At 57.0% G+C, this 57,671-nt stretch carries 37 protein-coding genes, 2 tRNA genes, 2 rRNA genes, 1 pseudogene and 1 riboswitch (1 of these 43 only partly in view); of the genes and pseudogenes, 12 read left to right on the top strand and 30 right to left on the bottom strand.

Going from position 1 to position 57,671, the window contains the following annotated elements:
* From DPA2511_RS02495 to DPA2511_RS02450, 9 genes are all read right to left on the bottom strand, one after another.
* Positions 1-887, bottom strand: the 5' portion of a protein-coding gene (locus tag DPA2511_RS02495; RefSeq protein WP_012764114.1) for a bifunctional succinylornithine transaminase/acetylornithine transaminase. It extends 334 nt beyond the left edge of the window; 887 of the gene's 1,221 nt are visible here — the first part of the coding sequence; the start codon lies at positions 885-887; its stop codon lies off the left edge, out of view.
* Between the two features lie 605 nt (positions 888-1,492).
* Positions 1,493-3,001 carry a TolC family protein gene (locus DPA2511_RS02485; protein ID WP_012764113.1) on the bottom strand — a complete coding sequence of 503 codons (1,509 nt, stop codon included), beginning with the start codon at positions 2,999-3,001 and terminating at the stop codon, positions 1,493-1,495.
* Between the two features lie 61 nt (positions 3,002-3,062).
* Positions 3,063-9,461 carry a DUF4347 domain-containing protein gene (locus DPA2511_RS02480; RefSeq protein WP_012764112.1) on the bottom strand — a complete coding sequence of 2,133 codons (6,399 nt, stop codon included), beginning with the start codon at positions 9,459-9,461 and terminating at the stop codon, positions 3,063-3,065.
* A gap of 251 nt (positions 9,462-9,712) precedes the next feature.
* On the bottom strand, positions 9,713-10,639 hold the full coding sequence (locus DPA2511_RS02475) for a phage tail protein (protein WP_023638118.1): 927 nt from the start codon (positions 10,637-10,639) through the stop codon (positions 9,713-9,715).
* A gap of 384 nt (positions 10,640-11,023) precedes the next feature.
* Positions 11,024-11,956 carry a phage tail protein gene (locus tag DPA2511_RS02470; protein ID WP_012764110.1) on the bottom strand — a complete coding sequence of 311 codons (933 nt, stop codon included), beginning with the start codon at positions 11,954-11,956 and terminating at the stop codon, positions 11,024-11,026.
* Between the two features lie 270 nt (positions 11,957-12,226).
* Entirely contained in the window at positions 12,227-14,332 is a 2,106-nt protein-coding gene (locus tag DPA2511_RS02465; RefSeq protein WP_012764109.1) for an HlyD family efflux transporter periplasmic adaptor subunit, read from the bottom strand.
* Positions 14,329-15,639, bottom strand: a complete 1,311-nt coding sequence (locus DPA2511_RS02460; RefSeq protein ID WP_012764108.1) for an efflux RND transporter periplasmic adaptor subunit — start codon at positions 15,637-15,639, stop codon at positions 14,329-14,331. Before DPA2511_RS02460 ends, DPA2511_RS02465 begins: the two co-directional genes overlap by 4 nt.
* A complete protein-coding gene (locus tag DPA2511_RS02455; protein WP_012764107.1) occupies positions 15,636-16,442 on the bottom strand; it encodes an efflux RND transporter periplasmic adaptor subunit in 807 nt (268 codons plus the stop codon). The genes DPA2511_RS02460 and DPA2511_RS02455 overlap by 4 nt, the downstream gene beginning before the upstream one ends.
* Positions 16,443-16,702: 260 nt before the next feature.
* Positions 16,703-16,778, bottom strand: a tRNA-Gly gene (locus tag DPA2511_RS02450).
* Between DPA2511_RS02450 and DPA2511_RS22560 the strand changes: the two genes are divergently transcribed.
* Positions 16,752-16,982, top strand: a complete 231-nt coding sequence (locus tag DPA2511_RS22560) for a hypothetical protein (RefSeq protein ID WP_023638117.1) — start codon at positions 16,752-16,754, stop codon at positions 16,980-16,982. The two genes, DPA2511_RS02450 and DPA2511_RS22560, sit on opposite strands and share 27 nt — an antisense overlap.
* On the opposite strand, the gene orn is transcribed toward DPA2511_RS22560, so the two are convergent.
* A complete protein-coding gene (gene orn / locus DPA2511_RS02440; RefSeq protein ID WP_012764106.1) occupies positions 16,983-17,525 on the bottom strand; it encodes an oligoribonuclease in 543 nt (180 codons plus the stop codon).
* A gap of 132 nt (positions 17,526-17,657) precedes the next feature.
* Between orn and rsgA the strand changes: the two genes are divergently transcribed.
* The 3 genes from rsgA (at position 17,658) to mscM (ending at position 23,036) form a co-directional block, all read left to right on the top strand.
* Positions 17,658-18,707, top strand: a complete 1,050-nt coding sequence (gene rsgA, locus DPA2511_RS02435) for a small ribosomal subunit biogenesis GTPase RsgA (protein WP_012764105.1) — start codon at positions 17,658-17,660, stop codon at positions 18,705-18,707.
* 68 nt (positions 18,708-18,775) lie between these two features.
* A complete protein-coding gene (gene asd, locus DPA2511_RS02430) occupies positions 18,776-19,690 on the top strand; it encodes an archaetidylserine decarboxylase (protein WP_012764104.1) in 915 nt (304 codons plus the stop codon).
* A 31-nt stretch (positions 19,691-19,721) separates the two neighbouring features.
* Positions 19,722-23,036 carry a miniconductance mechanosensitive channel MscM gene (gene mscM / locus DPA2511_RS02425; RefSeq protein ID WP_012764103.1) on the top strand — a complete coding sequence of 1,105 codons (3,315 nt, stop codon included), beginning with the start codon at positions 19,722-19,724 and terminating at the stop codon, positions 23,034-23,036.
* Between the two features lie 132 nt (positions 23,037-23,168).
* Here mscM and epmA read toward each other — a convergent pair whose 3' ends face one another.
* On the bottom strand, positions 23,169-24,146 hold the full coding sequence (gene epmA / locus DPA2511_RS02420; RefSeq protein WP_012764102.1) for an elongation factor P--(R)-beta-lysine ligase: 978 nt from the start codon (positions 24,144-24,146) through the stop codon (positions 23,169-23,171).
* A 703-nt stretch (positions 24,147-24,849) separates the two neighbouring features.
* Between epmA and frdA the strand changes: the two genes are divergently transcribed.
* The 4 genes from frdA to frdD are packed head-to-tail and all read left to right on the top strand — an operon-like array spanning position 24,850 to position 28,157.
* Positions 24,850-26,646: a fumarate reductase (quinol) flavoprotein subunit gene (frdA, locus tag DPA2511_RS02415; protein ID WP_012764101.1), complete on the top strand. Its 1,797-nt coding sequence runs from the start codon at positions 24,850-24,852 to the stop codon at positions 26,644-26,646.
* Positions 26,639-27,373: a succinate dehydrogenase/fumarate reductase iron-sulfur subunit gene (locus DPA2511_RS02410; RefSeq protein WP_012764100.1), complete on the top strand. Its 735-nt coding sequence runs from the start codon at positions 26,639-26,641 to the stop codon at positions 27,371-27,373. The genes frdA and DPA2511_RS02410 overlap by 8 nt, the downstream gene beginning before the upstream one ends.
* 17 nt (positions 27,374-27,390) lie before the next feature.
* On the top strand, positions 27,391-27,786 hold the full coding sequence (gene frdC / locus DPA2511_RS02405; protein WP_012764099.1) for a fumarate reductase subunit FrdC: 396 nt from the start codon (positions 27,391-27,393) through the stop codon (positions 27,784-27,786).
* Between the two features lie 14 nt (positions 27,787-27,800).
* Positions 27,801-28,157 (top strand): fumarate reductase subunit FrdD, encoded by a 357-nt coding sequence (frdD, locus tag DPA2511_RS02400; protein WP_012764098.1) that lies wholly within the window; start codon positions 27,801-27,803, stop codon positions 28,155-28,157.
* Between the two features lie 539 nt (positions 28,158-28,696).
* Here frdD and DPA2511_RS02395 read toward each other — a convergent pair.
* Both DPA2511_RS02395 and efp read right to left on the bottom strand, forming a co-directional pair.
* On the bottom strand, positions 28,697-29,050 hold the full coding sequence (locus DPA2511_RS02395) for a DMT family protein (RefSeq protein WP_012764097.1): 354 nt from the start codon (positions 29,048-29,050) through the stop codon (positions 28,697-28,699).
* A 141-nt stretch (positions 29,051-29,191) separates the two neighbouring features.
* Positions 29,192-29,758: an elongation factor P gene (gene efp / locus DPA2511_RS02390; RefSeq protein WP_012764096.1), complete on the bottom strand. Its 567-nt coding sequence runs from the start codon at positions 29,756-29,758 to the stop codon at positions 29,192-29,194.
* Between the two features lie 35 nt (positions 29,759-29,793).
* On the opposite strand from efp, the gene epmB reads away from it, so the two are divergent.
* Positions 29,794-30,840: an EF-P beta-lysylation protein EpmB gene (gene epmB / locus DPA2511_RS02385; RefSeq protein ID WP_012764095.1), complete on the top strand. Its 1,047-nt coding sequence runs from the start codon at positions 29,794-29,796 to the stop codon at positions 30,838-30,840.
* 23 nt (positions 30,841-30,863) lie between these two features.
* Here epmB and DPA2511_RS02380 read toward each other — a convergent pair whose 3' ends face one another.
* Together DPA2511_RS02380 and pgi are read right to left on the bottom strand one after the other, a co-directional pair.
* Positions 30,864-31,208, bottom strand: coding sequence for a DUF4156 domain-containing protein (locus tag DPA2511_RS02380; RefSeq protein WP_012764094.1), 345 nt, complete (start codon positions 31,206-31,208; stop codon positions 30,864-30,866).
* Positions 31,209-31,436: 228 nt separating this feature from the next.
* Positions 31,437-33,089: a glucose-6-phosphate isomerase gene (gene pgi, locus DPA2511_RS02375; RefSeq protein ID WP_012764093.1), complete on the bottom strand. Its 1,653-nt coding sequence runs from the start codon at positions 33,087-33,089 to the stop codon at positions 31,437-31,439.
* A gap of 170 nt (positions 33,090-33,259) precedes the next feature.
* A riboswitch (Lysine riboswitch) is annotated at positions 33,260-33,461 on the top strand.
* Between the two features lie 119 nt (positions 33,462-33,580).
* On the opposite strand from pgi, the gene lysC reads away from it, so the two are divergent.
* Complete coding sequence (gene lysC, locus DPA2511_RS02370) at positions 33,581-34,948, top strand: lysine-sensitive aspartokinase 3 (RefSeq protein WP_012764092.1); 1,368 nt, start codon at positions 33,581-33,583, stop codon at positions 34,946-34,948.
* A 90-nt stretch (positions 34,949-35,038) separates the two neighbouring features.
* On the opposite strand, the gene DPA2511_RS02365 is transcribed toward lysC, so the two are convergent.
* Both DPA2511_RS02365 and DPA2511_RS02360 read right to left on the bottom strand, forming a co-directional pair.
* Positions 35,039-36,685, bottom strand: a complete 1,647-nt coding sequence (locus DPA2511_RS02365) for a Na/Pi cotransporter family protein (protein WP_012764091.1) — start codon at positions 36,683-36,685, stop codon at positions 35,039-35,041.
* 228 nt (positions 36,686-36,913) lie between these two features.
* A complete protein-coding gene (locus tag DPA2511_RS02360; protein WP_012764090.1) occupies positions 36,914-38,443 on the bottom strand; it encodes an MFS transporter in 1,530 nt (509 codons plus the stop codon).
* Between the two features lie 112 nt (positions 38,444-38,555).
* On the opposite strand from DPA2511_RS02360, the gene DPA2511_RS02355 reads away from it, so the two are divergent.
* Positions 38,556-39,440: a LysR family transcriptional regulator gene (locus tag DPA2511_RS02355; RefSeq protein ID WP_023638116.1), complete on the top strand. Its 885-nt coding sequence runs from the start codon at positions 38,556-38,558 to the stop codon at positions 39,438-39,440.
* A gap of 173 nt (positions 39,441-39,613) precedes the next feature.
* Here the strand turns inward: DPA2511_RS02355 and foxA are convergent, their stop codons facing one another.
* The 5 genes from foxA to metH all read right to left on the bottom strand — a co-directional run bounded on the left by foxA (position 39,614) and on the right by metH (position 48,677).
* Positions 39,614-41,731 (bottom strand): ferrioxamine B receptor FoxA, encoded by a 2,118-nt coding sequence (foxA, locus tag DPA2511_RS02350; protein WP_012764088.1) that lies wholly within the window; start codon positions 41,729-41,731, stop codon positions 39,614-39,616.
* Positions 41,732-41,869: 138 nt separating this feature from the next.
* The gene (locus DPA2511_RS02345; RefSeq protein WP_226376622.1) at positions 41,870-42,880 is read right to left on the bottom strand and encodes a helix-turn-helix transcriptional regulator; all 1,011 of its coding nucleotides are present in this window, start codon (positions 42,878-42,880) and stop codon (positions 41,870-41,872) included.
* A 114-nt stretch (positions 42,881-42,994) separates the two neighbouring features.
* Entirely contained in the window at positions 42,995-43,621 is a 627-nt protein-coding gene (locus DPA2511_RS02340) for an HNH endonuclease family protein (protein ID WP_012764086.1), read from the bottom strand.
* A complete protein-coding gene (locus tag DPA2511_RS02335; protein ID WP_012764085.1) occupies positions 43,596-44,954 on the bottom strand; it encodes an AAA family ATPase in 1,359 nt (452 codons plus the stop codon). Before DPA2511_RS02335 ends, DPA2511_RS02340 begins: the two co-directional genes overlap by 26 nt.
* Positions 44,955-44,990: 36 nt before the next feature.
* Positions 44,991-48,677, bottom strand: a complete 3,687-nt coding sequence (metH, locus tag DPA2511_RS02330; RefSeq protein WP_012764084.1) for a methionine synthase — start codon at positions 48,675-48,677, stop codon at positions 44,991-44,993.
* Positions 48,678-48,900: 223 nt separating this feature from the next.
* On the opposite strand from metH, the gene iclR reads away from it, so the two are divergent.
* A complete protein-coding gene (gene iclR / locus DPA2511_RS02325) occupies positions 48,901-49,734 on the top strand; it encodes a glyoxylate bypass operon transcriptional repressor IclR (protein WP_012764083.1) in 834 nt (277 codons plus the stop codon).
* A gap of 7 nt (positions 49,735-49,741) precedes the next feature.
* On the opposite strand, the gene aceK is transcribed toward iclR, so the two are convergent.
* The 8 genes and pseudogenes from aceK to rrf (DPA2511_RS02275) form a co-directional block, all read right to left on the bottom strand.
* The gene (gene aceK, locus DPA2511_RS02320; protein WP_023638115.1) at positions 49,742-51,493 is read right to left on the bottom strand and encodes a bifunctional isocitrate dehydrogenase kinase/phosphatase; all 1,752 of its coding nucleotides are present in this window, start codon (positions 51,491-51,493) and stop codon (positions 49,742-49,744) included.
* Positions 51,494-51,571: 78 nt separating this feature from the next.
* On the bottom strand, positions 51,572-52,876 hold the full coding sequence (aceA, locus tag DPA2511_RS02315; protein WP_194250214.1) for an isocitrate lyase: 1,305 nt from the start codon (positions 52,874-52,876) through the stop codon (positions 51,572-51,574).
* A 29-nt stretch (positions 52,877-52,905) separates the two neighbouring features.
* A complete protein-coding gene (aceB, locus tag DPA2511_RS02310) occupies positions 52,906-54,504 on the bottom strand; it encodes a malate synthase A (protein ID WP_012764080.1) in 1,599 nt (532 codons plus the stop codon).
* Positions 54,505-54,805: 301 nt separating this feature from the next.
* Positions 54,806-55,735, bottom strand: coding sequence for a homoserine O-acetyltransferase MetA (gene metA / locus DPA2511_RS02305; RefSeq protein WP_012764079.1), 930 nt, complete (start codon positions 55,733-55,735; stop codon positions 54,806-54,808).
* A 200-nt stretch (positions 55,736-55,935) separates the two neighbouring features.
* Positions 55,936-57,167: pseudogene (locus DPA2511_RS23160) on the bottom strand (IS3 family transposase).
* Positions 57,168-57,270: 103 nt separating this feature from the next.
* Positions 57,271-57,386, bottom strand: a 5S ribosomal RNA gene (rrf, locus tag DPA2511_RS02285).
* 43 nt (positions 57,387-57,429) lie between these two features.
* Positions 57,430-57,505: transfer RNA gene (locus tag DPA2511_RS02280), tRNA-Thr, on the bottom strand.
* 15 nt (positions 57,506-57,520) lie between these two features.
* A 5S ribosomal RNA gene (gene rrf / locus DPA2511_RS02275) occupies positions 57,521-57,636 on the bottom strand.
* Positions 57,637-57,671: the final 35 nt, after the last annotated feature.

Genomic DNA, 57,671 nt, shown 5'->3' with positions numbered 1-57,671 from the left:
GTACCGGCTACCGCCGCCGCCAGCGGATTGCCGCCGTAGGTGGTACCGTGTGACCCGACCGATAGCGACTGCGCCAGTTTTTCGGTGGTGAGCATGGCGGCGATCGGGAAGCCGCCGCCCAGCGCCTTGGCGGTGGTCAACACATCCGGCACGACGCCGTAGTCCATATAGGCATATAGCGACCCGGTACGGCCGACGCCGGTTTGCACTTCATCGAAAATCAGCAGCGCGCCGTGACGATCGCACAGGGCGCGCAGCCCTTGCAGGAACGCCGGATCAGCGGGCAGTACGCCGCCTTCCCCTTGAATCGGCTCGACAATCACCGCACAGGTGCGTTCATTGACGGCAACTTCCGCCGCCGACAGATCGTTAAACGGTACATGGAATATCCCGCCGGGCAGCGGTGCGAAATCCTGGGAATATTTGGGTTGCCCGCCCGCGCTGACGGTGAACAGCGTGCGGCCGTGAAAGGCGTTGCCGAACGCCACAATACGGTTTTTATCGGCGATACCACTGTCGTGGCCCACTTTGCGCGCCAGCTTCAACGCCGCCTCGTTGGCTTCCGCGCCGGAATTGCAGAAAAACGCCCGTTCGGCGAAGGTGGCGTCGATCAGCTGTTTCGCCAACCGCAACACCGGTTCATTGGTGTAGCCATTGCCCATATGCCAGAGCTTGCCCGCCTGCTCAACCAGCGCCGCCTGCGCTGCCGGATGCGCGTGCCCTAACGCATTGACCGCGATGCCGCCAGCAAAATCGATATACTCTTTTCCTGCCTGATCCCACACGCGGGAACCTGCGCCGCGCACCGGGATAAACGCGGCGGGGGCATAGACCGGCACCATGCGGTCATCAAAATCACGACGGGAAACAGACTCGGGATACTCCATACTGACCTCGGTAGTTCTTCATTATTTTGCCTCTTCAGGCCACCTGGCCGCCGAATGGCGCAGAATCAATAAAAAACAGCGCATGCCAGCCGGCGTGCTTTCGGTAAACGGGGAATTCCATCGGCACTACCTTGGAATAACCAACGTAACAAATTGTTTTATATTTAATTTTCACTCATCACTCTTCGGCACCCAACCAACCGGAAAACAGATGTGCTGTTATCCGACCTTATAACAACTATAGAGCAGCTATCGTGCCAGAGAATGAATAAAATCGGAGTGAGTTATATTTTTACATTAAAAACAATGATTTATATTGCATATATATGCAATATTTATGCATTCAAAACTGAGCAGCAGGAAAAAACATGAGAAAAATCCACGCTGACGTCAGAAAATCTATTCAAACGAAAAAAATACGTTTTCCCTGAGCCGTAGGGTAAAAAACCGATGCAACGTCACGCACCACAGGGCCATCAACGCACCAAAATAAGGCAATGACTGCACCCATACAGTGAAGAAACCAAGGCGCCGGAGAACACATGACGTAGAAGGCGTGTCATGAGGCCGCAACGGGCCGCATGACACAAAACACAAGAAAGGGATCAGAAGGATTGCAGTGAACCGATATTGCCCTGTTGCCAGTTGGCTTCCGACTGACGCAGCGCCTGGCTGATATCGGCGAGCCGATCGGAAGGCAGCTTCTTCGGCAATAAATCCAACCCGACCGTCGACAGAATTTGCCCATAGGTATTACGCAGTTCCGCATAGGCCAGATCCTGGCGCAGGCTGGCGTTCAGCGCGTTCAGCTCGCCCTGGATCAGCTGCAATTCGCCGATGCTGTTCGCTTTATAACGGTTTTGCAGTTGTTCGGCGATCTGGCCGTCCAGGTCACGCAATTCCGTACTGGTTTTGTACTGACGCAATGCCTCATTGAAATTGGCGCGGGCAATGTAAAGCTGCGCCATCACCGCCAGCGACATCGCCTGGCGCTGCATTTCCGATACGGTTTCATTGGCCTGCGCCGCTTTATGCGCTGCCGGCCCGGACAGCAAGTTGAACAAATTCCAGGTGACTTTCACCCCGACATCCGCCCAGCTCTGATTGACCATGAACGAGTTGCTGTCGTAGTGACCGCCCGCGCTCACTTCAATCCCCGGCAGCATACGCAGCAGGGATTTGCGGGTTTCAGCCGCGTGAATGCGCACCTGATAATCTTGCTCTCTCAGCTCCGGCCGGCTAACCAGCGCGGCCTGCTCCAGCGTATTGAAATCCACCGTCAACTGCGGCGTAACCATGTCCTTACCTGCCGGCAACGCCAGCGTATAAGGCGTGTCCAGCGGCAGGTTCATCAAGGTTGCCAGTTCCGTTTTCGCCAGCGATAACGCTCGACGTTGCTCTTCCAACTGACGCACCGCATCGATCAACGCGCGACGATAGCTCAGCGCTTCAATCGGATCGCCCACCTGCTGCGTACTCATGTGCTCACTGGCCTCGCGCGCCTGATTGACCCGGCCGATCAAGCCATCAATGCGCCCCAGCAAGCGCTCAGCCGCCACCGCCCGCCAGTACGCCGAGCGCACATCCTGCAGGATGGTATGCACCACTTTGCGTTTACGCTCTTCGGCAATCCAGCCCTGATCGGCTTTCTGCTTGGCGCCGACATAGCTGACGCCGAAATCGAGCACGTTCCAGACCATCGTCAGGTCGGCAACCTGACGATCACGATCCAGCGAGGTCGACGGCTCCAGCGATTGTCTCCCGGTTTCCACGCTACGGCTGCTGGATGCGCTGGTATTGCTGCGCCCGACATAACCCGCCGCCATCGCCATCTGGGGCAGCATGTCGTAACGCGCCAGCTCCAGTTGTTGCTGTGACAATGCCTGCTCCATCACCTTGAGCCGCGCTTCCAGATTGTATTTCAGCGCCCGCGCCATGGCGTCGTACAAGGTAATCGGCGCAGTGACAGGCTCCTGCTTGCCAAACATGACAACCTTGTCTTGCTGAATGCGTTGTTCACTTTGTTGTTTTGAGATGGGCTGGCTCGTTACGGCGCAGCCACTCATCGCCATCACCATCAGGCTAAGACTGAAAAACTTACGACCCTTTGACACGTTCTACTCCTGCCCATTGTTGTTATTGTCATGACGCCGTCGATGTCCAGGACGCCGCTCATCATCCCTGTTGCTCTTGCTGTTGCCCCATCGCGAGCAACGCCTGTTCAATGGCCGCCAGGCGCTGCCATTCGTTATCACCCAACTGCTGTAATTGCTGCTCCAGACTGGGGGTGAAATTCATCGCCGAACCACCAGGCGATGAGGCGGTGAATCCGCCACCACTGCCGGTATTCGTGTTGATATCCCGCCAACTCCCCCCGGAGAACACCGACATCGTCGACAGCGAAGGCAGGTTGATGCCCGAAAACAGCCCCGCCAACGAAGAACTGCCGCCCAACGCGCCGCCGGTGTTGAAGCTGGGGAAAGACCCCAGCGCACTGTCGAAATGGCTCACACCGCCCGTCGCGCCCACCACAAAGGCGTTTGAGATCTGACTGACGGGCGTCGTCGTGGTAGACGCCTTCTGCTGGGAAGACTGGAAGATCGACGCAGTTACCGTCGCGCTTTCCGCGGTTACACCGGTGCTGATCGCGCCGAGCGATGACGAACTAAACAGCGACCCAAGCGTTACCGGCGCATTCGACGCGACGCTAACAGCCACCGTTGGGGTCGAAGACAATTGCGGCGCGGTTGTACCGCCGTTCATTTTGAACTCCGGATCAACGCCATCCTGCGCGCTACTGGTAACGGAAAGGCCAAATGTGACGCTCACCGACACGCTACTGCTATCGGTCGCCGTGACGCGAATCGTCAGGCTGCCCACATCGCCGCTGCCCGGCGTGCCGGACAACGTACGAGTCACCGGGTTAAAGGTCAGCCAGCCCGGCAGCGCCGAGCCATCGGCCTGTGCCGCACTCAGCGTCAGCGCATCGCCAGAATCCGGATCGGTGAACAAACTGGCTGGCACCACTAGGCTGAAACTGCTGTCCTGCGTCGCCGTCTGCGCCGCCAGCGTACCATTCACCACCGGGGACTGGTTGTTGTCATTAACAGCCAAATCGAACGTCGTACTGATCGACGCATTACTGCTGTCGGTCGCCGTCACGCGAATGCTCAGGTTGCCCACATTGCCATTGCCGGGCGTGCCGGAGAAAGTACCGTTCGCCGCATTAAACGCCAGCCAACTCGGCAGCGGTGAACCGTCCGCCAGTGTTGCGCTCAGCGTTAGCGTATCGCTGGTATCAACGTCTACAAACGTGCTGTTTGGCAGCGTGAAACTGAACGCAGTGCCTTTTGTCGCGGTTTGACCACTGATGGTGCTGCCGATGGTCGGCGCGTCATTGACGTCGCTCACCGACAGTGACGCTTGCGCACTATTGGTAGAGAACGCGCTGCTGCCGCCGGTGGTCGAGGTATCCGCCAGCCCCCGGGTCGCCCCCGTTGTTGCTGTACCACTGGTCTGATCCCAGGCGCTGAAATTGAAGGCGGCGGTTTCGCCGTTAGCGCCATCCGGCACATAACGCAGCTGCGCCGTCGAACTGAGCAGCAACGCCGATGTGCTGGATACCGTGCCGACGCTGTACCAGTTGGTTCCGCTGTCCGTCGAGTATTGCCACGTCCCGTTGCCGCTCAGCGCCGTCAGCGCGATACCGCTGAGCGCGCCGCTGTCCACATCCGCATAACCGGCAGCACTCAGCAGCGACGACACCGTCGTGGATGACGAGGTGACATTCTCGGTCGTGGACGTCAGCGTCACCGAGGCGCCGCTGGATAAGGTCGGCGCGTCATTGACGTCGCTCACCGACAGTGACGCTTGCGCACTATTGGTAGAGAACGCGCTGCTGCCGCCGGTGGTCGAGGTATCCGCCAGCCCCCGGGTCGCCCCCGTTGTTGCTGTACCACTGGTCTGATCCCAGGCGCTGAAATTGAAGGCGGCGGTTTCGCCGTTAGCGCCATCCGGCACATAACGCAGCTGCGCCGTCGAACTGAGCAGCAACGCCGATGTGCTGGATACCGTGCCGACGCTGTACCAGTTGGTTCCGCTGTCCGTCGAGTATTGCCACGTCCCGTTGCCGCTCAGCGCCGTCAGCGCGATACCGCTGAGCGCGCCGCTGTCCACATCCGCATAACCGGCAGCACTCAGCAGCGACGACACCGTCGTGGATGACGAGGTGACATTCTCGGTCGTGGACGTCAGCGTCACCGAGGCGCCGCTGGATAAGGTCGGCGCATCGTTAACGTCGCTCACCGACAGTGACGCTTGCGCACTATTGGTAGAGAACGCGCTGCCGCCGCCGGTGGTCGAGGTATCCGCCAGCCCCTTGGTCGCCCCCGTTGTTGCTGTACCACTGGTCTGATCCCAGGCGTTGAAATTGAAGGCGGCGGTTTCGCCGTTAGCGCCATCCGGCACATAGCGAATTCGCGCCGTCGAACTGAGCAGCAACGCCGATGTGCTGGACACCGTGCCGACGCTGTACCAGTTGGTTCCGCTGTCCGTCGAGTACTGCCACGTCCCGTTGCCGCTCAGCGCCGTCAGCGCGATACCGCTGAGCGCGCCGCTGTCCACATCCGCATAACCGGCAGCACTCAGCAGCGACGACACCGTCGTGGACGACGAAGTGGCGTCTTCCGTCGTGGACGTCAGCGTCAGCGAGGCGCCGCTGGATAAGGTCGGCGCATCGTTAACGTCGCTCACCGTCAGCGAGGCCAGCGCGCTGTTGCTGGAGAACGCGCTGCTGCCGCCGGTGGTCGAGGTATCCGCCAGCCCCTTGGTCGCCCCGGTGGTGGCCGTGCCGCTGGTCTGATCCCAGGCGTTGAAATTGAAGGCGGCGGTTTCGCCGTTAGCGCCATCCGGCACATAGCGAATTCGCGCCGTCGAACTGAGCAGCAACGCCGATGTGCTGGACACCGTGCCGACGCTGTACCAGTTGGTTCCGCTGTCCGTCGAGTATTGCCACGTTCCGTTGCCGCTCAGCGCCGTCAGCGCGATACCGCTGAGCGCGCCGCTGTCCACATCCGCGTAACCGGCAGCACTCAACAGCGACGACACCGTCGTGGATGACGAGGTGACATTCTCGGTCGTGGACGTCAGCGTCAGCGAGGCGCCGCTGGATAAGGTCGGCGCATCGTTAACGTCGCTCACCGTCAGCGAGGCCAGCGCGCTGTTGCTGGAGAACGCGCTGCTGCCGCCGGTGGTCGAGGTATCCGCCAGCCCCTTGGTCGCCCCGGTGGTGGCCGTGCCGCTGGTCTGATCCCAGGCGCTGAAATTGAAGGCGGCGGTTTCGACGGTAGCGCCATCCGGCACATAACGCAGCTGCGCCGTCGAACTGAGCAGCAACGCCGATGTGCTGGACACCGTGCCGACGCTGTACCAGTTGGTTCCGCTGTCCGTCGAGTATTGCCACGTCCCGTTGCCGCTCAGCGCCGTCAGCGCGATACCGCTGAGCGCGCCGCTGTCCACATCCGCGTAACCGGCAGCACTCAGCAGCGACGACACCGTCGTGGACGACGAAGTGGCGTCTTCCGTCGTGGACGTCAGCGTCACCAACGCGCCGCTGGATAACGTTGGCGCATCGTTAACCGGCGTAATGGAAATCACCGCCTGATTAGTACCCGTGCTATTGAGCGAACCGTCATTAAAGGTCCAGTTAAGCGTCACACTCGCTGGCGGATCGTCAGAGCTGTTGGTATAGGTCAGGGATTGCAGCACCGCATTCACTATCGCCGACGTTGCATTACTATTGAACGTTAGCGTCAGCGTGCCGGAGGCGTTCGCCGTGACACTGCCCACCGTCGTACCGTTGTAGGTGAAGTTTTGCCCTTGCATCAGCGCGCCTAACAGCTCGCTATTACCGAAGATATCATTACTGCTGGCCCCACCATTGCGGGCGATGGTTATCGACGCACCGTTATAGTTGCCCTGGCTATTCAGCTCGGTATCCGCGACCGTGACATCGTTGTCTATCACCACCGCGCTACCATTTTCAGTAAAGGTCGCACCGCCATTGAGGTTGCTGAAAACAGGGGCGGTGTTGGAGGTTGAGGTGAGCGATGAACTGTTGACCGCCGTCAGGCTGCCTGAGGTAGCGCGTAATGCCAGCGTATTGGTGCTGCCGCTGTTGGTGTATTGAATAATCAAGCCGGTGTAGGTGGCAATACCGCCGGATGGCGTCAACGTTACCGTCGTGCTGCTGGCATCCTGATCGCCTGACGTCACTGTAAGACTGTTGACGGTGCCGTCGACCGTTCCGTCGTTGGGATCAGTGACCGACAAGACGATGTTGGTGGTGTAATCCTGATCCACCATGCCGTTGGCATCGACCGCCTGCACCACCGGCACGGTGGTAAAACTGGTGCTCTGACCATCCTGCACCGTGGTAGGCACCGGCTGAGTCGAGAACACCAGCTTCGTTGCAACCACATCGGGATCAATCGATGCGGAAGTCGCACTCACCAGACTGCCGGATGCGGCAGTCAGCGTAAAGTTGGCGTCCGCGTCGCTGGCCGAGGTGTACTTCACGCCGCTAAAGGTAGCGATGCCGTTCGAGGCGGTCACAGAGGTGGTGCCGGTCAACGAGCCGCTGCCATTTTCGCTCAGGGTAACGGTGCCGCTGAAATCGGTATCGATATTGCCGCGATCGTCAACCGCGATCACGGTAGGTTGAGTAGTAAAGTTAATGCCGCTGACCACCGAGGTGGAAGGCGACTGGCTGTAAATCAGTTTAGTGGCCGCCACATCAATACTGGCGCCGCTGCCGTTGGTGACACTGGACTGGCCGCTAGTAAAGGTGGAACTGCCCGACCCGGTGGTAAAGTTGCTGGCATTGACGGACAGTATCACGGTGTGGTGATCGGTAATGTCGTTACTGCTGGTGTTATCGCTGTAATACGCTTTGATGGTGTAGGTTTCATGGTCGCCATCGGCAATCGATAAATTGAGCCCGGAAAACGTAATTTTGCCGGTACTGCTGCTGTATGTGCCAACGACGTTAGTGGCATCCGGCCCACTGAGCAGGAAGGTCATCTCGCTCAGTTCCGATGATGTCGCGGTGCCGGTGACATCTACTGACAGCGCACTGACGGTAGTGGCGACGCCATCCGATGCCCCCGTATCCGTGATGGTAAAATCCAGCAATGAGGTGGCGCTGGCGACCGAGGTTGCGGTGGTGGAAAACGTCGTCGCCTCGCTGGCGGCACCAGCCGTTACCGTGGAGGTGGTGTCTTTCGGCGTGATGGTTTTGACATCGGAAATATCGTAGTTATTGGTGCCGAAATCGTAAGTACCGGCGCTATTGGAAGACGCGATCACCACGCTAATCACGTCATTGGCCAAAGTCGGCAAGGCATTGTTCGACGCATCCTTGAACACGGAGAAATCACTGAGAGTAATGTCCGTGTCCGACGTGGCCGTCAGCGTTCCGGTGACTGTCGAATTATCGGCATAAGTGAAAGTCACGGTGATGATATCGGCGTTAGTGGTGTAATAGCTAAAACTGGTCAGGTCGAAGGTGTAGCCCGAAGCAACGGCAATCGTCACTTTGGTCGCGGTGTCGCCCGTCGCGCTGTCCGGGTACACCATATAGCCAGCATCGTGATTGTTGTTGAAAGAGAAGAAATCCGTTCCGTTAAAGGTGAATGACACCGAGCTGACCGTTTTGGTGTATAAACCCGAGCCACTATCGTAATCAGTCTGGTCGAATGTAACGATAGTCAGCAATTCATTATAGTTATCAAACGATAAGGCAGTGGCCTGGATAGCATCAGTGCCGACGCTTTTTTCCAGCGTCCAGTCACCGCCTTTTTCTGCGCTGCCGGTCAAATCGCTGGATGCCGCGACATCCGCGCCGGTGGCGCTGGCGATCTCTTCAATAAAACTCACGCCTTCACCCGACGCCACCGAACATCCGTACAACAGGATATCGCCCGTCTCCGTCAACGCCGCGCCAAGAGCGCTCAAGTCGCTTTGTCGAGCCGCAGCCGTAGCGGTATCTAGAGTTAATCCCCCCAGATAGATACGCCCTTCCGCGCCATGGCTGATGATATGGATTGCATCATAGCCGCTGTGCGTTTGCGCCCATTCCGCCATCTGGGTCAACTCGTCCTGGCTGCTGTCCAGCAATACCACGTCCATCCCGGCTGGTATCTGGCTGACCAGCGTCTGGTAATCAGCCACCGAGGTATCGACAAACACCACTTCTTTGTGGGTGGTTTCACCGGCGACCGCCACAGCTTCGCTGCTATCAGAGGTTGTGCTCTGTGTACTGGTTCCTGAGGAAGATGAGTCGGTGTGGTCGGTAGTACCCTCGGCATGGCTACCGTCAGTCTGAGTGGCCGTCTCGGCCGAGGCTGTTTGCGTGGTCGTGGGTTGAGTTTCTGCGGTTTGATCGACCGTGGCGGCAATCGCACCATCAAACAACATACGGGCTTCCAGTGCATACCCCAACGGTATCTCGGAAACCGATGCAACCGGGCAGGCCGGGTGGCTGCCTTTCTTACGGAACAGATGACGCCATAACATAGAAGTACCCCGAAACCTCAAATTGCTGTCAACAATGATGCCAGTCAGTAGCCGAACCGTTTGAAAATGAATAAATAATCGTTTTTTATTATGAGTAACTATTTCAGATCGCAAGAAAGATTAAATTTATGTTCTCCCTCTGTAAGTTTACAATTATTTTTACATTCTGTGCTGTTTTCCGTGTCGTTATATCAACACGTTTTCGCCTGCCCGGAAGGGAGGCAAACCGCCCCCCTTCACTGACCGTCGCGTCAAGGATGAAGCGGATAATACCCTTTGACGGCAATACAGGCCGTCATCACTAACGACGGATCGCGCACCGGTACCGATACCGCTACCGGCACCGTTACCGGAGCAGGAACCGTCGCATTCGCCCCCACCGTGACCGCACCCACTACCGGCAGGCTGATATTGCCCGACGCCGTTCCTGACAACTGGCCGCCGTTCGCGGTACCGCTGACGGTACCACTCGCAGTGCCGGTGACGCTGCCGTCCGGCCCCACTTGCCGATCGTTAGTGCCGGAAGGCGCGTAGATCTGGGCGGAAGGCCCGCCGACGGAGGTCAACAGGGCTTTGTCCGTGAGGCTCACGCTTCTGCCGGTGGTGGTGGACGAACCGATTTTGGCGATACCCGTGACACCCAGGCTGGCTACCGCACTGAAAGGCAGGTTGGTGATACTGCCGGACAGCGATGTCAGGGAAACAGCGCCGCTGGCTACCGGCGTCGTACCCGAGACGCCGTTCAGCGTTAAGGTCGCGTGGTGAGTATGCGGCGGAACCTGTGAGGCGGTGAGCGTCACCGAGCCAGTGCCGACAACGTTTGAGACTTCCTGCCCGATTTTCTGTCCCGGAGTATAAACCGACGTCGTACCTGACAGCGGGCCTGAACCTATCGCAGTTCTACCCCGCAGATCAGGCAGCGCGAAGGTCTTGTTCTGAGTACCACCATAAATGTTGCCAATTAGCGCATAGAGCGCTTGATACTCAGATACATTCAGCGTTTGACCGTTTGCAGGCAAATAGTCATCAGCTGGGCAATAGGTACCGGCCATATAACACACACTGCCAATGTAATCGCCGTCAGCGGAACAGGCAGCAGCGGTCTGTGGTAGCAATACACCAGCGCTCAGCGCAACGGCGATGGTGGATTTAACGAACAGATGTCGGACATGCTTCATACATCCCTCTCCTTAGACTGATGCCGATTCACCGCACGATAGAAGGCACCAGGCTAGTTGTCATTATGCTGTGTGGCCCCAAAGGTATGGGCATCTCGGGTTTTTATGAGATAGAACGAAACAGAGCGGAAACACATTGAATCACAGTCAAAACATAGCCCAGTCAGGGCAAACGTGCCGTGTTAACTCAGAAATATTTATTAATATTACGATGGCGGATATATAAAAATTTTTACTTAACCATGCGGTTCCTTACAGAGATATCACCTCGCAACGTCTGCATCGGGTTGCCTTTGCTCCCGCCGTCATGTCCTCAGCCCAATGCCAGGTATTGGCCTGTTGGGCGACAACGTTCCCCTCGCCGCCCTTGTACTCACAACCGCCTCAAGGACGGGTCGGATAAATACCCCGCACAGCAATACAGGCCGTCATCACTAACGACGGATCGCGCACCGGTACCGATACCGCTACCGGCACCGTTACCGGAGCAGGAACCGTCGCATTCGCCCCCACCGTGACCGCACCCACTACCGGCAGGCTGACATTACCCGACACCGTTCCTGACAACTGGCCGCCGTTCGCGGTACCGCTGACGGTACCACTCGCGGTGCCGGTGACGCTGCCGTCCGGCCCCACTTGCCGATCGTTAGTGCCGGAAGGCGCGTAGATCTGGGCGGAAGGCCCGCCGACGGAGGTCAACAGGGCTTTATCCGTGAGGCTCACGCTTCTGCCGGTGGTGGTGGACGAACCGATTTTGGCGATACCCGTGACACCCAGGCTGGCTACCGCACTGAAAGGCAGGTTGGTGATACTGCCGGACAGCGATGTCAGGGAAACAGCGCCGCTGGCGACCGGCGTCGTACCCGAGACGCCGTTCAGCGTTAAGGTCGCGGGGTGAGTATGCGGCGGAACCTGTGAGGCGGTGAGTGTCACCGAGCCAGTGCCGACAACGTTTGAGACTTCCTGCCCAATCTTCTGACCCGGAATAGGGTTATACGTCGGGGAGGAACCATTAAGCGGACCTGCGCCTATCGCCGTCCTTCCCCGCAAATCGGGCAACATAAAATTGGTGGACGCATTACCCCCATAAAGGGTGCCAATCACCGCATAAAGCACCTGATAATCGGATATGTTCAGTGTTCGACCATCTGCGGGCAAATAATCATCTGCCGGGCAATAAGTACCGGCCATATAACAAATGCCGCCGATATATGGGCTGTCGGCAGAACACCCCGCCACCGCTTGCGGCAGAAATACGCCGCCGCTCAATACGACGGCAATCGCGGATTTGACGAACACACGCTGGACACGCTTCATAATTTCTCTCCTTAGACCGATACCGCTTCACCGCATGATGAAGAGCATCAGATAATTGTCATTATGCTGTGTGGCCCCAGGGGATGGGGCATATCAGGCTGTCATGAGATAAAACGAGGTAGAGCGGAAACGCATTGAAACATAGTCAAAACATAGTCCAGCGAGGGAAATTTGCTGCGTTTATTAAAAAATATTTCTTGATATTATCGTGAGAAACAGATGATTAAAATTTATGCAACACATGCATTTATTCATGTCGATGCGTTCCCATCAAAACCCACTTTCCCGAATGCCCAGCGCCGCCACCCGACGCCACACTGCACCAAGAATAGATTCCTTATCCCCTTCCAGAATGACGCTGCCCCGCAAAGGTTGTGGCGGCAGCAGCCGATCATCCTCCACCCGAAAACGTATGCTGTACTGCGCCTGAACCGGCAGAGGGTTGTGATCCCGGTCGCGGCGCACAGCGATAGGGCCATGACGATCGGACGCCAGCATTTCCCGTTGCAGGTAAGCAACGCCGGTGGGCGCGATATCGTTCAGTCGCACCGTCAGGCGAGGATACGCCGGTTCATCGGCGATAAACGTGCCTTGCGCGCCCGTCTGGGCTCGTTTCAGCGCATCCTCCGGCAAATATCCCTGCACTCGCCCTGCGCCCGCGTCGACCACCCGCAACAACGGCATATCCGCCGTCAGCCAGCGGCCTGCCGTCATATCCCGTGTCACATCCCTCACCAGCCCGGCCTGCGGCGCGACGATCGACAACCGTTGTTGTTGCGCCACCAACCCTCGATAGCGCGCCAGCGATTCCGCCAGTTGCCGGTCAATCACCTGGGTTTCACTGGCGGTTTCCTGACGTGCCGCCCCTCGCTGCAACCGCTGTTGCAACACAGCGATCTGTAGGCGCTCAATCGCAATGCGATAATCCACATCCGCAGAGGTCAGCTCCAGCAGCACATCGCCCGCTTTCACGCTCTGACCATCAACCACATGCAGCGCCTTAACCTGTGCCGGAATAGGCGCATACAGCACGCTGACATTTTCCGCCTCCAGCACTGCCGGAATGCGAATGCTGCCGCGCCATGGAAACAGCAGGAATATCAGGATCAGCGCCCCTGCCAGGACAGACCTCAGCAGGTTGGCGGGGTGTGCCGCATTACGCATAGACCACCATACCGACATCTCCTTAACGATCGGCAGCGCCACAAACCAGCCGATTTCAACCAGCATCAGGCCAATGCCGACCAGCTTGATGAAAAAGTGATACACCACCAGCGCGATACCGGTGAACAGGAAAAAGCGCCACACCCACGAGGCGTAACCCCAGATCAGCAACTTGCGCTGCATAGCGGGCGACCAGGTTTGCGGCGCCGGCCGGCCGTAACCGAACAACGCTTCGCGCAACCGCCAGCGACACAAGGCATAAGCGCGTTCCTGCAGGTTTTCCACCCGCCAGAAATCGCTCAGCAGGAAATAACCGTCGAACCTCATCAAGGGATTAAGATTGACGACCAGCGTCGTTATCCAGGTCGCACTGGAGAGCATAAAAACGGCGCTGCGCACCGGGCCGTCAGGCAATAACGCCCATACCAGCAGCGCGATACCGGCCAGCAGCAGTTCCGCCAGAATGCCGCCGGCGCTGATCAGCAACCGGGCGCGATGATCCTTCAGTTTCCAGGCATCGCTCACGTCGGTATAGAACAACGGAAACAGCACGATAAACGCCACCCCCATGTTTTGAACCCGGCACCCCGCGCGTTTGGCCATAAAAGCGTGCCCCAGTTCGTGCACAAACTTGGCGCAGAACAACGCGACGCCAAAAGTCGCCATGCCTTGCAGGCTGAACAAATGGGGGAACGCATGGGTATAACGCACCCAATCCCGGCTCACCAGAAACCCGCCCAGCAGTAGAATCAGCGGCAACCCGACGCGCAAAAAAGGCCGGCCATAACGCTGTAACCCAGGCCAGCAGCGGCTCAGCCACGGGTCAGGGCGCCACAACGGAATACGAAAAAACAGATATTGGTGCAGCAGGGACTTCCACAGGCTAGTCCGCATCGCCCCCGCTTTGATGGCATACGCTTGCCGTTGAACCGGATCGCTGGCGGCGATCAGATCGTGATTACGCAGGAAGCGCAGCAATTGTTCCAGATCGCTACGCTGCAACAGCAGGCCCGGCTCGGTATTGGCGGCCGCCAGTACCGACTGAAGCTCCCGCAACGACCAGTGCCGCAACAGGCGAATCGCCGAAGGCGTCAGCGTGAAGTAACGCCCGGTCGCCGGGTCGGACAATACCCATTGGGGCGCGCCATCCAGCCCTGCGGCCGACGCCACCAGTTGCAGATCGGCCCGCAGCGCCGGCAGGAATTCACTCATATCCCCACCGACTGGCGCAATACCGCCAGCGGACGGCGGAACAAATAGACCGCCAGCGGCACATATTCGCCGGAGACTTTCGCCGTCCCCCGCAACCCGATGCGCGGCGGCTCGCCGGTGAAACGGGCATCCAGCCGATAAGCCAGATTACCTGCCGGAGTGGGCTCGGACTCATAGGCGATGCGATCCAGCCGCGCATCATGCGGCGTGACCGGATCACTGTCGAGAAACAGAGTAATCGGCGCATCCGGCGCCAGACGAATAGCGTCGCCGACATCCAGCTCGATACGCAACGCCACCTGCGTCGGGTCCGCTAAATCCATCAGGCGTTCGCCGGTTCTCACCGGTTTACCGCTCCAACGTTCAGCATCGGCAAATACCGCGATGCCGTCACGTTCGGCGCGAATCTCGGCGCGCCCCAGCAAGGCGTTGGCGTAATCGCGTTCGGCGCGCTTTTGCGCCACCTGCGCGGCGAGGAAATCCAACCGCGCTTTAGAATCGGCATCCTGAAACGCACGTTGCGAGCTGGCGCGGTATTCCGCTTCCGCCACATTCAGCGCCCGTTCGGCGACATCCGCCTGCGCTTTCAGTGTGGTGTCGTCGAAACGTACCAACGGGTCGCCTTTACGCACGCTCTGGTTAGGCTGAACGGCAAAAGACTGAATAACGCCATCCAACGGCGCAGCGACCACGCGCCCGTTAAACGGAATCACTTCTGCCGGCGCCAGCACCGACTGGCGTACAGGAATCAACAAACACGCCGCGATCAACAGACAAGGGATGGCAAACTTCCAGCGCCAACGCGCGCGCCGCCAGGAAGAGAGAGGCTCCAGCGCCAGCCAGGCGTGAGCGAAGGCGTGAGAGAGCCGCTCCGCCAGCAGTTGTTCGGCGTTCTGCCAGGGTTGCTCTCTGGCATACCAGATGCCGCCGAAAGGGCGCCCATGACGATCATTCAACGGCGCCCATAACGCTTCCGGCGCCGACAGCGTTTGCCAGTCGTTGCGGGTTTGCTGATCCAACGACGCGGCAATAACCTGCGCGCATCGCCCATCCTGCGGCAGTTGCGCGCAGGCACGTTCAACAAAGGCGACAAAAGGGGCGTTGGGCGCGGGCTGCGTCACGCCGGTCACGGCCCGTACCCGGCCGTTAATCACCAGCGCCGCATGGCGGAAACCAAACAGTGTCTGGCTATCGTTGACGATGCAATAGGCCAGTTCTTCAACCGTTTTCGCTGAACGGGCCTGATGCTCGAGATCCAGAAACCGGGCGAAAACACGTTCGGTGGAAACAGGTGGCGTTGTACTCAAAGTGACTCCGGAAAATGCGCTGTGCCGCTCATACCGGCCATCAGGCTGCTGTCCTGGGTTTCGATGATGCCGATCAGATTTAGCGTTTGGCTACTTTCATCAATTCTGGCCCCCAACCGGGCGACGCGGGCGCGTAGTGGTTTACCGGTTTCATCCGGCGTAAACGTGAAAGCCAGCCCTGGTTTAAGCACGGACAACCCACGGGAAGGAACCAGCAGATTGATCTCCAGACGACGGTTATTGACGATATCCAGCACCGGCATGCCGAGACCGACGCTTTCATGCTCTTGAGCGCGCCGTTTCACCACCTGCCCGTCGAACGGCGCCGGTATGCGGCAACGATTAACCTGAATCTGATAGACCTGGCTCTCCGCCTGCGCCTGTGCAAAACGGGCGGCAGACAACGCCACCGCATGTCGCCCGACCGATTTCATCTGCGCCAACTGCTGGTTCTGGCTCAACTCTGCCTCCGCCGCCCGCGCGGCTGCCTGTGAGGCCGCCAGCTGCGCCTGATAGATAGCGCAATCGAAGCGCACCAGCAGATCGCCTTTTTTAAACGACTCCCCTTCTCTGAACGGCATTTCAACGATGCGCCCCGCCAAATCACTGGATAACGTCGCCTGATCTATGGCGACCAGAATGCCGCGCGTCGGGTTGTCGGCGGGCGCCGGGCTCGGTGTCTGGGAGGTGGGAACAGCCAGCAGCGGGTCATCCGCCCGAACCTGAGCGCCGCACGCCAGCGCCAGCACACACACCAGCCCGCCCGCGACACGCCGGGCTCGTGGATAGTTAAAAGACGTCATGCTTACTACTCCCTGCCAGTGAAATCGTCGGTTCCGCCGGATGTACCATGGGAAAACCAGCGCATTATGTTCATTAGTGGTTGTTATTTCTGGAGTATAGCAATCAGCCGGGGAAAAACGACCAACCTGCCCGGCAGAAAATCCGCGCATGACAGCAAAACAGGAATAGCGAAACACAGAGAGTGAAGAGGACAAAAACAAAAAAACCACCTTCCGGTGGTTTTCTGCATCATGCAGACATTCATCTGCACAACTGAATTTGGAGCGGGAAACGAGACTCGAACTCGCGACCCCGACCTTGGCAAGGTCGTGCTCTACCAACTGAGCTATTCCCGCATTGAGGTGCCGTACCTGAATTTCACTGCCGGTACGGGTTGCGCATTATACGAGAAAAGTTTTGTGCCGCAAGCCCTCAAACATAAATCCTCGTTCAAGTGCCGACAAAACCGGCAAAGCGCCGAGATTTTATCCATATCGGCCGCCGAGCGGCCGTTTTTTGAACGTTCTCCCGCGGTGCGCTTGGCGGGAGCGATGTCGTGATTACAGTTGAATGAAGTGCTCGCGGTAATACGCCAGTTCCGCGACGGACTCGCGGATGTCGTCCATCGCCTGATGGGTGTTGCGCTTTTTGAAACCGGCCAGCATCTCCGGCTTCCAGCGGCGGGCCAGTTCTTTCAGCGTACTGACATCCAGATAACGGTAGTGGAAGTAGGCTTCCAGTTCCGGCATATAACGGAACAGAAAACGGCGATCCTGGCCGATGCTGTTGCCGCAGATCGGCGATTTGCCCGCCGGCACCCACTGTTCCAGAAAGCGCAAGGTCGCCAGTTCGGCGGCGCGGTCGTCAAACGTACTGGCCTTGACGCGATCCACCAACCCGCTGGCGGTGTGAGTACGCACGTTCCAGTCATCCATCAGCGCCAGTTGGCTGTCGGATTGGTGCACCGCCAACGTCGGGCCTTCCGCCAGGACATTCAGATTGGCGTCCGTTACCAGCGTGGCGATTTCAATAATGCGGTCGCGTTCGGGATCCAGCCCCGTCATTTCCAGATCGATCCAGATCAGGTTGTTTTCGTTTACCATCGTCGCCTTTCCTGTGGAGTCAAGCCGCTGCCGGGCTATGCGCGTCCGGTGGCGGTTAATTAAAATGAAATAGTGTGTATTATAATCGCTTCAATTGTCACGGGCGATAAGCGATGAACCGAGAGAAACCGCGTGAGTAAAAAGAAACTGTCAAAGGGCCAGCAGCGCCGGGTAAGCGCCAACCACCAGCGTCGTCTGAAACATGCCGACCACAGTGTCGAATGGGATGACAACCAGTTGGGCGAGCCGCAGGAAGGCGTCATTATCAGCCGTTTTGGCATGCATGCCGACATCGAAGCGCCGGACGGCGCCCTGCACCGCTGCAACATTCGCCGCACCATCAACTCGCTGGTGACTGGCGATCGCGTCGTCTGGCGCGCAGGCAACGAAACGCTTTCCGGCATCAGCGGCATCGTCGAAGCGGTGCATCCGCGCCAATCGGTGCTGACCCGCCCGGACTACTACGACGGGCTTAAGCCCATCGCCGCCAATATCGATCAGATCGTGATCGTCTCCGCCATCCTGCCGGAATTGTCCCTCAATATTATCGATCGTTATCTGGTGGCATGTGAAACGCTGGAGATCGAACCGCTGATCGTATTGAACAAGATCGATCTGCTGGACGAAGAGGCGCGCGAATTCGTGGAAGAGGTGATGGATATCTACCGCCGGCTCAATTACCGGGTGCTGATGGTGTCCAGTAAAACCCAATCCGGCATCGCCGAGCTGGAGGCCGCCCTCACCCACCGTATCAGCATTTTTGCCGGCCAGTCCGGCGTCGGTAAATCCAGTCTGCTCAACGCCCTGCTCTACCCCGGCGAAACGCGCATTCAGATTAACGATGTTTCCGACGGCTCCGGGCTGGGTCAGCACACCACCACCGCCGCCCGGCTGTATCACTTCCCGCATGGCGGCGATATGATCGACTCCCCCGGCGTGCGGGAATTCGGGCTGTGGCATCTGGAGCCGGAACAGGTGACGCGCGGTTTCATCGAGTTTCGCGACTACCTCGGCAGTTGCAAATTCCGCGACTGCAAACACGATACCGACCCTGGTTGCGCCATCCGCGAAGCGCTGGAGCGTGGGGAGATAGCGCCGGAACGTTTTGATAATTACCATCGCATTCTTGAAAGCATGACGCAGGTAAAAACGCGCAAATCCTTTTCCGGTTCGGATAACTGACATTTGTTGTATCCACCGCTACAATGCGCCCCTTTCCACCGCGAACACTGACTATAACGAGGTTGACTGTGCTGGACAGTATCAAGATAGCGCTACACCATGCGCTTCCCAAAGTCGGGTTAACCCGCTTGGCAGGCTGGGCCGCCGACAAGCAGGCGGGCAGATTGACCAAACTGGTGATCGACCTGTTCGTCCGCTGTTATAAGGTCAATATGCAGGAGGCGCAGCAGCCGGATACCGCCGCCTACCGCACCTTTAACGAATTTTTCGTCCGCCCGCTGAAGCCGGGCATTCGTCCGGTGGATCCACTGCCGCAACACCTGGTGATGCCAGCCGACGGTATGATTTCCCAACTGGGCGTCATCGACGATGACCGTATCCTGCAGGCCAAACAGCACGACTACTCACTGGAAGCGCTACTGGCCGGTAACTACATCATCGCCGATTTGTTCCGCGACGGTCTGTTCGTCACCACCTATCTTTCGCCGCGCGATTACCACCGCGTGCATATGCCGTGCGACGGCGTACTGCGCGACATGATTTATGTGCCGGGCGATCTGTTTTCCGTCAATCCGCTCACGGCGGAAAACGTTCCCAATCTGTTTGCCCGTAATGAACGGGTTATCTGTCTGTTTGATACGCCGTTTGGGCCGATGGTGCAGATTCTGGTGGGCGCGACCATCGTCGGCAGTATCGAAACCGTCTGGGCCGGGGTCGTTACGCCGCCGCGCGAAGGCATCATCAAGCGCTGGGCTTACCCACCGGAAGGCGAAGACGCCGTCGTGCTGGAAAAAGGCGACGAGATGGGTCGTTTCCGGCTGGGCTCCACGGTGATCAATCTCTTTTCGCCGGGCCACGTGCAGCTGATGCCCGGTCTTGCCAGCCAAAGCGTCACCCGTATGGGCGAAGCGCTGGCTGAAGCGTTAACACCGGCTGATTCGTCTCCCATCAACGGCAGCGACTACCGCCAACATACCCCCTGACCCCGTCATCGCCCTCACGAGGAGGCCAGCCGTGCGTCTGATCCTGATTTTCCTGTTGGGATGCCTGTTATCAACCACGTCGCTGGCGGCCTCCGAGCCCGGCGAGGCGCAGTTGCAGCAGGAGCTTCAACAGGCGCAAGCCAATAAAGACGCCCCCGGCCAGGCAGATATCGTCCGGGAACTGCAGTCCGCGCTGCGGTTGCTGGATGAACGCCGGGAAACCCGCCAACGCGCCGATCAATACCAGCGCATCATCGACGATTTTCCCCGGCTAATGCAGGATCTGCGCCAGCAATTGATGGCGGAGGAAAATAAACCGCCGTCATTGCCCAAAACCCAATCCGTCAATGAACTGGAACAACTGATTGTCCAGTTCGGCAGCCAGTTGCTGGAACAAAGCCGTCAACTCCAGCAGGAGCAAGATCGGCTGCGGGAAATCAGCGATTCGTTGACCCAATTACCGCAACAACAAACGGAAGCCAACCGCGCCCTGAGCGATGTGGAACGCCGCGTGCAGGCGCTGGGCTCGCCGACCACCGCGCTGGGGCAAGCGCAGGCCGCCGCGTTGCAAACGGAACTGTCGCTGCGTAAAAGCCGGGTCAACGAACTGGAGCTGGAACAACTCTCCGCCAGTAATCGGCAGGAACTCTCGCGCCTGCGGGCCGACCTTTACAAAAAACGCCGCGACCGGCTGGATAACCAATTGCAGGCGCTGCGCAGCACGCTGAATACCCTACGTCAGAAAGAAGCCGAGCAGGCGCTGGAGCGCACCGAACTGCTGGCGGAACAGGAGGGCGAGTTGCCGGAAGCCATTTCCCGCCAGTTGCAGCTCAACCGCGAACTCTCCGTGGCGCTCAACCAGCAGGCGCAGCGCATCGACCAGATCGCCGCCCAGCAACGGCAGACCACGGCGCAAACGCTGCAAGTGCGTCAGGCGCTCGGCACCCTGCGTGAACAGGCGCAGTGGTTGGGCGCCTCTCCGGCACTGGGGGAAACGCTGCGCGCACAGGTGGCGCGGCTACCGGAGATGCCCAAATCCCAACGGCTGGACGGTGAAATGGCTCAGCTACGGGCCCAGCGTCTGCATTATGAGGATCTGCTGAACCGGCAGAGCCAGGACGCACCAGCCTCCGCAGACGGCAACGCAGCGCTCTCCGCCGCACAGCAGAAAATATTCAACGATCAGCGGCGCACCCAGCGCGATCTGCTGACCTCGCTGATGTCCGGTTGCGATACGCAGATTCTGGAGCTGACCAAGCTGAAAGTCGCCAGCAACCAGCTGGAGGACGCGCTTAACGAAATTCGCGACGCCGCCCACCGCTATCTGTTCTGGGTCGCGGATGTGGATCCCGTCGGTTTCGCCTACCCGCTCGAACTGTTGCACGACCTCTCCCGGCTGTTGTCGCTGGATACGCTGACGCAACTGAGCGGCGCGCTCCTCATGATGTTTACCAGTAGCGGCTCGCTGTTGCCGTTGCTGGGCGCATTGCTGCTGGTCGGGCTCAGCATCAGTTCCCGCCGCCACTACCATGCATTTCTGGAGCGGGCCAGTAGCCGGGTCGGCAAAGTGACGTTGGATTACTTCATGCTGACGCTGCGCACCGTGTTCTGGTCAGTCATGGTGGCGATTCCGTTGCCGGTGCTCTGGGCGGCGTTGGGATATGGCCTGCAAAACGCCTGGCCTTATCCGGTGGCCGTCGCCATCGGCGACAGTGTGACCGCCACCGTCCCCCTGATGTGGGTCGTGATGATCAGCGCGTCCTTCGCTCACCGGCAGGGTTTGTTCATCGTGCATTTCGGCTGGCCGCCGCGACAGGTGGCGCGCGCCATGCGCTACTACCGCCTCTCCATCGGCTTTATCGTTCCGCTGATCATGGCGCTGATTACCTTCGATAACCTCAATGATCGGGAGTTCTCCGGCTCGCTGGGGCGACTGTGCTTTGTCCTGCTGTGCATGGCGCTGAGTCTGGTCACTACCGGGCTGAAACGCGCCGGGATCCCGCTTTATCTGGATAAAGAAGGCTCCGGCGAGAATCCCATCAACCGGGCGATGTGGAACTTATTGATTTGTATTCCTCTTTTCGCTGCGCTGGCCGCCTGCCTTGGCTATCTGACCACCTCGCAAGCGCTGCTGGCTCGGCTGGAAACCTCGGTTGCCATCTGGTTCTTCCTGCTGGTGGTGTATCACATCATCCGACGTTGGATGCTGATTCAGCGCCGCCGCATCGCTTTCGATCGCGCCAGACAGCGGCGGGCGGAAATTCTGGCGGCGCGCGCCCGCGGCGAAGAAGATCAAACAGCCTATGAATCCGGCGTCGACAATATTGAGGAACCGGTCGTCGATCTGGACGCCATCAGCGCCAGATCGCTGAAACTGGTACGTTCGATTCTGACGCTGATGGCCCTGGTCTCGGTGATCGTGTTGTGGTCGGAAATCCATTCCGCCTTCGCCTTTATGGAAAACATCAGCCTGTGGAATGTCACCAGTTCGGTGAAAGGCGTCGACAGTATCCAGCCGATTACTCTCGGCGCGTTGCTGATCGCCACGCTGATTTTCATCATCACCGCCCAGTTGGTGCGCAACCTGCCCGCGTTGCTGGAGTTGGCGGTTTTGCAGCATATCGAGCTGTCGCCCGGCACCGGTTACGCCATTATCACCGTCAGCAAATACCTGCTGATTCTGGTGGGCGGCCTGATGGGATTCTCCATGATAGGCATCGAATGGTCGAAGTTACAGTGGCTGGTCGCCGCGCTGGGTGTGGGGTTGGGGTTCGGGCTGCAGGAGATCTTCGCCAACTTTATCTCCGGCCTGATCATCCTGTTCGAAAAGCCGATTCGTATCGGCGATACCGTCACCATCCGCGACCTGACCGGCAGCGTGATGCGTATCAATACCCGCGCCACGACGATTTCCGACTGGGATCGCAAAGAGATCATCGTCCCCAATAAAGCGTTCATCACTGAACAATTCATCAACTGGTCGCTGTCCGACTCGGTGACTCGCGTCGTTCTGACTATCCCCGCTCCCGCCGACGCCAATACGCAGGACGTTACCGCGCTGCTGTTAAACGCGGTGCAACGCTGCTCGCTGGTGCTGGACAACCCGCCGCCGGAGGTCTTTCTGGTGGATCTGCGCCAGGGCATCCAGATTTTCGAATTGCGTATCTTCGCCGCAGAAATGGGCCACCGCATGCCGCTGCGCCACGAATTGCACCAGTTGATTCTGGAAAGTTATCGCCAGCACAACCTGGTGATGCCGTTCCCGCCGTTCCAGGTACAGATGGATTCGGTGCAAATCGTCGGGCGCAATGCCGCCACGTCAACCCGCACCGCCGGCGGATTATAACGGCTGATGGTTTTCTCCGGCGTCAAAAACTGTGCTGAGGCGGGCGACTTCGCCGGGTGAGCGGCAGGACGCCGCGAACGCCCGTGCCGCGCCGGACAAAAACGTCGGGAACATCATAAAGGAAAAGCGACGTCAGGCGCGTTCTACGGTAAACGCGATAACATCGCCGATGGACTCGGCATTCAGCGCCAGCATAATCAGACGATCCACCCCCAGCGCCACGCCGGAACAGGGCGGGATCCCGGCGCTCAACGCCGAGAGCAGGTGTTCGTCGATCGGTTGTACCGGCAGGCCACGCGCTGCACGCTTACGATTATCCTGTTCAAACCGCTGACGCTGTTCGTGGCTGTCGGTCAGTTCGCAAAAACCGTTCGCCAGTTCGATCCCTTTGAAGTAGGCCTCGAAGCGCTCCGCCACACGGTGATCTTCGGTGCTGATTTCGGCCAGCGCGGCCTGCGTCGCCGGGAAGTGGTAAACGAATGCCGGCTTGTCACGCCCGATGTGAGGCTCTATCCCCACGGTGAACAGCAGTTGCAGCAACGTATCGCGATCTTCCTCCTGACTGGCGACATCGCCGACGCCCAGCTTTTCCGCCACGTCGCGCAGTTGCGCTTTGTCGGCGGACAACGGGTCAACCGCCAGATGGCGCTGAAACGCCTGCTGATAGGAAAGCATCTCGGCGCTGTCGCACTCCAGCACCTGCTGCAGCAGATCGTCCACCTCGTTCATCAGGCGGTACATATCGTAATGAGGGCGATACCACTCCAGCATAGTGAATTCCGGATTATGGAAACGGCCGGACTCTTCATTGCGAAAGCTGCGACACAGCTGATAGATGGGGCCGCTGCCCGCCGCCAGCAGGCGCTTCATGTGGTATTCGGGGCTGGTCATCATGTAGAGCTCGATGCCATCCGCTGCACCGGGGCCGACAAAACGGGTCTGGAAAGGAAACAGGTGAATGTCCGTGACCGTCGCTTGACTTAGGGCAGGCGTTTCCACCTCCAGCATCCCGCGATCAGAGAAGAAGCGGCGGATTTCTTTCATGATGGACGCACGCTTCAACAGATTGGCAATCGGAGCGCTGGGCTGCCAGCTTACCGTTTCGCTCATGATGGTTTACTCCTAATCAAACGGAGGTGCAGTCTACCCGCATCATAGGGGCCAGACAATCCACCGTGTCGACGAATGAGACAGCGCTACGACAGTACCGGTGATTAACGGGCACATAATTAGAGGGCCATGCTGACGGGCATCGAATCACGGCGTTAGCGGCAGGTTTTACAACGAAACATTCGCTAAGCGTCAAGGCATAATAAACACGCGCTCAGCATACGGCATACCCACAATTATCCTCGACATACGTCAAGTTGGCGGTGTGTGAGCGGCGTTTGCTCACCCGAGTCACTGGCTGAAGTCAGCATATCGGGATTCATTCACTTATCCTCTTCCCGTCACCTGAATTATTTCGGGTATATCCAGTTGAAGATTTTCCCATATCGGTAACTAACCTATTATTAAAGAAATAAAAGTGCCATTTTTACCTGAATCACATTTTCCATCATGTTTTGCCGATTATTTCTTATGAATTATTAAAAAACAGCAAAATGATGGATCACATCAAATTTCAGACGGTAATGAATCGCTATAATCATTCCCATACAAAAAAAGAGTATTAATAGCTTAGTATTTGATACTCTGACATTTTTTAACTGACTTGGTGCTTTGAAAATTAAACGGAAAATATTAAGGGCACTGTTTAACCCATATTATTTTCTTAATTAATTTATTTAACTTAAGTAACTGGAGGAATGCAGTGCAAACCTTTAATGCCGATTTGGCCATTATCGGGGCCGGGGGAGCAGGTTTACGCGCAGCTATTGCGGCTGCTGAAGCTAATCCCCAACTCAAAATTGCGCTGATCTCTAAAGTCTACCCGATGCGTAGCCACACTGTGGCCGCCGAAGGTGGATCGGCAGCGGTCGCTCAAGATCATGACAGCTTTGATTTCCACTTCCACGATACGGTAGCAGGCGGTGACTGGCTGTGTGAGCAGGATGTGGTTGAGCATTTCGTGCAGAACTGTCCGCACGAGATGACCCTGATGGAGCAATGGGGCTGCCCGTGGAGCCGTAAACCGGACGGGTCGATCAACGTGCGTCGCTTCGGCGGCATGAAGATCGAACGGACTTGGTTCGCCGCGGACAAAACCGGCTTCCACATGCTGCACACGTTGTTCCAGACCTCGATCAAATACCCGCAGATCCAGCGCTTCGACGAACATTTCGTACTGGATATTTTGGTGGATGACGGTCATGCCCGCGGGCTTGTCGCCATCAACATGATGGAAGGCACGCTGGTTCAGATCCGCGCCAATGCCGTCGTGATGGCAACCGGCGGCGCCGGCCGCGTCTACCGCTACAACACCAACGGCGGCATCGTGACCGGCGACGGTATGGGTATGGCGTTCCGCCACGGTATACCGCTGCGCGATATGGAATTCGTCCAGTACCATCCGACCGGCCTGCCGGGTTCCGGTATCCTGATGACTGAAGGCTGCCGCGGCGAAGGCGGTATCATGGTCAACAAGGACGGCTACCGTTATCTGCAGGATTACGGCCTTGGGCCGGAAACCCCGCTGGGCGAACCGAAAAACAAATACATGGAACTCGGCCCGCGCGACAAAGTCTCCCAGGCGTTCTGGCACGAATGGCGCGCCGGCCGCACCATCTCCACGCCGCTGGGCGATGTCGTGTACCTCGACCTGCGCCACCTGGGTGAGAAAAAGCTGAAAGAGCGTCTGCCGTTCATCTGCGAACTGGCGAAAGCTTACGTGGGCGTAGACCCGGTGAAAGAGCCGATTCCCATCCGTCCGACCGCGCACTACACCATGGGCGGTATCGAAACCGACCAGCAGTGCGAAACCCGTATCAAGGGTCTGTTCGCCGCCGGCGAATGTTCCTCTGTCGGTCTGCACGGCGCCAACCGTCTGGGCTCCAACTCACTGGCGGAATTGGTGGTCTTCGGCCGCGTAGCGGGCGAGAAAGCGGTAGAGCGTTCCCGTGAAGCCACGCCGGCCAACAGCAGCGCCCTCGACGCGCAAGCCCGTGACGTGGAGCAGCGTCTGCACACGCTGATGAAGCAGGAAGGTACCGAAAGCTGGGCCAAAATCCGTGACGAAATGGGTCTGTCCATGGAAGAAGGCTGCGGCATCTACCGTACCACCGAGTTGATGCAGAAAACCGTCGACAAGCTGGCCGAGCTGAAAGAGCGCTTCAAACGAGTGAAAATTACCGATCACTCCAGCGTGTTCAACACCGATCTGCTCTACACCATCGAGCTGGGCCATAGCCTGGACGTTGCCGAATGTATGGCGCATTCCGCCATCAATCGTCGCGAATCGCGCGGCGCGCACCAACGTCTGGATGAAGGCTGCACCAAACGCGATGACGTGAACTTCCTGAAACATACCCTGGCTTACTACAACCCGGAAGGCGCGCCGCGTCTGGAATACAGCGACGTGAAGATCACCAAGCTGCCGCCAGCCGAACGTGTTTACGGTGCAGAAGCTGAAGCTCAGGAGAAAAACAAGAAGGAGCAAGCGAATGGCTGAGTTGCAAACCCTGAAAATGGAAGTCATGCGCTACAATCCGGAACAGGACAACGCGCCGCACTTCGAAACCTATAGCGTGCCATACAGCCGTGAAACCTCACTGCTCGACGCGCTGGGCTACATCAAGGACAACCTGGCGCCAGACCTCTCCTACCGCTGGTCGTGCCGTATGGCTATCTGCGGCTCCTGCGGCATGATGGTCAACAATGTGCCGAAGCTGGCCTGTAAAACCTTCCTGCGCGACTATGCCGACGGCATGAAAATCGAAGCGCTGGGCAACTTCCCGATCGAACGCGATCTGGTGGTAGACATGACTCATTTCATCGAGAGTCTGGAAGCCATCAAGCCTTACGTCATCGGCAACGATCGCAAACCGGAACAGGGCACCAACAAGCAAACACCGGCGCAGATGGCCAAATACCACCAGTTCTCGGGGTGTATCAACTGCGGCCTGTGCTATGCCGCCTGCCCGCAGTTCGGCCTGAACCCGGAATTCATCGGCCCGGCCGCCATTACGTTGGCGCACCGTTACAATCTGGATAGCCGCGACCACGGCAAGAAAGAGCGTATGCCGATGCTGAACGGTGACAACGGCGTCTGGAGCTGTACGTTCGTCGGTTACTGCTCCGAAGTGTGTCCGAAGCATGTTGATCCCGCCGCCGCCATTCAGCAAGGCAAAGTGGAAAGTGCCAAAGACTTCATGATCGCCATGCTGAAACCACAATAAGGGAGGGAGGCAAAATAATGACAACCAAACGTAAAGCGTATGTCCGCGGCATGACGCCTACCTGGTGGCAGAAGCTCGGGTTCTATCGCTTCTACATGTTGCGCGAAGGTACTGCCGTTTTGGCCGTGTGGTTCAGCATCGTTCTGCTGTACGGCGTATCTTCACTGAAAGGCGGTCCGGAAGGCTGGAGCCACTTTGTGTCGTTCCTGCAAAGCCCGCTGGTGCTGCTGATCAACCTGGTGGCGCTGCTGGCTGCGGTGCTGCATACCAAAACTTGGTTCGATCTGGCGCCGAAGGCATCCATTATCATCGTCGACGATGAAAAAATGGCGCCGGAACCGATTATCAAAGGGCTGTGGGCCGTTACTGTCGTCGTCACTCTGGCGGTGCTGGCCATCGCCTTGCTGTTCTGAGCGGGAGGAATAACGTGATTAATCAGAAACCAAAACGTTCCGATGAACCACCATTCTGGGGGCTGTTCGGCGCCGGCGGCATGTGGAGCGCCATTTTCTCTCCGGTGATCATCCTGCTGATCGGCTTACTGTTGCCTTTAGGCCTGTTCCCCGGCGCACTGGCCTATGAACGCATCGCGGCATTCAGCCACAGCTTCATCGGCCGCGCATTCCTGCTGCTGATGATCGTGTTGCCGCTGTGGTGCGGCCTGCACCGTATGCATCACGCCATGCACGATCTGAAAATCCACATCCCGGCCGGGAAGTGGGTATTTTACGGTTTGGCCGCTATTTTGACTGTAGTGACCTTAATTAGCATCGTAACGCTGTAAAACGGACCGTAACCCTGGTCAACGGCCTGCATATGTAGGCCGTTTTTATTATTGCTCCCTACCGTTTCCCCCGTGGCGACTTTTTATTCCCCGCGCGAATGAAAGCCCTCGATTTATCACTTCACATTTCGGCACTAAAAATAATCGTCTACGACATCCTGATAGGAAAAATAGACATATTTGACGAGCCACAGGAGCAAATTCATACACCATGGCGACAAGGGATAAAATAGATTTGATAAATGATTAACAACGACAAAACATAATGTTTTCGAAACGGGAAAAATAATTCGTTTCCTACCACCTGATAGCGATAAAAAATAATCAGTCGATCAGATAAAACGTTACGAATAATAATTAAAATCGCATTTCATTTTTATTATTTTCCCACCCATCGATAGACAGTACGGCTATTGTCGTCGCGTCGACGACATCGTGAATTGTGAAAAGCCATCTATCTTTAATACTTCGAATTGCAGGGCAACTGGCTGGCATGTTGCCCTGCAACGTGAAGCATGACAGGTATAACCGTTTATTTTTCAGCCGAGAATCTTGTCCCGAAACATAAAAAATACCGCCCCCAGAAGACACAACCCGGCCCAGATATAATCAGTTCGGAAAGGTTCTTTCAAAATGACGATGGAAAACGGAATGAAAACCGATAGGCTGATCACTTCCTGCAGAATTTTCAATTGGCCCGCCGATGCCACCTGATAGCCGATGCGGTTCGCCGGCACCTGCAGCAGATACTCAAACAGTGCGATCCCCCAGCTGACCAATGCCGCCACAATCCAGGTGCGCCCGCTGAAATAGCGTAAATGCCCATACCAGGCAAAGGTCATGAACAGGTTACTCAGGCTGAGCATACAAACGGTAATAATCAATGGCGACATAGGGCTTCTCCTTAACGAGTCAAGCGGCATTATTGCGCCCAACGAAGAAAAACGCCATCAGACAGTCACCCACTCAAAGCGGCAGGGAAAAACAGGCGGAGAGATAAAAAAACCGCCGCGATTGCGGCGGTTCACAGCGGATTACTTCACGCGGGAAACGTATTCGCCAGAGCGAGTGTCCACTTTGATCACTTCGCCGATCTGAACGAACAACGGCACCTTCACGACCGCGCCGGTGGTCAAGGTTGCAGGTTTACCGCCAGTACCGGCGGTATCACCTTTCAGGCCCGGATCGGTCTCGGTAATTTCCAGTTCAACGAAGTTCGGCGGAGTCACCGCGATCGGCTGGCCGTTCCACAGCGTCAGCACACATTCAGCCTGCTCAACCAGCCACTTGGCGTTATCGCCAACGGCTTTGGCGTCTGCGGCCAACTGTTCGAAGGTTTCGTTATTCATGAAGTGCCAGAACTCACCGTCGTTGTAGAGGTAAGTCAGGTTCATGTCCATCACATCAGCCGCCTCGACGGAGTCGCCGGATTTGAAGGTTTTTTCCAGCACTTTACCGGAAATCAGCTTGCGGATTTTGACGCGGTTGAACGCCTGTCCCTTGCCCGGTTTCACAAATTCGTTTTCAACGATCGCACACGGCTCCCCGTCCTGCATGATTTTAAGACCGGAACGGAATTCGTTGGTACTATAAGACGCCATGTTGGTCCTCTTAATACTGGTAGCTTAGCCAAAAAATGGCACACATTATAACCCGAAAACCCGCAGCTGGAGAAGATTGGCTGCAACAACTCGCCGATGTCATCACCGATCCAGGTGAATTACTGCAACTTCTGGCACTTAGCGACCATCCATTGCTGTCTCAGGGGCACGAAGCGCGGAAATTATTCCCCCTGCGCGTCCCCCGCGCATTCGCGGCGCGTATGCAGCCGGGCGATCCCGACGATCCGCTGTTAAAACAGGTAATTACTTCAAAAGCGGAATTCCTGCTCACGCCCGGATTCACCAACGATCCGCTGGACGAACAACGTAGCGTCGTGCCGGGATTGCTGCACAAATACCACAATCGGGCGCTGCTGCTGGTCAAAGGGGGTTGCGCAGTGAATTGCCGCTACTGTTTTCGCCGCCATTTCCCCTATCAGGAGAATCAGGGCAGCAAAGCCAACTGGCGGCAGGCGCTGGACTATATCCGCCAGCATCCGGAACTGGACGAAATTATTTTTTCCGGCGGCGACCCGCTGATGGCCAAAGACCATGAACTGGACGGGTTATTGACCGGGCTGGAGGAAATAACGCACCTGAAACGGCTGCGTATCCATTCACGGTTGCCGGTTGTCATTCCGGCGCGCATTACCGAAGCGTTAAGCCTGCGGCTGGCTCAATCCCGCCTGCAAATTCTGCTAGTCACCCATATCAATCATGCCAATGAAATCGATGCCGAACTGGCGCAAGGGCTGCACCGACTGCGCCGGGCAGGCGTCACACTGCTGAATCAGAGCGTCCTGCTGCGCGGAGTCAATGACTCGGCCGATGAGCTGGCGAATCTGAGCCATGCTTTATTCGATGCAGGCGTCATGCCCTACTACCTGCATGTGCTGGATAAAGTGCAAGGAGCCGCACACTTTTTGGTGCCGGATGACAAGGCGACAGCACTGATCAAAACGTTAATGACCCAGGTGTCGGGTTATCTGGTGCCGCGGCTGGTCAGGGAAATTGGTGGTGAAGCCAGCAAAACGCCGCTGGATCTGGGTATGCGGCAGCATCAGACGCTGCCGCTGGATTAACCGGTCAGGAAAACCTTACGACATCAGGGGCACTTGAATACCTGCCCCTGCATTTTGCTGTCCAACGGCGCGAAGCTGGACAGGAAGGTCTGGCTGGGAGAGCTGATGCCAAAAATCACATTACCGCCCATCGCAGCGGCCTTATTACGCAGATCGTTGGCGGCGCCGCGCATGGCGCTGCCTTCATTGCCGCTGCCGGATAGCCAGTTAGACTGCGTCCCCGTCACCGACCCCAACAGCTGGCACTCACTGCCTGGTTTGGTATCCGTAAAGCGAACCGCTTGCCCTGCAGCGCTCAATTCATTGGTGGTACTGCATCCCGCCAACAACATTGCGGCAGAAAACCCCATCAGAACTCGAATCCGCATACACCCCTCCATGCTCATTAATTGACAGGTCGGTGCCGATACACTGGCGGCCCGGCCGCTTTAGGCTGCGTTGCATCATACCATCGCCACTTTAACGGTAATCGGGTGAACCATAACATTTCCGTTAAAAACCACCGTGATCGACGACATTCGATGCATCACATCACTGCCGTCGATAAAAAACAGGCCCCGAAAACGGAGCCTGTCATCCCAGCCAGACTTAATCGATTAGTGGGCGCGCCACTGTTTGAAACGATTAATCAGCCCATTGGTGGAGCTGTCATGACTGCTGACGGCACTCTCATCCTGCAGTTCAGGCAGAATGCGGTTAGCCAGCTGCTTGCCCAGTTCCACACCCCACTGATCGAAGGTGAAAATGTTCAGGATCGCGCCCTGGGTGAAGATCTTGTGTTCATACAGCGCGATCAACGCACCCAGGCTGTACGGCGTGATTTCCCGCAGCAGGATAGAGTTGGTCGGGCGGTTCCCCTCGAACACTTTGAAAGGGGCCACATGCTCGACATCCTTGGCGGATTTGCCCGCCGCCGCAAACTCGGCTTCCACTTCCGCACGGGATTTGCCGAACGCCAGCGCTTCAGTCTGGGCGAAGAAGTTGGACAGCAGCTTACTGTGGTGATCGCTAAGTGCATTGTGGGTGAGGGCCGGCGCGATAAAGTCACACGGCACCAGCTTGGTGCCCTGGTGGATCAACTGATAGAACGCATGTTGACCGTTGGTGCCCGGCTCGCCCCAGATGATCGGGCCGGTCTGGTAATTCACTGCCTGGCCGTTGCGATCGACATACTTGCCGTTGGACTCCATATTGCCTTGCTGGAAATAGGCGGCAAAACGATGCATGTACTGGTCGTAGGGCAGAATCGCTTCAGTTTCCGCGCCAAAAAAATTGTTGTACCAAATGCCGATCAGCGCCAACAGCACCGGCAGGTTTTTCTCCGCCGGCACGGTGGCAAAGTGCTGATCCATGGCGTGCGCGCCGCTCAGTAACTGCTCGAAATGGTCAAAACCGATAGACAAAATAATCGACAGCCCGATCGCCGACCACAGGGAATAACGACCGCCGACCCAGTCCCAGAACTCGAACATATTGTCGATATCAATACCGAATTCGCTGACCGCCTTGCCGTTGGTGGACAACGCCGCAAAATGTTTGGCGACATGCTTTTCATCACCCGCCGCCTTCAGGAACCAGTCGCGGGCGCTGTGGGCGTTGGTCATGGTTTCCTGGGTAGTGAATGTTTTCGACGCCACCAGGAACAACGTGGTTTCCGGATCGACTCGCTTGAGTGTTTCGGCGATGTGGGTGCCGTCGACATTCGACACAAAGTGCATGACGAGGTGATTTTTGTACGGACGCAACGCTTCCGTCACCATGTAAGGGCCGAGATCGGAACCGCCGATGCCGATGTTCACCACATCGGTGATCGCCTTGCCGGTATACCCCTTCCAGTCGCCGCCGATGACACGCTCGCTGAACGCCTTCATTTTTTGCAATACGGCATTGACCGCCGGCATCACATCCTGACCATCGACGACAATCGGGGTATTGCTACGGTTACGCAGCGCGACATGCAATACGGCGCGGTCTTCGGTACGGTTGATTTTTTCGCCTGAAAACATCGACCTGATCGCCCCGGACAGATCGGTTTCACGCGCCAGCGCCTGCAGTTTTTCCAGCGTCTCTGCGGTGATGCGGTTTTTGGAATAATCCACCAGCATCAGGTCATCAAACGTGGCGGAAAAATGGGCGAAGCGGTTGGTATCCTTGGCGAACAAATCGCTGATAGTGACCTCTTTCATGGCAGCGAAATGTTGCTGCAATGCCTGCCAGGCGGCAGTTTGCGTCGGGTTGATATTTTTCATCACACTACTCTTTAGGTTAAGAATAAATCCGTAAGTTCTGTCCCGATTGTATCCCGTAACACTAGGCTTGAAAGCCCTTTTCTTGCGAAATACCAAAGCCCCGGTCATTGATGATTGACAGTCGTGTCGTTACCCGCTATTTGTAAAAGCCTACTTGCGCGCCCGTTGCGCAAGCCAGAAGAGGTGCATCGCCCAGGCAAGGTATCGGAGGAACCGTAATCCGTAAGAAGATACCCCAGGGGGAGCGATGCCGAGGCGGAATGAGCGACACGGCGAGCATTCCGTCGACTGCAGGGGCTGAATCCCCTGGGTTGTCACCAGCATCGCTTTGCAAGCTCAAAGCGTTCAGCAAGGTGGAGCGCTTCTGGGTGTATCGTAGCCTGTGTTCCTACGTCTGCTCCCTGCTTACCGCTCTTTCCTTGTGCCAAGGCTGATTTACGGACCGCTGTTGTCGATGATGACAATTACGCCCCTGACACGAGGTTTTTGAAATGCCCGCAACCACTGAAAATACCCTGATTATTGCCAAATTTGGCGGTACCAGCGTCGCCGACTTCGACGCCATGAACCGCAGCGCCGACATCGTTCTTACTGATCCTAACGTGCGTATCGTCGTGCTTTCCGCCTCCGCCGGCGTCACCAATCTGCTGGTGGCATTGGCTGAAGGGCTGGCGCCGGCAGAACGAACAGCAAACCTGGACAAAATCCGCCAGATCCAATACGCCATCGTCAACCGCCTGACGAATCCGGACGTGATTCGAGAAGAGATCGATCGCATGCTGGATAATGTTGCTCGCCTGTCGGAAGCCACCGCGCTCGCCACCTCCAACGCGCTAACCGACGAACTGGTCAGTCACGGCGAACTGATGTCCACCCTGCTGTTCGTGGAAATTCTGCGCGAGCGCAACGTACCGTCCGAATGGTTTGATGTTCGCAAAATCATGCGCACCAACGACCGCTTCGGCCGTGCCGAACCAGACTGCGACGCGCTGGGCGAACTCACCCAAAGCCAGTTGCAGCCGCGTCTGGCGCAAGGCAACCTGATCATCACTCAGGGTTTCATCGGCAGCGAAGCCAAAGGGCGCACCACCACATTGGGACGCGGCGGCAGCGACTACACCGCCGCGTTGTTGGGAGAAGCGTTGCGCGTTAACCGCATCGACATCTGGACCGACGTTCCCGGCATCTACACCACCGACCCGCGCGTGGTTCCCGCCGCCAAACGCATCGATCTGATTACCTTTGAAGAAGCCGCCGAGATGGCGACATTCGGCGCTAAAGTGCTGCACCCGGCCACGCTGTTGCCCGCAGTGCGCAGCGATATTCCGGTATTCGTCGGCTCCAGCAAGGATCCGGCCGCCGGCGGGACGCTGGTATGCAACCAGACCGAGAATCCGCCGTTGTTCCGCGCGCTGGCGCTACGCCGCAAGCAAACGCTACTCACGCTGCACAGCCTGAACATGTTGCACGCCCGTGGCTTCCTGGCGGAAGTATTCAGCATTCTGGCGCGCCATAACATCTCGGTGGATCTGATCACCACCTCGGAAGTGAACGTGGCGTTGACGCTGGATACCACCGGCTCCACCTCTACCGGCGATAGCCTGCTTTCCAGCGCACTGCTGACGGAACTGTCGTCCCTGTGCCGGGTGGAAGTGGAAGAGAACCTGTCACTGGTAGCGCTGATCGGCAACCAGTTGTCGCAGGCATGCGGCGTGGGCAAAGAGGTGTTCGGCGTACTGGAGCCGTTCAACATCCGGCTGATCTGCTACGGCGCCAGCACCCACAATCTGTGTTTCCTGGTGCCGTCCAGCGATGCCGAACAGGTAGTACAGACGCTGCACCGCAATCTGTTCGAATAATGACGCGCCGGTTTCTCGCCCGGAAACCGTCCGACACCGCCATCCGAAGCCATCACAGGCTTCGGATTTTTTATTTCCGCACCGGCTCGCCTACAGTGACAACGTTGACCCTTCCCGCTCGTTATCTTCGTCTTCAGACGCCATCAGCACGCTATACGCCACCGAACAAAACAACGAGTTCAGGCGGTTCATGTCGCCCAGCATGCTCAGATGGAGCGAGCTGGTTTCCAGACTCTGCACATTCTGCTGGTGCAACCGTTCGACATGGGAATGGGAATAACGACGGCTGAGAATGCGGAAGCGGTGTTTGGAACGGCGCAAGCGCCTGGCCACTACGCTATCGCCGGACAGGAAGACCGACATGCTCAACCGAAGGTTCTCCACCAGCAACGCATACAGTTCGTTCAGCTCATTCATGCCCGCCAGAGAAAAACTGCGCCGTACCCCGAGCGAATCATTGTTGATGTCATCGATGATGCGCTCGATGATATCGCCCGACTGCTCCATATCCATTGCCGTTTCAATAACTTCCGCCCAGCGCTGAGATTCGTGATCCGGTATGCCGACCCGGTCGATTTGCGCCAGATAGAGTTTGATGGCGTTGTACAACACATCCAGATCCTCATTGAGACGCCGGATGCCCTGCATCTGCTGATGGCTGCCGTGGAGCGCGCCCTGAAAGCGCAGCAGCATCTGTTCGACGATATCCCCCATGCGCAGCGTCTCCCTGGCCGCATTAGCCAGCGCCAGCGCCGGCGTTTCCAGCGCGCTGTTGTCCAAATGCTTCGGACGAACCCGGAGATCGAGCTCCTGTTCCATTGCGATCAAATGGCTGCACAGTTTCGACATGCTTTCGGCAAACGGCAACAACAGCAGGCATCGAATCAAGTTGTAGGACAGATGGAAGTAGATCACCAGTTCTGAATCCGGCAGGCCCGTAATCGCCAACCCGTCAGCCAGATACCCCATGGCAGGCAACGCCGGCAGACTGCCGATAAGCTTGAACAGCATACTGCCCAGCGCAACGCGCCGCGCCGCTGCGCCCTGCGCGCTGGTATTGATCATCGCCAGAATACCGCTACCCAGATTGGCGCCGATCACCAAACACAGCGCCACTTCCAGTGAAATCACATGGCTGGCGGTCAGCGTCGCCGTCAACAATACCGCCGCCAGACTGGAATAACTGACGATGGCGAACAGCGCCCCCAGCAACGCATCCAGTAAAATATCGCCGGTCAGCGTGGAGAACATGACCTTGACGCCCGCCGCCTGCGTGATCGGCGTCGCCGCCTGCACAATCAACTCCAGCGCCAGCAGAATCAGGCCGAAGCCGATCGCCGCGCGCCCTATCTGCCCGGCGGGCATCTGTTTGCGGCTGAGAAATAAGACGACGCCCAGAAAAATCAGCAACGGCGAAAGCCAGGAGAGATCGAAGGTCATGACGCGCACCATCAGCGCGGTTCCGACATCCGCCCCCAGCAGAATCACCAGCGCCGGCGTCAGCGCAATCAACCCCTGAGAGACGAACGAGGTCGTGAGCAATGCCGTGGCGTTACTGCTCTGCACCAACGCCGTCACCCCCAACCCGGCAAGAAATGCCAGCGGTTTGTGGCTGACGCTAGCGCTTATCGCCCGCCGCAGCCGTGCGCCATAAACCCGCATGATCCCGGTACGGGCGATATGCGTTCCCCAGACCAACAACGCGATGGCCGACAACAGGTGCAACAGCGTCAACACAGAACAAATACTCCATCAGTCAAAGGAAATCGGTTCACCGTGACGGCGACGCCCGGTAAAAGGATCTGTCCGGCGGGCTCAGGCCGGCCGGGTAATTCCTCTATTGTGACAGTTTATCCGTTCTTAAGTGGGCTCATGGGCGCTTGGGCCGGAAATTTTTCAAAACTTCCGGCCCGATCAATAACCCTCGGTGTTTAGCACGCCGCTGGCAGGACAAGATCGCCGTTTTCAGCACGGCGCATCATCTTCCGCCGGAGATACAACGTCCGCCGCCGATACAACAGGCGAATGAATGGATGACGAACGTCGATTCAGACAGACATGGATCAATAGCGCCGATAGCAAAGTCACCGCCGACAGCAGCACCATCAGTTGATTGAACGCGTGCAGATAGATCGTCCGCCAATACGCCAGCGGCATATGCTGCAATAACGACGCATTGCCGCTGACCAGATAGCGGATATCGGCCAGGGCGGCGTCATTCGGGTTCGTCAGTTGCCCGCTCATCAGCGCCACCAGGCAAGTCGATACCATCGCCAGCGCGATGCCTTCTCCGGCAACCCGCACCGTACTGAAAATACCGGTCGCCATCCCGGCGCGATCGCGCGGAACCACGCTGACGGACAGCGCATCCATCAGCCCCCAAGGCAAACCGGTACCAATACCGATCGTCAACATCGACAGCAATATCATCACATGCCGTTCGCTGACGCTCAGCGCGTACAAACCCGCCGCAGCAAGCACCAACCCCAGGCAGCACAAGCGAGCCGGCGCGGCCCAGCGCGTCAGGTAGACGGCAAGCCCCGGCACCACCAACATCGGGCCGGACAACGCCACCATAAACAGCCCTGTCGTCATGCTATCAAGCCCTTCAGCGCCCATAAAACGGGCGGGCAGCAGCGCCAATAACACCACAAAGCAGTAACAGGTCGCCACCGGCAGAAGCTGGACGCCGATAAACGCCGGATAGCGGAACAGCGACAAATCCAGCATGGGAAACGGGGAGCGTCGCGCCATCACCACGAACGCCGCCCAACAACAGAGGCTGCCGCCCAGCAACAACCGTACCAGCGGCGCCCCCCACCCCGACGACGCCACCTGCAAAATACCCCAGGTCATTAGCGCCAGCGCCATGCTGAACAGCAGAATACCGGGCAGATCCAGCGGATTGGGCCGCGCGGCGCTCGACTCCCGCATCCAGCGTTTTCCCGCCAACGTCGCCAGCCCGCCGATCAGCACCGACAACAGGAAAACACTGCGCCATCCGCCCTGCTCCACCAGATAACCGGCCAGTACCGGCCCGCACGACAGCCCGATGCCGAAACTGGTGCCCTGCATGCCGAACGCGCGTAACCTGGCCGCCCCCTCAAACGCATCCGCCAGCGCCGCCGCACCGCCCGCCAGCATGGCGGCGCCGGCAGCCCCTTGTACCGCACGCCAGAGATCCAGTATCAGGATGTTGGGCGAAAAACCGATCAACAGCGATGCACAGGTAAAAACCACCACGCCCGCAATAAATAGCCGCCTGCGACCGTGGTTGTCCGCCAGCGATCCCATCGTCATCAGCAAACTGCCGAACGCCAGCATAAACGCATTCGATACCCAATTCAGCGCCTGCGGCGGCCCGCCCATCTCATGGGCAATCGCCGGGATCGCCAGTACGCCGCCGGTAAAATTGAGCGGCAAAATGCTGCTCGCCAGACAGACGGCCACCAGCGAACCCGCACGACTAAACCTAACCTGCGATCCCACTTTCATTACCCAATGCCCTCATTCATTTGTGATAGGCTGACAGGATAAAACGGCGGGTTAATGGCAAAAATACCCTGCAAATCCCCACTGACAGGACAAAAAATCCGGAATGAACGGCATCGAAAGTTTGAGCGGCATGATGGCATTCGTGAAAGCGGTGGAAAGCGGCAGCTTTGCCAGCGCCTCGGCGCGGCTGGGGATCTCCGCCTCCGCCGTCGGCAAAAGCGTGGCGCGGCTGGAAAGCACGCTGGGCGTCAGGTTGCTGAACCGCAGTACCCGGCAGCTCAGCCTGACGGATGAAGGACAACTGTTCTATGAGCGAGCCAGACGCATCGCCGTCGACCTCGAAGAGACGCAATTCGCGCTGGCGCAGCTCACCGGCAACCCCGCAGGACGGCTGCGCATCAGCCTGCCCGCTATCGGCTATCGCATGCTGCTGCCGTGCCTGCCGCAATTTGTGTCCCACTATCCGGACATCGAACTGGATTTGGATTTTACCGATCGGCTGGTGGATGTGATCGGCGAAGGCGTGGACGTGGCCATCCGCAGCGGTACGCTGGAGGACTCACAGCTCCGTAGCCGACGGCTGGGCAGCTATCGTCTGTTGCTGGTCGCGGCACCGGACTACTTACAGCGCTATGGCGCGCCGACGACACCGCAACAGCTAAGCCAACACCGCTGTCTGCACTACCGTTTTTCCCGTACCGGGCAGTTGATGCAGTGGGACATCCCCGGCGTTGCTATGGCCGCGCTGTCGGAAAAACTGGTGTTTTCCAATCTGGAAGCTCAGCTTTCAGCCACGATACAAGGGCTGGGGATTGCTTATGTCCCGGACTTCGCCGTCCGACAAGAGCTACAGGATGGGCGACTCACTGCGCTATTGACGGCGCATACCACGACCGGCGGGCACTTTTCCCTGTTGTGGCCGGATAACCGCCATATGCTGCCCAAGTTGCGCGCCTTTATCGATTTTCTGTGCGAACACCATCCGCTTGGCCCGTAGCGTTCCTGACGACGTGCGGCAATGCGGCAATAATGGATGGAATGTACAGGCGCCGCCAGTGCCTCCCTGTCAGCGCGAACCGCGCCATCTCTGGCGCGGATGTTTGACTCTTCCCTGCGATTAACATCGTGTGATGAAGGCTGCCGGCGCCTGACGGTTCGGCACCTCACCGGTCAAAATGCATACGACATACTGGCGACGATGCTGCGTTCCGCGCCGAAGTAACAGAACTCCAGCGAATTACAGGCGGCGATATAGCGCTTGTCGGTCAGGTTGTTGACGTTAAGCTGCGTGCTCAACCCTTTCAGGCCGACTTTCGACAGATCATAGCCGATCGCCATATCCACCAGCGTGTAGGACGGCAGCCGGTAAGTATTGGCGCGATCCGTCGTAATGCCGTTGACGTAACGCACCCCGGCGCCGATGGTCAGCCCATCCAGCGGGCCGCGATGAACATCGTAGCTGGCCCAGGTGCTAACCTGATTGCGCGGCGCATACACCGCCTGCTTGCCTTGCTCGGTCAGGCTGCTCTTCTTGTAGCGGATATCGGTGTAGGTATAGGCCGTCTGCACGCGCAGGCTATCGGTAATATGACCGACCGCTTCCAGCTCTACCCCTTGCGATTCGATTTCGCCGATCGAGGTATAAGGGTCGGTCGGCTGCACTTTGGTGGCGATGTTTTTCTGGTTGATGCGGAATACCGACGCGCTGTATTGGCTCTTCGAGCCTTCAGGCTGGAATTTCAGCCCGGTTTCCCATTGCTGGCCTTTCATCGGTTCCAGCAATTTGCCGTCGGCATCGGTAAAGCTGGTCGGCGTGAAGGCGGTGGAATAGCTGACGTAAGGCGCAATGCCATTGTTGAACAGGTAAAGCAATGCGGCACGGGAACTGAAGTGGTTTCGATCCATCGCATCGTCGGCGCCGTTCAGCTTGTCGATGCTCTCCAACCTGACGGTGTCGTAGCGGCCGCCCAGCGTGAAACGCCAGTTGTCCCAGGACATCTGATCCTGGAGGTAAGCGCCGGTCTGACGCAGCTTATGCGTTCCCAGGCTTGAAAGCCCCATGTAGGTCGACGACGCGCCGTAAACTGGGTTAAACGCATCAATGGCCGGGAACGTCCCCGAATACCAGGTCACATCATTGTCGCGCTGCTGATAGTCGATCCCCACCAATACGCGATGGCCCAGCGGGCCGGTATCGAAGCTGCCATCCAGTTGATTATCCAACGTCACCGCCGACAGCGACTCTTCCCCGCCGGAGTAATAGCGGTTCAGGGTATTGCCGCTGCTCCAGCCGTAGGCATAAACCTGATTCAGCGTCACATGGCTGTTTAGATAACGCAGCTTCTGGCGTACCGACCAGCTGTTGTCGAAACGGTGTTCGAGGTTGTAACCCAGCATCGTTTGCCGACGATCGAACTTTTCATCATTCTCTTCGCCTTCATAGAAGGTGTTCGAAATCTTCTGGCCATTGTGCTCAACGACGGTGCCTTCATAAGGCAAACCGGAGTGACTGCCGCCATCGGGGTCATGCTGGAAGTAGGCCATCAGCTCCAGACGTGTCCGGTCGGAGACGCGCCACGTCAGGCTCGGCGCCAGCGCATAACGCTTCTCTTTGAGTGGGCCGAATTGGGTATCGGCCTCGCGCACCAACCCGTCAAGGCGGAACGCCAGCCGCTCGTTATCATCAACGGGCCCGGTGACGTCAAACGCGGCGCTGCGCTGCCCGTTATTGCCGGCGGAAAGCCGGATCTGGCCGCTGCGTTCGAACGAGGGCTGGCGCGAATTGAGCGCCACAATGCCGCCGGGGGAGGCGCGTCCATACAATACCGACGCCGGGCCGCGCACCACCTCGATACTGTCGAGGAACCAGGGGTCGATCACCAGCGAGCTGTAGGAGTTGGTGTCGCCCATCAATTTCAGCCCGTCCAGATAGACGTTATCCAGACTGCCGTCCGAAAACCCGCGCAGCACCATATAATCGTAACGATTGGAGGCGCCGATCTGGTTGCTGTAGACGCCCGGCGTATAGCTGACCGCCTGACGTACACTGGTCGCCCCCTGCTCTTGCGCCTGTTCGCGCGTCACGATGGAAACCGACTGCGGGGTTTCGATATCCGGCGTCGCCAGTTTGGTCGCGCCGCTCTGTGTCGGCGCCGTCACTACGATGGTTTCGTTTTGCGGCTGCTCCGCCGATGACGCGCTCTTCACCGCATCCGCAGCCATCGCCGAAGCGGCAAATCCCCCGGTAAGATATCCCACCATCAAAGCCAGTCGTGTTTTTCTGAACATGCGTTTCTCCACCGCGCTGTATTTTTGCAAATAAGAATTATTACCGTTTTTAAAACTGCAGCGGCTATGCGCAATGACAGGTTACGTATGAGGAAAAACAAAAATGATCCTACCGATAAGCTGACCCCAATGAGCGGTTCATCCCTGGATGCTGAACCGTACCTCGCTGGGGGCGATGCCATAGCGGCGCCGGAACGCCGTGGCAAAATTGGTAGCATGCTGATAACCGGACAGCCAGGCCGCCTGCTGTACCGGATACCCCAACGCCAGATAGCGATGCGCCAGCGACAACCGACACTCGCGCAAATAGTCAAACACCGAGATGCCATACTGCTGCCGAAACTTGTTCCTGAAGCTGGTAACACTCATGGCGGCGTCCTGCGCCAACGCCGGCAGCGTGTAAGGTTTCTCCGGGCTCTGTCGCAGCCGCTGGCGAATATTTTCAAGGCGGCAGCGCTCGCTGGATGACGACACGGCCCGTGTTACCTGACACCCCGGCAACTCATCCACACGGCAGAATACGCCGCCAAGCAGTTGCAACAGTGCGCCCTCCAGCATCAGTTGCCGCGGTAACGCCGCCATCGGTTGATACAGAATATGCTGCAACCCCATCAACAGGTAATCCGGCACCGGCCAGACAAACGCCGGCGCCTGAATATGTTCCCAGCGCTGCAACAGCGAAGAGACGGCCCGCGTCGGTTCCACTCGTTCAGGGTGTATTCCCAGAGACAGCGTTCTGAGCGAGCGCTCAATACGGTGGCTAGCCTTCATCACCCACTGCTCTCCCAGCCGGGTACTGAAAGCCATACCGGAACACACGACAAACTCCTGGGTATTGAGCCGAATGTTCACCCGGCCCTCCAGCACCACCAGCGTATATAACGGGGAACTCAGTAGCGAAGTGGTGTCATACGGTTGCAACACCTCAATGGACGAGTTAGTCAGGCAGATGCCGGACGGCAACACCATTTCCTCGACGTCGCCCTGAACCACCGTCTGCTTCTCACAGTGACGTTCGCCGCTCGCGCCAACAGCAGGAAAACGGTAGTCAATGCCATAGCGTTCGCCGAAATCCAGAAAATCCTCAATGGAAAAACGACGCGCCGACGGCGCAGGAGAAGAGAGGTTGATCATGCTCAGAGCCACCATCAGGCCGACTTTGCGGGGTAAATGCCGGGAAAATGATTCGTAGCCTCACCTTAGCATTGCGCCCCGGCCACAGCAATACGATTGATAACCACTCTCATTAAAATGGAACCAGGCTCAATCGAGCAACGATCGATCGCTCAATCCTTGACGCATAATTTCAGCATAAACAAAAGGGGATTCATCGTGCAGGCCATCAAGCGACCATTTCCCAGTGATATATTGATCAAAATGACGCGTGCGCATCCGCCGATGCTCCTGACTGTCGAGCTGAAGCCGGGTAATAGTCGATTCTGCCTGCGTGGCATACGGCGAACCTTGGGAATACCGCGCATAATTGGGGCTAATCTCACCCGACAGGAAATTAATCACAAAGGTATCCGGCTGCAAACTGATTGGATCCAAGACATCATCGAAGTCATTCTTGTTGCGATTGGGCCCCAATGAACTTAAGCGATAATTATTCCATTCATAGGCGTCGCCGGCATTACGGGACTTCGCGATGAAATGGTCGGTAGACGATGCCCCTGTCACCCACTCAAAATAAATCGCCAGATAGGCGCAGACACCACCATAAGATTCCCAAAGCGAATAATTGCTGTGCGTCCAGTAGTTGGGTAAATCCGAAGCCTTTGGCGGTGGTGCATTAAGGCTAATACTTTTTTTAATCAACCAGTTATGCCCTTTCTGGCGTACCTCGACATCAAAATCATCAGGTTCAGCCTGTAACACCACCGGAATCATTTTTACGTCCTTTTTTTATCTTATTGTCATTTTTCTCTGGCGTTACTTTTTTTCCACGGATAAACCGCCAGCGAAACAGGAACTCATCCTTAGCATCGAGAGCCGCCAGAAACTGCTGATACATCGCGTCCAGATCTTTTTCCGATACATCAGACTGATTCAGCAGCGTTGCCGCGTCCTCAACCAGTCGCTCATACTCCAGCGGTCTGCCGCTTTTTAAATCGAACGCCTCGCTGGTCAGCCAGTTAGTCACATCACCGTGTTTTTCAAATTCACGCCGCGCCAGCACCACCGCACCATTTAGAAAATCCAAATCAAACCAGGCATCTCGTTTGGCATCGAATAATGGTTCCACCGAGGTCATCACTAGCGGGGAATGCGTGGTGGTGATCAACTGTACCTGCGCTTTGGCGTTCAGCTTTCCCATCACTCTCAGCAAAGCGGGAACAATACTGCGCTGCCAACTGGGATGCAGATGGGACTCAACTTCATCAATCAGGAACGTAATCTGCGGACTGACGTCTTCTCCCAGAAGACGGGCTGCTCGCTGGTGCTCCTCCCATGCCCATACCAAAAAATAGGCCAGCGCCAAAATACGCCGCATCCCCGAAGAAGCATGGAGTACAGGCACATCCTTTTGGTAAGGCATACGGAGAGTCGGGATCTCGCGCACGTCATCCAGACTGATACGGGTCAGTTCCCCCAGTGAGAGCACTTCGGTTGTCGACGGGGAAAGCACCTTCAAAACAGCATTTATATGTCTGAACGCCGCGCCTTTCTCTTTTTGCCAACTGGCAATATCACGGATCAATCCGTTACACAGCCAGGAGCGTTCGTCTCCCGACAAACCATCCCATACTTCAGTCGGGTTTAACACATAGGCCGGAACCCGCTCCTGCACGTCAATGCCATCCTGCATGCGCCAATAGTTGCGATGCGGATCCCATACGGCGAAGCTGCCGTCCGCCATAGCGTACAGAACCAATCCAGGGTTAGCCGGCCGACCTGCACGACCCGTCCAGCTCTGTTCACGCCGGGCATAGGTACTCTCATAATGGCTTTCGTAACGTTCCGTTTTGACCTTACCAGCAAACGAAAACGCAATGCTTGCCTCTTCTCCAGTGAGATCAAACGCTGGCAGAGCCTTTTTGCCAGCAGCCAGTTTAGGGTTCACTTCTGCGGGCCATCGACGAGTCAGCGCCCACCAGACAATATCCAGCAAAAAGCTTTTGCCCAAACCATTATCGCCGGTTAACAGGTTGAGCCGATTACCAAATGTGAGATGCATGGTACTGGCAGGCCCGACATTGGCAAGGCGAAGTTCATGGATCATTTCACCACCTGGTTCCGTTTATTGATGACGTTCATATCAATCCGCATCATACCCCAAATTCGGCGCCAGCCAGCGTTCGACGTCGGCCACCGGCATGTGCTTGCGGGCGGCATAGTCGTCCACCTGGTCGCGCTGAATTTGCGCCACGGCGAAATATTTGCTGTCCGGATGGCTGAAGTACCAACCGGAGACCGACGCGCCCGGCCACATGGCGTAAGACTCGGTGAGTTTCATGCCGACGGTGTTATCCACATCCAGCAGTTGCCAGAGGATAGCCTTCTCGGTGTGATCCGGGCAGGCCGGGTAGCCCGGCGCCGGGCGAATACCCTGATAGTTTTCGCGGATCAGTTCGTCGTTGCCCAGGTTCTCGTTCGGCGCATAGCCCCAGTACACCTTGCGCACCCGCTCGTGCAGATATTCGGCGAAGGCCTCCGCCAACCGATCCGCCAGCGCCTTGAGCATGATTTTGTTGTAATCGTCATGCTGTGCTTCCCACTGCGCCGCCAGTTCATCCTCCTCCAGCCCGCCGGTCACGGCGAACGCGCCGATATAATCCGGCTTGCCGCTGGATTTCGGCGCCACGAAATCCGCCAGACAGTAATTGGGGAAGTCGGTCTTTTCCGTCTGCTGACGCAGGTGGCAGCTCAGTGCGGACACCGTGTCGCGGCGCTCATCGGTATAAATCTCGATATCGTCGCCGACCCGGTTGGCCGGGAACAGGCCCACCACGCCGCGCGGATTGAGCGTGCCATCGGCAGAGAGTTGATCCAGCATGGCGTTGGCGTCGGCAAACAGCCGCTTGGCTTCCTCGCCGACCACCTCGTCTTCCAGAATATTGGGGTATTTGCCCGCCAGCGACCAGGTCATGAAGAACGGCGTCCAGTCGATGTAATGACGCAGCGTGTCGATGCCGGCGGATACCGGATGCACGCCAAGACGGTGCGCCGCTGGCGGTGTGTAGCTTTCCCAGTCGAAGGACTGTGCGTTCTCCCGCGCCGCGTCCAGCGACACCGGTGGTGTACGCGGTTTCTTGCGGGCATGCTGGATGCGCACCGTTTCGTACTCGCGGCGAATACGCGCCACGAACTCGTCGTGCTGCGTCGCCGATAGCAGCGACGACACCACGCTCACCGAACGGGAAGCGTTCTGCACGTACACCGTCGGCCCGCTGTAATTCTGTTCGATCTTCACCGCGGTATGCGCTTTGGAGGTGGTCGCTCCGCCAATCAGCAACGGGAGCGTGAACCCCTGGCGTTCCATCTCCTTCGCCACGTTGACCATTTCATCCAGCGACGGGGTAATCAGCCCGGACAGGCCGATGATATCCACCTTCTCTTCCCGTGCTGTTTTAAGAATTTTGTCCGACGGCACCATGACGCCCAGATCGATGATCTCGTAGTTGTTGCATTGCAGTACCACGCCGACGATGTTTTTGCCGATGTCGTGCACATCGCCCTTCACCGTCGCCAGCAGGATTTTACCGGCGCTGCTGCCCGCCTCCTTGCTGGCCTGAATGAACGGCTCCAGATAGGCTACCGCCTGCTTCATCACGCGCGCCGATTTCACCACCTGCGGCAGAAACATCTTGCCCGCGCCGAACAGATCGCCCACCACATTCATACCGTCCATCAACGGCCCTTCGATCACTTCGATCGGCCGCGCCGCCTGCGCCCGCGCCTCTTCGGTATCCGCCTCGATGAACTCGGTAATCCCTTTAACCAGCGCGTACTCCAGCCGTTTTTTGACCGGCCAGCCGCGCCATTCGGCCTCGCCCTTGTTGCTGTCGTCGTCGGATTTGCTGCCGCGATACTTCTCGGCGATCGCCAGCAGGCGTTCCGTCCCATCAGTACGGCGATTGAGGACAACGTCCTCCACCGCATCGCGCAGCTCGGCGGGCAGGTCGTCGTAAATCGCCAGTTGGCCGGCATTGACGATGCCCATGTCCATACCGTTGCGGATGGCGTAATAGAGGAAGACGGCGTGGATAGCCTCGCGCACCGGCTCATTGCCGCGGAACGAGAACGACACGTTGGACACCCCGCCGGAAATCAGCGCGTGCGGCAATTGGGTCTTGATATCGTCACAGGCGCCGATGAAATCCACCGCATAGTTGTTGTGTTCTTCAATGCCGGTGGCGACGGCAAAAATATTGGGGTCGAAAATGATGTCTTCCGGCGGAAAGCCGACTTCTTCGGTGAGAATCCGGTAGGCACGACGACAGATGTCGATCTTGCGCTCGCGGGTATCCGCCTGGCCGACTTCATCGAACGCCATCACCACCACGGCCGCGCCGTAACGGCGCACCTTTTTGGCATGTTCGATAAAGATATCCACCCCTTCCTTCATCGAGATGGAGTTGACGATACCTTTGCCTTGAATGCACTTCAGGCCCGCTTCCACCACGTCCCATTTGGAGGAGTCGATCATGATCGGCACGCGGGCGATATCCGGCTCACCGGCGATCAGATTGAGGAAACGCACCATCGCCGCTTCGGCGTCGAGCATGCCCTCGTCCATGTTGATATCGATAATCTGTGCGCCGTTCTCCACCTGCTGACGCGCCACATCCAGCGCTTCATTGTATTTTTCTTCTTTAATCAGGCGTTTGAATTTAGCCGAACCGGTCACGTTGGTACGCTCGCCGACATTCACGAACAGGGTGTCGGCACCGATGTTGAGCGGCTCCAGACCGGACAGCCGACAGGCGACCGGTGTCTGCGGCAGCTTGCGCGGCGGCACGCCGTCCACCGCTTGCGCCATGGCGGCGATGTGCGCGGGCGTCGTACCGCAACAACCGCCGATAATGTTCAGGAATCCTGATTGCGCCCACTCGCCGACCTGCTGCGCCATCTCCCGTGCGTCCAGATCATATTCGCCGAAGGCGTTCGGCAACCCGGCGTTGGGATGCGCCGAGACATAGCATTCGGAAATGCGTGCCAGTTCAGCCACGTACTGACGCAGTTCGTCCGGCCCCAAGGCACAGTTAAGACCAAACGAGAGTGGGCGGGCATGGCGCAGGGAATTGTAGAACGCTTCCGTGGTCTGCCCGGATAATGTACGACCGGACGCATCGGTAATGGTGCCGGAAATCATCACCGGCAAGGTGATGCCCAACGCTTCAAACTCGCACTCCACCGCATAAACCGCGGCTTTAGCGTTCAACGTATCGAAAATGGTCTCAATCAGAATCAGATCGACGCCGCCTTCAATCAGCGCCCGGGTCGACTCCCGATAAGCGTCCACCAGTTGGTCAAAACTGACGTTGCGGTACGCCGGGTCGTTCACGTCCGGCGAAATGGAGGCGGTGCGATTGGTCGGCCCCAAGACCCCAGCGACATAACGCGGGCGCTCCGGCGTGCGTGCCGTCCATTCGTCGGCGCAGGTGCGCGCCAGACGTGCGGCGACGGTATTGATTTCCGCCGACAGAGCTTCCATGTCGTAGTCGGCCATAGCGATGCGGGTCGCATTGAAGGTATTGGTTTCCAGAATATCAGCGCCGGCGGCCAGATAATCATGGTGGATGGCGGCGATCACGTCCGGTTTCGTCAGCACCAGCAGGTCGTTGTTGCCTTTCAGGTCGCTATGCCAGTCGGCAAAACGCGCGCCGCGGTAGTCCGCTTCCTGTAGCCGATACCCCTGGATCATGGTGCCCATGCCGCCGTCCAAAATCATGATGCGCTGATCCAGTTGCTGCTGTAATTCCTGCTGTCGATTTTTTGCCATCATTGTTCTCGTTATTACCCTTGTCGCGGTTGCCTGGCTCGCTCGCGCCGAATCGCGATATACGTCCAGCCGTCTATCCTAGCATAGATAATGACCGCCAACCCGACGCGCACAATGAGAGTTTTTCAATCGTTTCCAATGCCACGTCCCCAGCAGAAGCCGGTTGCAATCTTCGTTAAAAAAACGAAAATCAATTCCATGATATGAAAAAGGAACCCTCGCCATGACGCCTCCCGAACCCGCTAAACGCGGCAAGAAACCCCGTGCCGCCAATACCGTCGCCGCCGCCCAGCCTGCTGGACAAGTACAGTCGCTGACCCGCGGCCTGACGCTGCTGGAATACATCGCTCATGCCAACGGCAGCATCGCGCTGACCGATTTGGCGCAACGGGCCGGCTTGCCTAACTCCACCACACACCGGTTGCTGACCACCATGCAGCAGCAAGGTTTCGTGCGTCAGGTGGGCGATTTAGGGTTTTGGAGCATCGGCACGCAGGCTTTTATCGTCGGCAGCAGTTTCCTCCAGAGCCGCAATCTGCTGGCAATGGTGCATCCGATGTTGCGAAAGCTGATGGAAAACTCAGGGGAAACCGTCAACCTGGCGGTGCTGGATCAAACCGACTACCAGGCGATCATCATCGATCAGGTGCAGTGCACGGCACTGATGCGCATGTCGGCGCCGATCGGCGGTAAATTACCGATGCACGCTTCCGGCGCGGGCAAGGCATTTCTGGCGACGCTGCCGGACGATAAAGTCACGCAGTTACTGCATCGTAACGGGTTGCACAGCTACACACCACGAACGCTCAATGCCCAGACGTTGAAGGAGAACCTGGCGCAAATCCGCCGTCAGGGCTACTCCTATGACGATGAGGAACACGCACTGGGGTTGCGCTGTGTGGCGGCCTGCATTCTGGATGAACATCACGAAGCCGTGGCCGCACTGTCTATTTCCGGCCCGGTATCGCGCATTACCGACGATCGCGTGATCGAGCTCGGCGCGTTGGTTATCCGGGCAGCGAAGGAAATCACTATCGCCTATGGCGGGGCGCGTTAACCCGCCGTCAGGCTATTTTAGCTGTCGCGCTGGCCTGTGCGCCGTAACGCTGGCAGAAACGCTGCCGCTTCCGGTAGGCGAAAACATCCTCCACATGCCCGCTACGAATGCGTTGTTGCAAAGCCCGCCAGTAATCCGCCCGGAACAGATCGCCGTGCAACTCCTCAAACAGCGGCAATAGCCGGCGATCGCTGCACAGGAACTGGCGAAACTCTTCTGGGAATACGTCATGCGACCCGACGCTGTACCAGGGCTCCGCCGCCAGCTCGTCGGCCGGATCGCGCGGCGGCGGGATATCGCGGAAATTCACCTCGGTCATATAACAGATTTCATCGTAGTCGTAGAACACCACCCGGCCGTGACGGGTGACGCCAAAATTCTTAAACAGCATATCGCCGGGGAAAACATTGGCCGCCGCCAACTGCCGGATAGCGTTGCCGTATTCTTCGATCGCATCCCGTAGCGCCTGGCCGTTTACCTGATCCAGATAGAGGTTGAGCGGCGTCATGCGACGTTCCATATACAGATGGCGAATAACCAGTCGATCGCCCAGATCCTCCAGTTTGTCCGGCACTTCGCGCCATAGCTCTGCCAACAACGCCGGGCTGATACGGGATTTCTCCAGCACGAAATTTTCATACTCCTGCGTGTCCGCCATGCGTCCGACGCGGTCGTGCTCTTTCACCATCTGGTAGCAGGCGCGTACCTGCGCTTCGTTCACCTCTTTCTGCGGTGCGAAACGATCCTTGATGACCTTGAACACCCGGTCGAAAGAGGGCAGCGTGAACACCAGCATCACCATGCCTTTCACGCCCGGCGCGATGACGAATTGCTCCTGCGAATGTGCCAGAAAATTCAGGTATTCCCGGTAATACTCCGTTTTGCTGTGCTTCTGGCAACCGATCGCCAGATAGAGTTCGGCGGTAGTTTTGGCCGGCAGGATCTCCCGCAGCCAGGCCACCATCGCTGAAGGTTGCGGCGCGTAAACCATAAAATAGGAGCGTGCGAAACCGAATACGATGCTGGCTTCATCATGGCGAGTCAGGCAGGTATCGATAAACAGCTCGCCCTGTTCGCTACGATGAATCGGCAACAGAAACGGAAAGACACCCTGCGGCAGGATCAGTTTGCCAACCAGCCAGGCCGCCTTGTTGCGGTAGAACAGTTCATTGGCGACCTGCAACGATGCCCGCGTCAGCGACATTTTCGGGAAAGACTCCCGCAGCATCCGCACGACATAACCGATATCGCGCGCCAGATCCTCCCATGGTAGGCGCAGCGGCAACGCGGTCAGAATACGATGCAGCATGCCGTCCCAGTTATCGTCAGGTTGGTAGAGGCGCGACAGCGGGCGCGGAATTTCGTGAAAACGCGCACTCGGCTGAGAGCTGAAGACGAACAGTTTATCCGGCGTTAACGCACGATGGTTAAACAGGCGGCAATACACCGAATTGAAGAAGCTCTCGGCAATCTCGAAACGGGGATAGTCAGGCAACAACCCGGTATAAATCTGTTTTACCCGTGCGACGAAATCGGCGTCATAGCACTGTTCGGTAATACAACGTAGCTGCTCGACGACCAGCCCGACGTGGTGATCGTAGAGATGGATACGCTGTTTCATGGCCTGTTGTACCGCCAGCCAGTCCGCTTGCTCAAAACGCCGCTGCGCCCCGGCCGTCACTTCCAGGAACCGTCCGTATTGCGCATCGAACCCTTGCAGAATAGTCTGCGCCACCAAATGTTCCCGATCGCGAATCATCCGCATCCACTCTCCCTTGTCTTTGGTTCAACGTCATGCGGCCAGCACCCGGCTGGCCGCATCGGCATCGGCTTATGATCAGAACTGCTGTTCTTCCGTCGAACCGGTCAACGCCGTGACGGAAGAGGATCCGCCCTGAATAATGGTCGTGACTTTGTCGAAGTAGCCGGTTCCCACCTCCTGCTGATGGGAGGAGAAAGTGTACCCTTCTGAAATTGCAGCGAATTCTCTCTGCTGTACCTTCTCGACGTAATGCTTCATCCCTTCGCCCTGTGCATAGGCATGGGCCAGATCAAACATGTTGAACCACATGCTGTGGATCCCGGCCAGCGTGATGAACTGGTACTTGTAGCCCATCTCGGACAGTTCATCCTGAAAACGGGCGATAGCACGGTCATCCAGGTTCTTTTTCCAGTTGAACGACGGAGAACAGTTGTAGGCCAGCAGTTTGCCGGGGAAGCGGGCGTGAATGGCTTCGGCGAAGCGCCGAGCCAGAGCCAAATCCGGTGTCGAGGTTTCGCACCACACCAGATCGGCATACGGCGCGTAGGCTAACCCGCGGCTGATAGCCTGTTCCACGCCGGCGCGAGTACGGAAGAACCCCTCAACGGTCCGTTCGCCAGTGACGAAATCCTGATCGTAGCTGTCGCAGTCGGAGGTCAGCAGATCTGCCGCATCCGCATCGGTACGGGCGACCAGCAACGTCGGCACGCCCAGCACATCCGCCGCCAGACGTGCAGCGACCAGTTTCTGCACCGCTTCCTGCGTCGGCACCAGCACCTTGCCACCCATGTGGCCGCACTTCTTCACCGAGGCCAGTTGATCTTCGAAATGAACCGCCGCCGCGCCCGCCTCAATCATCGATTTCATCAGCTCAAATGCGTTCAGTACGCCGCCGAATCCGGCTTCCGCATCCGCCACGATCGGCAGGAAATAGTCGATAAAACGCGGATCGCCCGGTTCAATGCCGTTCGCCCACTGGATCTGATCCGCACGACGAAAGGTGCCGTTGATGCGCTGCACCACGGCCGGTACCGAGTTCGCCGGATAAAGCGACTGGTCGGGGTACATATTGGCGGCCAGGTTAGCGTCCGCCGCGACCTGCCAACCCGACAGGTACACCGCTTCCAGACCGGCTTTCGCCTGCTGCAACGCCTGGCCGCCGGTCAGCGCGCCCAAACAATTGATGTATCCCTTACGCGATTCTCCGTGCAGCAAGGCCCACAGTTTCTCCGCGCCTCGCTGCGCCAGCGTACAAGCTGGATTCACCGAGCCGCGCAGGTTAATCACATCCTCTGTCCGATAAGGGCGGACAATGCCTTCCCAGCGCGGGGTTTTCCATTCCTGTTCGAGTTGCCGGATTTGTTGGGTACGAGAGGTAATGCTCATAGCGATTCCTTTTTTCTACAGGATTAATCAAGTAAGTCGTAACCGGGTAAGGTGAGAAAATCGATCAGCTCGCCCTGCGTGGTGATGCGCTCCATCAGGCGAGCGGCTTCACTAAAACGTCCAGCCTGAAAACGTATATCGCCGATCTCCTGCCGGACGACCTGCATTTCTTCCTCCAGCATTTGCTGGAACAGTGCTTTAGTGACCACGCGGCCATCACTGAGGGCTTTACCGTGGTGAATCCATTGCCAGATGGAAGTCCGTGAGATTTCAGCCGTCGCGGCATCTTCCATCAGGCCGTAGATCGGTACGCATCCGTTGCCGGAAATCCAGGCTTCGATGTACTGCACCGCGACGCGGATGTTGGCGCGCATACCGGCTTCAGTACGCTCACCCGGGCAAGGCGCCAGCAGATCGTCGGCAGTGACCGGCGCATCCTCTTCTCGCAGGACATCCAGCTGGTTTTGTCGCCCCGCCAGTACACGATCGAAGACCGGCATAACAGTGTCCGCCAGGCCCGGATGCGCGACCCAGGTGCCGTCATGACCATTGCGAGCTTCCAACTCTTTGTCCTGTCGAACTTTTTCCTGTACCCAGTCGTTGCGTTCCTTATCCTTGCTGGGGATAAACGCCGACATGCCGCCCATAGCAAAAGCACCGCGACGATGACAGGTTTTAATCAACAGCCGTGAGTAGGCACTGAGGAACGGTTTGTCCATCGTGACGGATTGCCGATCCGGCAGTACGCGATCGGAATGATGCTTCAAGGTTTTGATATAGCTGAAAATATAATCCCAGCGACCACAGTTCAGACCGACGATGTGATCGCTCAGATAATAGAGAATCTCATCCATCTGGAAGACAGCGGGCAGTGTTTCAATCAGCACCGTCGCCTTGATCGTGCCGCGCGGCAGACCGAAGCGATCCTCCGTATGGCTGAATACCTCAGCCCACCAGGCGGCTTCCTGATAAGACTGTAATTTAGGCAGATAAAAATAGGGGCCGCTCCCTTTGCTGAGCAATTGCCGGTAGTTGTGGAAGAAATAGAGCGCAAAATCAAACAGGCTGCCTGGAATGGGCTCCTGCTGCCACACCACATGTTTTTCCGGCAGATGCAAGCCGCGAACCCGGCAAATCAATACCGCAGGGTGCGGTTTGAGTTGATAAATTTTACCGTCTTCGTTGGTGTAAGTGATGGCGCCACGAACCGCATCCCGCAAATTAATGTGCCCTTCAATGATCTTCTGCCAACTCGGCGCCAGCGAATCCTCAAAATCCGCCATGAAGACCTTTACATTGGCATTCAATGCATTAATCACCATTTTGCGCTCGACTGGGCCCGTGATTTCTACTCGTCGGTCGAGCAAGTCATCTGGAATGCCTCGGATTTTCCACTCTGAATTTCTTATGGAAATAGTTTCCGAAATAAAATCAGGAAGTACACCTTCATCAATCCGGCGTTGTACTTCTCGACGCTCCGCCAATAGGCGATTGCGCGAAAGCGTAAACCTCTCGACCAAATCGGTGAGGAAATCGATGGCTTCATCCGTAAGAATTTGTCGCTCAGCCTCGCCAAAACGCTGACTAAACGCCAGCCCCCTGTTCATCGTCTGTTGCGTCATGTGATTATTCCCGTACAAATAGTCTTCACTTCACCCGCTGAATCAATAACTCGCCGATGCGATCATTTTTCAGCCAACAGAGCTAAGCCTAATCCAATAAAATTAAAAATCAAAAACAATTTCCATTTTTAATTTTAATTTAATTTATCATCATGAATTTAATGGATTTATTTAATAAAAATACATAGGAATAAATTTCACACACAGTGGAGACATGTGGATCACGGAGGAAAAATCGGGAAGACAAAAAAAGAGACGCCGATAAGGCGCCTTTGACAGGAAAGGGGATAGGCTTGGGGGCTCAGTCCAACGTCGGGTTCATACGACGCAGATCATATGGCGTTATCTGGTATACATAGTAGTTCAGCCAGTTGGAGAACAGCAGATGCCCGTGGCTGCGCCAGGCCGCTTTTGGCGTTCTCTGCGGATCGTTATTAGGGAAGTAATTGACCGGAATCATCGGGTCAAGATTGGCATCGACATCACGGAAGTATTCACTGGCCAGTGTCAGCGCATCATACTCTGGATGCCCGGTCACAAAGACCTGGCGTTTATCCTTACTGGCAAGCAGATAGGCACCGGCCTCTCCAGACTCCACCAGGATATCTAAATCGGTATGCTCACGGATGACTTCGGAAGGAAAGTCGGCATAACGAGAATGCGGCGCCAGAAACGTTTCATCAAACCCTCGGGTCAGCAAAGCATGTGGTTGCAACGTCTGATGAGAATACACCCCCGATAGCTTCACTTCGCGCGTCAATTTCGGGATACCATACAGCACATTTAATGCAGCCTGAACCGCCCAACAAACAAACAGTGTGGAGGTGACATGCTCTTTCGCCCAAGTCACGACACGTTCAATCTGAGGCCAATAAACCACATCGCAGAAATCTACCAGCCCCAACGGGGCACCCGTAACGATCAATCCGTCGAAATTTTCCTGCTCGATATCTTCAAAGTCGCAATAGAAATTATTGAGATGCTCGGTCGGCGTGTTCTTCGATTCTCTGCTATCGATACGCAACAGTTGGATATCAATCTGCAATGGAGAGTTGGAAAGCAGACGCAGAAACTGATTCTCCGTTTCGATCTTTTTTGGCATCAGGTTAAGTATCAATACCTTGAGTGGACGAATTTCCTGAGTCCTCGCACGAGAAGACGTCATGACAAAGACGTTCTCATTACGCAGAAAACTCACCGCCGGCAACTCATCAGGAACCCGAATTGGCATGACCTTATATCCTCACACACGTTTATACGTTTATACGTTTAGACTTCTAGGTAGCCAAAGATAGCCTTTTCCCCCTATGATGTCGAGGGGACACCGTTCTGATTGAAAATGTTTCATCAAAAAATAGACATTGTATTTCCATTTAGCGCATAAGCCACACCAATGACTCACATCACTTCCAGGTGTTAAATGAGGGGTGGCTAGTCCTGATATAGGTTGACAGTTGTTTGCCCGTAAAACGCCTGATGAACTTCATCAGGCGTTTTGTATTTCAGGGCCAGATGTGGCCGTTCATGATTATAAATTGCTACAGACTCTTTCACCATTTTCCTTGCCTGTGCCAGCTCGGCCGGGCGTGAGAGTAAAAATTCACTCTTCAGGATCCCGTTTGGTTGCAGTCGTAACCCTCTGTCATTGAACAGGTTATTCCGTATTCTTTATGCACTGACTGATAAAGTGCTGAACAGTATTGTATCCCCCTGTCTGAGTGATGTATCAGAGGGCCTTCTGTTTGCCTTTGCCGCACTGCCTGTTTGAACGCTTTTACTACATTTTCAGTGTGCAGGTTTTCATCTACATGATAACCCATGATTTTTCTTGAGCAGGCATCAGTGACCAGACTCAGATAAACCGTGCCGTTGCGTATCGGCAGGTAAGTAATATCTGCCACCCATACCTGTTCCGGCTCAAGAGCGGTAACCTGTCCAGGATCCGGTTTCAGCAGGTTCGGGGGCCGGTAAAAACGATGATGGCTGTTGGTGGTTTTGTGGTATTCCCGTTTTACTGGCACCAGAAACCGGTGCTCACCCAACAGGCTGAACAGGCTATCCCGACCGATATTCAGTGTCTTATCTGGGTGACTGTTCAATAGATGGTGCAGTTTACGTGTGCCTATCTTCGGCTGGCGGCACCGGAGCCGGGCAATAACATCTAGAACCTTACTATGGTGTGCATGTCGTTGATTGCAGCGGGCATTGTACTGATACCATGCCTGTCTGCTGTGACCCAGAAATTGGCAGGCGCGCGTAACGGTTATTTTTGAGGTCTGACCTTGAGCAAGGACTTGCCGGGCCGCTTTTTACGACACTCACCCCGTAATCATTTTTCAGGACATTGATAACCGACTCAAAAAACTCAGCCTTCTGGTTCGCCAGCTCAAGCTGTTCTTCAAGCTCTTTGATTCTTTGCTCGGGGTGAGGGGTGTATTTGTCTGAGCCACAAGCAATTTCCTCTTCACCAAATTCGGAAGTCCGGGGCTCCAGTCAAGCCGGCCGTATTTACGCAGCCAGACAAGGACAGTGGAACGCCCCTGAATACCGTATCGTTGCTGAGCCTGTTTGTAGGTCATCTCGCCTTTTTCGACCTGCTCAACGACGGCTATTTTAAAGGATAGAGGATAATCACGTTGGGTACGTTTGAACTCAGTCATCATCACGCTCTCCGGATTTAAGCCAGGAACGTGTCAACGCTATTCAGGACGGATCAAAAACAAAAAAAAGCCCTGAACCTATGTTCAGGGCTTTTCTCTAATTGAAACCTGGCAGTTCCCTACTCTCACATGGGGAGACCCCACACTACCATCGGCGCTACGGCGTTTCACTTCTGAGTTCGGCATGGGGTCAGGTGGAACCACCGCGCTATCGCCGCCAGGTAAATTCTTTTATTTGCCGAACTTATCTTTACTACATAATCAATGGTGCTGATACCCAGAGTCGAACTGGGGACCTCACCCTTACCAAGGGTGCGCTCTACCTACTGAGCCATATCAGCGCACCAGAAATCAAAGCCTGGCAGTTCCCTACTCTCACATGGGGAGACCCCACACTACCATCGGCGCTACGGCGTTTCACTTCTGAGTTCGGCATGGGGTCAGGTGGGACCACCGCGCTATCGCCGCCAGGCATATTCTGTCCGTCAACTCGCCTATCAGCCAGTC

Origin of the sequence: Musicola paradisiaca NCPPB 2511, assembly GCF_000400505.1 — a bacterium.
In the GTDB taxonomy this organism is placed as follows: domain Bacteria; phylum Pseudomonadota; class Gammaproteobacteria; order Enterobacterales; family Enterobacteriaceae; genus Musicola; species Musicola paradisiaca.
Note: the sequence above shows the minus strand (reverse complement) of the source record. Positions and strands in the feature narration are given on the sequence as shown.

What these genes read in the sequence shown, in the direction of transcription:
- efp (WP_012764096.1), bottom strand. Translation starts at nt 29,758, where the DNA reads ATGGCGTCTTATAGTACCAACGAATTCCGTTCCGGTCTTAAAATCATG.
- DPA2511_RS02455 (WP_012764107.1), bottom strand. Translation starts at nt 16,442, where the DNA reads ATGACGTCTTTTAACTATCCACGAGCCCGGCGTGTCGCGGGCGGGCTG.
- metA (WP_012764079.1), bottom strand. Translation starts at nt 55,735, where the DNA reads ATGCCAATTCGGGTTCCTGATGAGTTGCCGGCGGTGAGTTTTCTGCGT.
- pgi (WP_012764093.1), bottom strand. Translation starts at nt 33,089, where the DNA reads ATGAAAAATATCAACCCGACGCAAACTGCCGCCTGGCAGGCATTGCAG.
- DPA2511_RS02475 (WP_023638118.1), bottom strand. Translation starts at nt 10,639, where the DNA reads ATGAAGCATGTCCGACATCTGTTCGTTAAATCCACCATCGCCGTTGCG.
- DPA2511_RS02340 (WP_012764086.1), bottom strand. Translation starts at nt 43,621, where the DNA reads ATGATTCCGGTGGTGTTACAGGCTGAACCTGATGATTTTGATGTCGAG.
- DPA2511_RS02465 (WP_012764109.1), bottom strand. Translation starts at nt 14,332, where the DNA reads ATGAGTGAATTCCTGCCGGCGCTGCGGGCCGATCTGCAACTGGTGGCG.
- DPA2511_RS02470 (WP_012764110.1), bottom strand. Translation starts at nt 11,956, where the DNA reads ATGAAGCGTGTCCAGCGTGTGTTCGTCAAATCCGCGATTGCCGTCGTA.
- DPA2511_RS02345 (WP_226376622.1), bottom strand. Translation starts at nt 42,880, where the DNA reads ATGGTGGCTCTGAGCATGATCAACCTCTCTTCTCCTGCGCCGTCGGCG.
- foxA (WP_012764088.1), bottom strand. Translation starts at nt 41,731, where the DNA reads ATGTTCAGAAAAACACGACTGGCTTTGATGGTGGGATATCTTACCGGG.
- lysC (WP_012764092.1), top strand. Translation starts at nt 33,581, where the DNA reads ATGCCCGCAACCACTGAAAATACCCTGATTATTGCCAAATTTGGCGGT.
- DPA2511_RS02410 (WP_012764100.1), top strand. Translation starts at nt 26,639, where the DNA reads ATGGCTGAGTTGCAAACCCTGAAAATGGAAGTCATGCGCTACAATCCG.
- aceB (WP_012764080.1), bottom strand. Translation starts at nt 54,504, where the DNA reads ATGACGCAACAGACGATGAACAGGGGGCTGGCGTTTAGTCAGCGTTTT.
- DPA2511_RS02480 (WP_012764112.1), bottom strand. Translation starts at nt 9,461, where the DNA reads ATGTTATGGCGTCATCTGTTCCGTAAGAAAGGCAGCCACCCGGCCTGC.
- DPA2511_RS02335 (WP_012764085.1), bottom strand. Translation starts at nt 44,954, where the DNA reads ATGATCCATGAACTTCGCCTTGCCAATGTCGGGCCTGCCAGTACCATG.
- aceK (WP_023638115.1), bottom strand. Translation starts at nt 51,493, where the DNA reads ATGATTCGCGATCGGGAACATTTGGTGGCGCAGACTATTCTGCAAGGG.
- DPA2511_RS02395 (WP_012764097.1), bottom strand. Translation starts at nt 29,050, where the DNA reads ATGTCGCCATTGATTATTACCGTTTGTATGCTCAGCCTGAGTAACCTG.
- metH (WP_012764084.1), bottom strand. Translation starts at nt 48,677, where the DNA reads ATGGCAAAAAATCGACAGCAGGAATTACAGCAGCAACTGGATCAGCGC.
- iclR (WP_012764083.1), top strand. Translation starts at nt 48,901, where the DNA reads ATGACGCCTCCCGAACCCGCTAAACGCGGCAAGAAACCCCGTGCCGCC.
- DPA2511_RS02360 (WP_012764090.1), bottom strand. Translation starts at nt 38,443, where the DNA reads ATGAAAGTGGGATCGCAGGTTAGGTTTAGTCGTGCGGGTTCGCTGGTG.
- orn (WP_012764106.1), bottom strand. Translation starts at nt 17,525, where the DNA reads ATGGTAAACGAAAACAACCTGATCTGGATCGATCTGGAAATGACGGGG.
- DPA2511_RS02380 (WP_012764094.1), bottom strand. Translation starts at nt 31,208, where the DNA reads ATGCGGATTCGAGTTCTGATGGGGTTTTCTGCCGCAATGTTGTTGGCG.
- frdC (WP_012764099.1), top strand. Translation starts at nt 27,391, where the DNA reads ATGACAACCAAACGTAAAGCGTATGTCCGCGGCATGACGCCTACCTGG.
- epmA (WP_012764102.1), bottom strand. Translation starts at nt 24,146, where the DNA reads ATGAGCGAAACGGTAAGCTGGCAGCCCAGCGCTCCGATTGCCAATCTG.
- epmB (WP_012764095.1), top strand. Translation starts at nt 29,794, where the DNA reads ATGGCACACATTATAACCCGAAAACCCGCAGCTGGAGAAGATTGGCTG.